At 59.6% G+C, this 50,594-nt stretch carries 78 protein-coding genes, 1 tRNA gene and 2 riboswitches (1 of these 81 cut by a window edge); of the genes, 36 read left to right on the forward strand and 43 right to left on the reverse strand.

Annotated features, from left to right (window positions below; translation table 11 throughout):
- The 33 genes from AC1DLT_RS18005 to AC1DLT_RS18165 form a co-directional block, all read right to left on the reverse strand.
- Positions 1 to 82, reverse strand: partial view of a hypothetical protein gene (locus AC1DLT_RS18005; protein ID WP_477487625.1) — the 5' end (the start) only. Its footprint begins 677 nt before the window's first position; the window shows 82 of its 759 coding nt (coding positions 1–82); its start codon is at positions 80 to 82; the stop codon falls past the left edge of the window.
- Between the two features lie 58 nt (positions 83 to 140).
- Complete coding sequence (locus AC1DLT_RS18010) at positions 141 to 569, reverse strand: hypothetical protein (RefSeq protein WP_477487626.1); 429 nt, start codon at positions 567 to 569, stop codon at positions 141 to 143.
- Positions 566 to 919 carry a hypothetical protein gene (locus AC1DLT_RS18015; protein WP_477487627.1) on the reverse strand — a complete coding sequence of 118 codons (354 nt, stop codon included), beginning with the start codon at positions 917 to 919 and terminating at the stop codon, positions 566 to 568. Before AC1DLT_RS18015 ends, AC1DLT_RS18010 begins: the two co-directional genes overlap by 4 nt.
- Positions 916 to 2,370: a hypothetical protein gene (locus tag AC1DLT_RS18020; RefSeq protein ID WP_477487628.1), complete on the reverse strand. Its 1,455-nt coding sequence runs from the start codon at positions 2,368 to 2,370 to the stop codon at positions 916 to 918. Before AC1DLT_RS18020 ends, AC1DLT_RS18015 begins: the two co-directional genes overlap by 4 nt.
- Positions 2,352 to 2,996 (reverse strand): phage adaptor protein, encoded by a 645-nt coding sequence (locus AC1DLT_RS18025; RefSeq protein WP_477487629.1) that lies wholly within the window; start codon positions 2,994 to 2,996, stop codon positions 2,352 to 2,354. The genes AC1DLT_RS18020 and AC1DLT_RS18025 overlap by 19 nt, the downstream gene beginning before the upstream one ends.
- Positions 2,986 to 3,573, reverse strand: coding sequence for a hypothetical protein (locus AC1DLT_RS18030; RefSeq protein WP_477487630.1), 588 nt, complete (start codon positions 3,571 to 3,573; stop codon positions 2,986 to 2,988). The genes AC1DLT_RS18025 and AC1DLT_RS18030 overlap by 11 nt, the downstream gene beginning before the upstream one ends.
- Positions 3,574 to 3,626: 53 nt before the next feature.
- Positions 3,627 to 3,842, reverse strand: a complete 216-nt coding sequence (locus AC1DLT_RS18035; RefSeq protein WP_477487631.1) for a hypothetical protein — start codon at positions 3,840 to 3,842, stop codon at positions 3,627 to 3,629.
- 21 nt (positions 3,843 to 3,863) lie between these two features.
- Positions 3,864 to 5,111: a P22 phage major capsid protein family protein gene (locus AC1DLT_RS18040; RefSeq protein WP_477487632.1), complete on the reverse strand. Its 1,248-nt coding sequence runs from the start codon at positions 5,109 to 5,111 to the stop codon at positions 3,864 to 3,866.
- A gap of 29 nt (positions 5,112 to 5,140) precedes the next feature.
- Positions 5,141 to 6,010 carry a hypothetical protein gene (locus tag AC1DLT_RS18045; protein WP_477487633.1) on the reverse strand — a complete coding sequence of 290 codons (870 nt, stop codon included), beginning with the start codon at positions 6,008 to 6,010 and terminating at the stop codon, positions 5,141 to 5,143.
- 56 nt (positions 6,011 to 6,066) lie between these two features.
- Entirely contained in the window at positions 6,067 to 8,073 is a 2,007-nt protein-coding gene (locus AC1DLT_RS18050; RefSeq protein ID WP_477487634.1) for a portal protein, read from the reverse strand.
- A gap of 2 nt (positions 8,074 to 8,075) precedes the next feature.
- Positions 8,076 to 9,617 carry a terminase large subunit gene (locus AC1DLT_RS18055; RefSeq protein ID WP_477487635.1) on the reverse strand — a complete coding sequence of 514 codons (1,542 nt, stop codon included), beginning with the start codon at positions 9,615 to 9,617 and terminating at the stop codon, positions 8,076 to 8,078.
- Positions 9,610 to 9,870 (reverse strand): hypothetical protein, encoded by a 261-nt coding sequence (locus AC1DLT_RS18060; RefSeq protein ID WP_477487636.1) that lies wholly within the window; start codon positions 9,868 to 9,870, stop codon positions 9,610 to 9,612. Before AC1DLT_RS18060 ends, AC1DLT_RS18055 begins: the two co-directional genes overlap by 8 nt.
- A 903-nt stretch (positions 9,871 to 10,773) precedes the next feature.
- Positions 10,774 to 11,328, reverse strand: coding sequence for a hypothetical protein (locus tag AC1DLT_RS18065; RefSeq protein ID WP_477487637.1), 555 nt, complete (start codon positions 11,326 to 11,328; stop codon positions 10,774 to 10,776).
- Between the two features lie 213 nt (positions 11,329 to 11,541).
- Entirely contained in the window at positions 11,542 to 11,919 is a 378-nt protein-coding gene (locus tag AC1DLT_RS18070) for a hypothetical protein (RefSeq protein WP_477487638.1), read from the reverse strand.
- On the reverse strand, positions 11,916 to 12,146 hold the full coding sequence (locus AC1DLT_RS18075) for a helix-turn-helix transcriptional regulator (RefSeq protein ID WP_477487639.1): 231 nt from the start codon (positions 12,144 to 12,146) through the stop codon (positions 11,916 to 11,918). Before AC1DLT_RS18075 ends, AC1DLT_RS18070 begins: the two co-directional genes overlap by 4 nt.
- Complete coding sequence (locus AC1DLT_RS18080) at positions 12,143 to 12,457, reverse strand: hypothetical protein (protein ID WP_477487640.1); 315 nt, start codon at positions 12,455 to 12,457, stop codon at positions 12,143 to 12,145. The genes AC1DLT_RS18075 and AC1DLT_RS18080 overlap by 4 nt, the downstream gene beginning before the upstream one ends.
- Positions 12,458 to 12,464: 7 nt before the next feature.
- Positions 12,465 to 12,809: a hypothetical protein gene (locus AC1DLT_RS18085; RefSeq protein ID WP_477487641.1), complete on the reverse strand. Its 345-nt coding sequence runs from the start codon at positions 12,807 to 12,809 to the stop codon at positions 12,465 to 12,467.
- A complete protein-coding gene (locus tag AC1DLT_RS18090) occupies positions 12,806 to 13,174 on the reverse strand; it encodes a RusA family crossover junction endodeoxyribonuclease (protein WP_477487642.1) in 369 nt (122 codons plus the stop codon). Before AC1DLT_RS18090 ends, AC1DLT_RS18085 begins: the two co-directional genes overlap by 4 nt.
- Positions 13,171 to 13,434: a hypothetical protein gene (locus tag AC1DLT_RS18095; protein WP_477487643.1), complete on the reverse strand. Its 264-nt coding sequence runs from the start codon at positions 13,432 to 13,434 to the stop codon at positions 13,171 to 13,173. The genes AC1DLT_RS18090 and AC1DLT_RS18095 overlap by 4 nt, the downstream gene beginning before the upstream one ends.
- Complete coding sequence (locus tag AC1DLT_RS18100; RefSeq protein WP_477487644.1) at positions 13,431 to 14,228, reverse strand: hypothetical protein; 798 nt, start codon at positions 14,226 to 14,228, stop codon at positions 13,431 to 13,433. Before AC1DLT_RS18100 ends, AC1DLT_RS18095 begins: the two co-directional genes overlap by 4 nt.
- Positions 14,229 to 14,282: 54 nt before the next feature.
- On the reverse strand, positions 14,283 to 14,759 hold the full coding sequence (locus AC1DLT_RS18105; RefSeq protein WP_477487645.1) for a hypothetical protein: 477 nt from the start codon (positions 14,757 to 14,759) through the stop codon (positions 14,283 to 14,285).
- Complete coding sequence (locus tag AC1DLT_RS18110) at positions 14,756 to 14,980, reverse strand: hypothetical protein (RefSeq protein WP_477487646.1); 225 nt, start codon at positions 14,978 to 14,980, stop codon at positions 14,756 to 14,758. The genes AC1DLT_RS18105 and AC1DLT_RS18110 overlap by 4 nt, the downstream gene beginning before the upstream one ends.
- Before the next feature lie 25 nt (positions 14,981 to 15,005).
- A complete protein-coding gene (locus AC1DLT_RS18115) occupies positions 15,006 to 15,236 on the reverse strand; it encodes an Acb2/Tad1 domain-containing protein (RefSeq protein ID WP_477487647.1) in 231 nt (76 codons plus the stop codon).
- Positions 15,233 to 15,481: a hypothetical protein gene (locus AC1DLT_RS18120; protein WP_477487648.1), complete on the reverse strand. Its 249-nt coding sequence runs from the start codon at positions 15,479 to 15,481 to the stop codon at positions 15,233 to 15,235. The genes AC1DLT_RS18115 and AC1DLT_RS18120 overlap by 4 nt, the downstream gene beginning before the upstream one ends.
- Positions 15,482 to 15,486: 5 nt before the next feature.
- Complete coding sequence (locus AC1DLT_RS18125; RefSeq protein ID WP_477487649.1) at positions 15,487 to 15,870, reverse strand: hypothetical protein; 384 nt, start codon at positions 15,868 to 15,870, stop codon at positions 15,487 to 15,489.
- 371 nt (positions 15,871 to 16,241) lie between these two features.
- A complete protein-coding gene (locus tag AC1DLT_RS18130) occupies positions 16,242 to 16,430 on the reverse strand; it encodes a hypothetical protein (RefSeq protein ID WP_477487650.1) in 189 nt (62 codons plus the stop codon).
- Positions 16,431 to 16,434: 4 nt separating this feature from the next.
- Positions 16,435 to 16,680 (reverse strand): hypothetical protein, encoded by a 246-nt coding sequence (locus AC1DLT_RS18135; RefSeq protein ID WP_477487651.1) that lies wholly within the window; start codon positions 16,678 to 16,680, stop codon positions 16,435 to 16,437.
- Positions 16,677 to 16,934: a hypothetical protein gene (locus tag AC1DLT_RS18140; protein WP_477487652.1), complete on the reverse strand. Its 258-nt coding sequence runs from the start codon at positions 16,932 to 16,934 to the stop codon at positions 16,677 to 16,679. Before AC1DLT_RS18140 ends, AC1DLT_RS18135 begins: the two co-directional genes overlap by 4 nt.
- 3 nt (positions 16,935 to 16,937) lie before the next feature.
- Entirely contained in the window at positions 16,938 to 17,252 is a 315-nt protein-coding gene (locus tag AC1DLT_RS18145; RefSeq protein WP_477487653.1) for a hypothetical protein, read from the reverse strand.
- Complete coding sequence (locus tag AC1DLT_RS18150; RefSeq protein ID WP_477487654.1) at positions 17,245 to 17,487, reverse strand: hypothetical protein; 243 nt, start codon at positions 17,485 to 17,487, stop codon at positions 17,245 to 17,247. The genes AC1DLT_RS18145 and AC1DLT_RS18150 overlap by 8 nt, the downstream gene beginning before the upstream one ends.
- A gap of 229 nt (positions 17,488 to 17,716) precedes the next feature.
- Positions 17,717 to 17,971 carry a Lar family restriction alleviation protein gene (locus tag AC1DLT_RS18155; protein ID WP_477487655.1) on the reverse strand — a complete coding sequence of 85 codons (255 nt, stop codon included), beginning with the start codon at positions 17,969 to 17,971 and terminating at the stop codon, positions 17,717 to 17,719.
- The gene (locus tag AC1DLT_RS18160; RefSeq protein ID WP_477487656.1) at positions 17,968 to 19,053 is read right to left on the reverse strand and encodes a hypothetical protein; all 1,086 of its coding nucleotides are present in this window, start codon (positions 19,051 to 19,053) and stop codon (positions 17,968 to 17,970) included. Before AC1DLT_RS18160 ends, AC1DLT_RS18155 begins: the two co-directional genes overlap by 4 nt.
- On the reverse strand, positions 19,050 to 19,295 hold the full coding sequence (locus tag AC1DLT_RS18165; protein ID WP_477487657.1) for a YdaS family helix-turn-helix protein: 246 nt from the start codon (positions 19,293 to 19,295) through the stop codon (positions 19,050 to 19,052). Before AC1DLT_RS18165 ends, AC1DLT_RS18160 begins: the two co-directional genes overlap by 4 nt.
- Before the next feature lie 78 nt (positions 19,296 to 19,373).
- On the opposite strand from AC1DLT_RS18165, the gene AC1DLT_RS18170 reads away from it, so the two are divergent.
- The 20 genes from AC1DLT_RS18170 to AC1DLT_RS18265 all read left to right on the forward strand — a co-directional run bounded on the left by AC1DLT_RS18170 (position 19,374) and on the right by AC1DLT_RS18265 (position 29,102).
- A complete protein-coding gene (locus AC1DLT_RS18170; RefSeq protein WP_477487658.1) occupies positions 19,374 to 19,883 on the forward strand; it encodes a hypothetical protein in 510 nt (169 codons plus the stop codon).
- Positions 19,884 to 20,599: 716 nt separating this feature from the next.
- Positions 20,600 to 21,277 carry a hypothetical protein gene (locus AC1DLT_RS18175; protein WP_477487659.1) on the forward strand — a complete coding sequence of 226 codons (678 nt, stop codon included), beginning with the start codon at positions 20,600 to 20,602 and terminating at the stop codon, positions 21,275 to 21,277.
- Positions 21,278 to 21,336: 59 nt separating this feature from the next.
- Positions 21,337 to 21,681 (forward strand): hypothetical protein, encoded by a 345-nt coding sequence (locus AC1DLT_RS18180; protein WP_477487660.1) that lies wholly within the window; start codon positions 21,337 to 21,339, stop codon positions 21,679 to 21,681.
- Positions 21,682 to 21,717: 36 nt separating this feature from the next.
- Complete coding sequence (locus AC1DLT_RS18185; protein ID WP_477487661.1) at positions 21,718 to 21,882, forward strand: hypothetical protein; 165 nt, start codon at positions 21,718 to 21,720, stop codon at positions 21,880 to 21,882.
- Positions 21,883 to 21,913: 31 nt separating this feature from the next.
- Entirely contained in the window at positions 21,914 to 22,180 is a 267-nt protein-coding gene (locus AC1DLT_RS18190) for a hypothetical protein (protein WP_477487662.1), read from the forward strand.
- 1 nt (position 22,181) lies between these two features.
- The gene (locus tag AC1DLT_RS18195) at positions 22,182 to 22,640 is read left to right on the forward strand and encodes a hypothetical protein (RefSeq protein ID WP_477487663.1); all 459 of its coding nucleotides are present in this window, start codon (positions 22,182 to 22,184) and stop codon (positions 22,638 to 22,640) included.
- A gap of 210 nt (positions 22,641 to 22,850) precedes the next feature.
- Entirely contained in the window at positions 22,851 to 23,060 is a 210-nt protein-coding gene (locus AC1DLT_RS18200; RefSeq protein ID WP_477487664.1) for a hypothetical protein, read from the forward strand.
- Positions 23,050 to 23,403, forward strand: coding sequence for a hypothetical protein (locus AC1DLT_RS18205; protein ID WP_477487665.1), 354 nt, complete (start codon positions 23,050 to 23,052; stop codon positions 23,401 to 23,403). The genes AC1DLT_RS18200 and AC1DLT_RS18205 overlap by 11 nt, the downstream gene beginning before the upstream one ends.
- Entirely contained in the window at positions 23,396 to 23,539 is a 144-nt protein-coding gene (locus AC1DLT_RS18210; protein WP_477487666.1) for a hypothetical protein, read from the forward strand. The genes AC1DLT_RS18205 and AC1DLT_RS18210 overlap by 8 nt, the downstream gene beginning before the upstream one ends.
- Positions 23,523 to 24,044, forward strand: coding sequence for a siphovirus Gp157 family protein (locus tag AC1DLT_RS18215; RefSeq protein ID WP_477487667.1), 522 nt, complete (start codon positions 23,523 to 23,525; stop codon positions 24,042 to 24,044). The genes AC1DLT_RS18210 and AC1DLT_RS18215 overlap by 17 nt, the downstream gene beginning before the upstream one ends.
- A complete protein-coding gene (gene bet / locus AC1DLT_RS18220) occupies positions 24,044 to 25,003 on the forward strand; it encodes a phage recombination protein Bet (RefSeq protein WP_477487668.1) in 960 nt (319 codons plus the stop codon). The genes AC1DLT_RS18215 and bet overlap by 1 nt, the downstream gene beginning before the upstream one ends.
- Positions 25,004 to 25,006: 3 nt before the next feature.
- Positions 25,007 to 25,414, forward strand: coding sequence for a recombination protein NinB (locus AC1DLT_RS18225; protein WP_477487669.1), 408 nt, complete (start codon positions 25,007 to 25,009; stop codon positions 25,412 to 25,414).
- A 178-nt stretch (positions 25,415 to 25,592) separates the two neighbouring features.
- Complete coding sequence (locus AC1DLT_RS18230) at positions 25,593 to 25,910, forward strand: HNH endonuclease (protein ID WP_477487670.1); 318 nt, start codon at positions 25,593 to 25,595, stop codon at positions 25,908 to 25,910.
- Positions 25,911 to 26,028: 118 nt separating this feature from the next.
- Positions 26,029 to 26,370 (forward strand): hypothetical protein, encoded by a 342-nt coding sequence (locus AC1DLT_RS18235; protein WP_477487671.1) that lies wholly within the window; start codon positions 26,029 to 26,031, stop codon positions 26,368 to 26,370.
- A complete protein-coding gene (locus tag AC1DLT_RS18240; protein WP_477487672.1) occupies positions 26,363 to 26,803 on the forward strand; it encodes a hypothetical protein in 441 nt (146 codons plus the stop codon). The genes AC1DLT_RS18235 and AC1DLT_RS18240 overlap by 8 nt, the downstream gene beginning before the upstream one ends.
- Positions 26,790 to 27,008, forward strand: a complete 219-nt coding sequence (locus AC1DLT_RS18245; protein WP_477487673.1) for a hypothetical protein — start codon at positions 26,790 to 26,792, stop codon at positions 27,006 to 27,008. The genes AC1DLT_RS18240 and AC1DLT_RS18245 overlap by 14 nt, the downstream gene beginning before the upstream one ends.
- Complete coding sequence (locus AC1DLT_RS18250; RefSeq protein WP_477487674.1) at positions 27,005 to 27,343, forward strand: hypothetical protein; 339 nt, start codon at positions 27,005 to 27,007, stop codon at positions 27,341 to 27,343. Before AC1DLT_RS18245 ends, AC1DLT_RS18250 begins: the two co-directional genes overlap by 4 nt.
- Before the next feature lie 20 nt (positions 27,344 to 27,363).
- The gene (locus AC1DLT_RS18255) at positions 27,364 to 27,579 is read left to right on the forward strand and encodes a hypothetical protein (protein WP_477487675.1); all 216 of its coding nucleotides are present in this window, start codon (positions 27,364 to 27,366) and stop codon (positions 27,577 to 27,579) included.
- 1 nt (position 27,580) lies between these two features.
- Entirely contained in the window at positions 27,581 to 27,823 is a 243-nt protein-coding gene (locus AC1DLT_RS18260; RefSeq protein ID WP_477487676.1) for a hypothetical protein, read from the forward strand.
- Positions 27,824 to 28,034: 211 nt separating this feature from the next.
- On the forward strand, positions 28,035 to 29,102 hold the full coding sequence (locus tag AC1DLT_RS18265; protein WP_477487677.1) for a tyrosine-type recombinase/integrase: 1,068 nt from the start codon (positions 28,035 to 28,037) through the stop codon (positions 29,100 to 29,102).
- Between the two features lie 55 nt (positions 29,103 to 29,157).
- Here the strand turns inward: AC1DLT_RS18265 and AC1DLT_RS18270 are convergent.
- Positions 29,158 to 29,242: transfer RNA gene (locus tag AC1DLT_RS18270), tRNA-Leu, on the reverse strand.
- A 176-nt stretch (positions 29,243 to 29,418) separates the two neighbouring features.
- Between AC1DLT_RS18270 and lipB the strand changes: the two genes are divergently transcribed.
- From lipB to AC1DLT_RS18325, 11 genes are all read left to right on the forward strand, one after another.
- Positions 29,419 to 30,147, forward strand: coding sequence for a lipoyl(octanoyl) transferase LipB (lipB, locus tag AC1DLT_RS18275; RefSeq protein WP_477487678.1), 729 nt, complete (start codon positions 29,419 to 29,421; stop codon positions 30,145 to 30,147).
- A gap of 62 nt (positions 30,148 to 30,209) precedes the next feature.
- Positions 30,210 to 31,130: a DMT family transporter gene (locus AC1DLT_RS18280; protein WP_247038134.1), complete on the forward strand. Its 921-nt coding sequence runs from the start codon at positions 30,210 to 30,212 to the stop codon at positions 31,128 to 31,130.
- A 175-nt stretch (positions 31,131 to 31,305) separates the two neighbouring features.
- Positions 31,306 to 31,941 (forward strand): hypothetical protein, encoded by a 636-nt coding sequence (locus AC1DLT_RS18285; RefSeq protein ID WP_247137395.1) that lies wholly within the window; start codon positions 31,306 to 31,308, stop codon positions 31,939 to 31,941.
- 137 nt (positions 31,942 to 32,078) lie between these two features.
- Positions 32,079 to 33,347 carry a zinc metalloprotease gene (locus AC1DLT_RS18290; protein WP_477487679.1) on the forward strand — a complete coding sequence of 423 codons (1,269 nt, stop codon included), beginning with the start codon at positions 32,079 to 32,081 and terminating at the stop codon, positions 33,345 to 33,347.
- A gap of 77 nt (positions 33,348 to 33,424) precedes the next feature.
- Positions 33,425 to 34,039 (forward strand): GNAT family N-acetyltransferase, encoded by a 615-nt coding sequence (locus tag AC1DLT_RS18295; RefSeq protein WP_477487680.1) that lies wholly within the window; start codon positions 33,425 to 33,427, stop codon positions 34,037 to 34,039.
- Between the two features lie 105 nt (positions 34,040 to 34,144).
- The gene (locus AC1DLT_RS18300; protein WP_477487681.1) at positions 34,145 to 35,272 is read left to right on the forward strand and encodes an S-(hydroxymethyl)glutathione dehydrogenase/class III alcohol dehydrogenase; all 1,128 of its coding nucleotides are present in this window, start codon (positions 34,145 to 34,147) and stop codon (positions 35,270 to 35,272) included.
- Positions 35,273 to 35,358: 86 nt separating this feature from the next.
- A complete protein-coding gene (locus AC1DLT_RS18305; protein WP_038549224.1) occupies positions 35,359 to 35,547 on the forward strand; it encodes a YegP family protein in 189 nt (62 codons plus the stop codon).
- A gap of 90 nt (positions 35,548 to 35,637) precedes the next feature.
- The gene (locus AC1DLT_RS18310; RefSeq protein WP_038543124.1) at positions 35,638 to 36,084 is read left to right on the forward strand and encodes a YaiI/YqxD family protein; all 447 of its coding nucleotides are present in this window, start codon (positions 35,638 to 35,640) and stop codon (positions 36,082 to 36,084) included.
- A 17-nt stretch (positions 36,085 to 36,101) separates the two neighbouring features.
- On the forward strand, positions 36,102 to 36,764 hold the full coding sequence (locus AC1DLT_RS18315) for a DUF1345 domain-containing protein (protein WP_038543127.1): 663 nt from the start codon (positions 36,102 to 36,104) through the stop codon (positions 36,762 to 36,764).
- 18 nt (positions 36,765 to 36,782) lie between these two features.
- A complete protein-coding gene (gene fghA, locus AC1DLT_RS18320) occupies positions 36,783 to 37,616 on the forward strand; it encodes an S-formylglutathione hydrolase (protein ID WP_477487682.1) in 834 nt (277 codons plus the stop codon).
- A gap of 67 nt (positions 37,617 to 37,683) precedes the next feature.
- Entirely contained in the window at positions 37,684 to 37,950 is a 267-nt protein-coding gene (locus AC1DLT_RS18325; protein ID WP_477487683.1) for a CopG family antitoxin, read from the forward strand.
- Positions 37,951 to 37,953: 3 nt separating this feature from the next.
- Here the strand turns inward: AC1DLT_RS18325 and AC1DLT_RS18330 are convergent, their stop codons facing one another.
- The 5 genes from AC1DLT_RS18330 to crcB form a co-directional block, all read right to left on the reverse strand.
- A complete protein-coding gene (locus tag AC1DLT_RS18330) occupies positions 37,954 to 38,388 on the reverse strand; it encodes a hypothetical protein (RefSeq protein ID WP_477487684.1) in 435 nt (144 codons plus the stop codon).
- Between the two features lie 111 nt (positions 38,389 to 38,499).
- Entirely contained in the window at positions 38,500 to 39,291 is a 792-nt protein-coding gene (locus tag AC1DLT_RS18335; RefSeq protein ID WP_477487685.1) for an ATP12 family chaperone protein, read from the reverse strand.
- An 11-nt stretch (positions 39,292 to 39,302) separates the two neighbouring features.
- Positions 39,303 to 39,956, reverse strand: coding sequence for an HAD-IA family hydrolase (locus tag AC1DLT_RS18340; RefSeq protein WP_477487686.1), 654 nt, complete (start codon positions 39,954 to 39,956; stop codon positions 39,303 to 39,305).
- On the reverse strand, positions 39,953 to 40,948 hold the full coding sequence (locus tag AC1DLT_RS18345) for an RluA family pseudouridine synthase (protein ID WP_247038153.1): 996 nt from the start codon (positions 40,946 to 40,948) through the stop codon (positions 39,953 to 39,955). The genes AC1DLT_RS18340 and AC1DLT_RS18345 overlap by 4 nt, the downstream gene beginning before the upstream one ends.
- A 48-nt stretch (positions 40,949 to 40,996) precedes the next feature.
- The gene (gene crcB / locus AC1DLT_RS18350) at positions 40,997 to 41,374 is read right to left on the reverse strand and encodes a fluoride efflux transporter CrcB (protein WP_477487687.1); all 378 of its coding nucleotides are present in this window, start codon (positions 41,372 to 41,374) and stop codon (positions 40,997 to 40,999) included.
- A 124-nt stretch (positions 41,375 to 41,498) separates the two neighbouring features.
- Between crcB and AC1DLT_RS18355 the strand changes: the two genes are divergently transcribed.
- Positions 41,499 to 41,777: a hypothetical protein gene (locus AC1DLT_RS18355; protein WP_255761489.1), complete on the forward strand. Its 279-nt coding sequence runs from the start codon at positions 41,499 to 41,501 to the stop codon at positions 41,775 to 41,777.
- A 17-nt stretch (positions 41,778 to 41,794) separates the two neighbouring features.
- On the opposite strand, the gene AC1DLT_RS18360 is transcribed toward AC1DLT_RS18355, so the two are convergent.
- Both AC1DLT_RS18360 and AC1DLT_RS18365 read right to left on the reverse strand, forming a co-directional pair.
- A complete protein-coding gene (locus AC1DLT_RS18360) occupies positions 41,795 to 43,390 on the reverse strand; it encodes an EAL domain-containing protein (protein ID WP_477487708.1) in 1,596 nt (531 codons plus the stop codon).
- Between the two features lie 175 nt (positions 43,391 to 43,565).
- Positions 43,566 to 44,051, reverse strand: coding sequence for an Lrp/AsnC family transcriptional regulator (locus tag AC1DLT_RS18365; protein ID WP_247038155.1), 486 nt, complete (start codon positions 44,049 to 44,051; stop codon positions 43,566 to 43,568).
- A gap of 137 nt (positions 44,052 to 44,188) precedes the next feature.
- On the opposite strand from AC1DLT_RS18365, the gene AC1DLT_RS18370 reads away from it, so the two are divergent.
- The gene (locus AC1DLT_RS18370) at positions 44,189 to 44,605 is read left to right on the forward strand and encodes a DUF2000 domain-containing protein (protein WP_247038157.1); all 417 of its coding nucleotides are present in this window, start codon (positions 44,189 to 44,191) and stop codon (positions 44,603 to 44,605) included.
- 40 nt (positions 44,606 to 44,645) lie between these two features.
- Here the strand turns inward: AC1DLT_RS18370 and AC1DLT_RS18375 are convergent, their stop codons facing one another.
- Positions 44,646 to 45,134, reverse strand: coding sequence for a copper chaperone PCu(A)C (locus tag AC1DLT_RS18375; protein WP_477487688.1), 489 nt, complete (start codon positions 45,132 to 45,134; stop codon positions 44,646 to 44,648).
- A gap of 66 nt (positions 45,135 to 45,200) precedes the next feature.
- Entirely contained in the window at positions 45,201 to 45,662 is a 462-nt protein-coding gene (locus AC1DLT_RS18380) for a hypothetical protein (RefSeq protein ID WP_477487689.1), read from the reverse strand.
- Positions 45,663 to 45,772: 110 nt separating this feature from the next.
- A riboswitch (glycine riboswitch) is annotated at positions 45,773 to 45,860 on the forward strand.
- Positions 45,861 to 45,940: riboswitch (glycine riboswitch) on the forward strand.
- 67 nt (positions 45,941 to 46,007) lie between these two features.
- On the opposite strand from AC1DLT_RS18380, the gene gcvT reads away from it, so the two are divergent.
- Genes gcvT through gcvP form a run of 3 tightly spaced genes read left to right on the forward strand, consistent with a single transcriptional unit; the run spans position 46,008 to position 50,387 of the window.
- Positions 46,008 to 47,144, forward strand: coding sequence for a glycine cleavage system aminomethyltransferase GcvT (gcvT, locus tag AC1DLT_RS18385; RefSeq protein ID WP_477487690.1), 1,137 nt, complete (start codon positions 46,008 to 46,010; stop codon positions 47,142 to 47,144).
- A gap of 16 nt (positions 47,145 to 47,160) precedes the next feature.
- On the forward strand, positions 47,161 to 47,523 hold the full coding sequence (gene gcvH, locus AC1DLT_RS18390) for a glycine cleavage system protein GcvH (RefSeq protein WP_477487691.1): 363 nt from the start codon (positions 47,161 to 47,163) through the stop codon (positions 47,521 to 47,523).
- Entirely contained in the window at positions 47,520 to 50,387 is a 2,868-nt protein-coding gene (gcvP, locus tag AC1DLT_RS18395) for an aminomethyl-transferring glycine dehydrogenase (protein WP_477487692.1), read from the forward strand. The genes gcvH and gcvP overlap by 4 nt, the downstream gene beginning before the upstream one ends.
- The last annotated feature ends 207 nt before the right edge of the window (positions 50,388 to 50,594 follow it).

The following is a 50,594-nucleotide window of genomic DNA, read 5'->3' on the forward strand; positions in this document are numbered from 1 at the left end:
GAATGACGGTCGAATCCTCGAACACCTTGCCGCCGGTCCCGGCTTTATAGAGATCCTGGGCGCCGCTAATGGCCGTGTTCAACGCCGGCTGCGCACCGGACCATGGTGCGTTTGTGCTGGTGGTGGTTTGTTTGTTGCTGCTACCGCCTGGCATTTTGCACCTCGAACGTCATCCAGAGCCCCTTTACGGGCCGGTTTAGGTATTTTGAAAGAACTCGCGGCCAGCCCGGTCGGCCTTCTGCGACCAGCCGCGATGTCCCGCCAAATTCCGCCTGTTGCATTGCAAAATCGTAGAGTTCAGCCACCCACGCGCCCATGCGGCGACCGCAAAGGCCAAGGCACTTGAACACAATCCCGGAAGGCCAGTTTTCGAACCGCCACACGGAAGCACAGGCAACGCCGCTATCGTTGAAGATCAGGATCAGGAAGGCGTTGCCTGACCGACACATCTGCCACAGATCTCCGGCAGACATACCGCCGCCGGTCTTGTCACAGCCGCGCTGCATTTCCTTGGCGATCGACGGCCAGAAGGCGTCAACCTCTGCGGGACTCGCTATGCCGATCTTCATGCGCGGGTGACGGCCAGCTCTATGACTACCGCCGTGACATGCAGCGTGTTCGCGGTTGTCGCGGTGATTGCCAGTGTCCAGCCGTTCGGGATCGGGATTTCCTGCCCCGAAAGCTCGTATGTGTCGTGCGCGGGTACCGACTTTAGGTCAAATTGCTTGACGGTCAGGCCGGCATTGTCCGTCAAGGTCAGTGTGAAGGTTGCAGCGGACGCGCTGTCATTGCAGACCAACATGCTGTTCAGCAGCCCCCGAAGCTGCGTTGACCCGGTATAGATCGGCGTTGCAGCCGTCGTGGTCAGATCGAGAATGATCGGCTTAGGCGTACCGAGCTGCGGGATGTTAACGCTCATAGCATCCCCGTTTGTGTGCCCGTCACATCGACGGCGGAAAGTGAGCTCCACACGATGCCGGCCGGAATCTTGCGGCGAAAGATATGCAGCCGAGCGTCAGTTCTGACATTCGCCAGACCGGACCTGGAGTTGACCGATACTTCTGGCCCCCACGTTGGGGTGTCGTTGAAGTCGTCCAGCGCGCCGCATTGGACCGTCCCGCCGACTGCATCGGAGATGGTTCGAACCGGATCGACAAAGGTGCGGTAGCCCGGGCTGAACTCGATTGCTCCCGTCTCGACAGTTGCCGCTTGCGGAAGGCCTGCGAAGAAGCCGAACCGAAAATCTTCGTCAAAGCCTGCGAAGGATGGACGAGCCCCACCCCATGCCGGGCTGTCGAGCGAGAACGGCAGCGCGTCGATGCTGGCTGATACCGCGTCCAGATCCTCAAGCGTATAACCGGAGGTCGCAAACACCCCGAGACCAGACACAACCGTGTCGCTCTGGAACCACCTGTCCAGTTGCCAGGAATAGCCGATGATATAGCCGTTCCCGCCCGCATCGACATAGCGCCACAGCACCACCTTGCGGAATGGATCAGCCACGCCGCGCAACTGTTCGAGGCTTCCGTCTGCCGCCACCTCCTGAATCCACTTGTCTACCCGTTCGGCGCCGATCGGGGTTCCAGACACCCCGCGGTAAAAGCCCGTGTCCGAGTAGTAGACGAAATCCCCTCGCCCGATCTCCACCAGAGACAGCGGAGCCGTGCAGCCGTTGCCTTCCATGAACGGGGAGAAGACGAACACAAAGCCGCTGTCCGGCGCAAATGTCATGGTCCTGAAGCCGCGACGGAATGCCAGGATTGCCCCGCTTCCGTTGGTGCTGACCGCCATCAGTTCCTCGCCATCCGGGAAGGAGTTGATATCCGACAGTTCTTCTCCGGGCGTCCACTGCTCGGAATTGTTGATGCCTGACCACTGAATGGCCGAAGGGTCGGTGTCGTGGTAATAAAGTGCAACAAAGTCGCCAATAACCTTGACAAACCGGGCTTTCGGTGGGTTCCCAGGCAATGGCAGGAACACGGTGCTGGAGCCGACATCGTAATATTGGGCGCCATCGTTCAGATTGGTTGCGATGATCCGGGCGCCGTAGAGGTCGAAAGACCAATCGTCGCCGTCTGGAACCGCATAGGTGCCTGTCGATACGTCCGTCAAAGTTCCGTCATTGTTGATGCGGTAGAGGCCCGTTGCAGTACCAGCGATGGTCACCTGAACGCCCATGGCCGTTCTTGCAGTGATCTCGCCCCGAGGTGCGGAACTGAGCGGGTCCGACTGCGGTGTCAGGGCTGCCATCGGCCCCCAGCCGTCAGCCGTTGGTACGACGTTCAGCGCGTTGTCGGTGGATTTGCCGCTGTAGGATGCCCGATCGGGCTCGAACAGACCGAATGGAACCCTCACGGCAGGCTTGCCCAATAGCGGGTGTTTTCGCCGCGGACCTGCAAGGCATTGTCAACCGTCAATGTGCCGCGCTTCTTCTGGGCATTCTCGCTCTTTACCTGCGCTTCGAACTCGGAAAGCATCTGCTGCCACATCGAGGCGGCCGGCATGTCCTTGACGTAGACGTTCCCCCACACGATCGACGCCGCCATATAGAGGTCGGGATGGTTCGTCAGGAACTCGTTGGTCGGTGCAACATCGGACAGCGCGAACCGGCCCTGGTAGACGAACCGTGCTGCATACGCCTGATCACAGGGGCGATCGAAGATGATATTCGTGCCCTGGATGGCCCATGCTCTCGGGAACCCGTTATCCGCCAGGATGCTGAAGGTGCCATTCGGCTGCGGGTTGATCGCGTATTCTTCCACATCCGTCAGGAACAGGGATGTCGGCTTGATCATCGTCGGCGAAAGCGCCGAGATCGAAATGGTATTGACGCCGACCGTCGCCGCAAGAACTGCCGAGGTGGACACGGGACCAAGCATCCGGTTCAACCGTGCCTCACCGAGCGTGATGCAATCCGGTACCGTTGCGGTAATGTCGGACCGCGCCATCCAGTCGGAAATGGCGGTCTGCAGTTCCGAATAGTTGCTAATTGCCATCGGGGATTCCTATCCAGGCGCGCGGGTCGCCAGTGAAGAAGCGCAGGCCGTCGTGGTGGCGGAGCTTGATGGACGGATCGAGGAAGACCTTGCCCCCGCTCTCGGTCCAAAGGCGGCAAAATCCGTAGTCTTCGCCAAAGATCTGGCCCTTGTGCATTCCGGTCGGGAAAAAGTCCTTCATTTCCCGTTCGTTTTCGTCGAGATAAGGTTCGGCCTTGATGGTCTCCAGCGCGCGGCGCGAGATCTTCAGGAATCCGCCCGGAAGCCCATCAACCTCGAACAGGTCGCCGTTCTGCTTCGGAGTGCCGCGGATATGGAAATAATCGTCGTCACGCTTGGCGCGGTAGGTGGCGCCGATCACGTCAGCAGGGCGCCTGGCAAGCTTCGCGAGTTCGCCGGCCGTCCATGAGATGTCCGAATCCACGAAAATCATGCAATCCGCTTCCGGTGTCTCCATGAAGCGTTTTGCGAGCTTGTTGCGGGCCACCCCGATCAAGGAGCATCCGACTTCCCACATGACGTAGAGGTAGACCCCCTCCTTGAACCCAAGCAATTGCTCGGCAAGGAGGGAATCCACCGTATTGACGCATGGTTTCCCGTCGATTGTCGGGATACATACGCAGATGAGCATCAGGAAATGAGGCCCTGAAGCACGAGAGCGGCGCGCACCTCGAAAAGTGCGGCGGCGATGTTGGCCGGCGTGGTCGTGCCGGCGGTCAAAGCCGCTGCGAGAGTGCAGGAAGGCCGGACAACGGCTGTCGCACCGTAAAATCCGACCTTGTCGGTGGCGGACTGACCGAGCTTTACGCCGTCAGAACCGCCATCAGAGAGCTGTTTCACAGTCATGGTCGTGTTCCTTTCTGGTTATCAGGCTGTGCCGGAAAGACGGACGGCCTGCCGACCATCGATCGTCTTGGTGCCGTAGAGAACATCCAGGCGCCACATGCTTTCGTCGCTGATGCCGTCATAGACGGGGATGACGCGAACGCTGGTGCCCTTGTAGGACTCGCGACCGACATCGACGGCGCCTGGAGGGCTGATGAGCGGCACGGAGATCAGCGCGAAGGCCTTTTCCGTGAAGATCATGTTCTGGCGATAGGAGGTCGAGGCAGTGCCGACGAACGTTACCGCCTGGTTGTTCAGATCGGTGACGCCCTGGACATCGACGTTCTTGAACGCACCATCCCAGATCATGGCCGGGGTGATGACCAGATCGCATTCGCTGCCGACGCCAACCGCGTCAGAGACGACGGTGAACATCTTCAGGAACGAGAGCGGCGCCTTGGTGACCGGATTCACATCATAGACACCGTCGATGGTGAACACGTCGCCGGCCTTGATGGTCTGCGTTGCGCCGCCGAGGGCATCGATGTGGATGGTCTGCTGGTTGGTGTCCTTCACGTCGGCATAGGTGATGGTCGAAGACGTGATGGCGAGATCGATCAGGATCGAACCGGAGCGCGAACCCGTGGTATGGGTTGCGACGTTCTGGGTCATGTACATGTCAACGCCGCCAACCATGCCGGTGTTGCCTTGACGGTAGGCCGGCTTGTTGATCGTGTCGTTGTAGAGGTTGGTCTGTGAACCGACGAGCGCCCAATGGTCCGCGGGGCAGAGAACCGACGTGCGGCCATCCTGCGGAACCGCGCCTTCATCGAGGCGTTCGGGACCCTTTGCAAAGTCTGCGAACGAGTTGATGAGCTGGCCCGGAGTTCCGACCCAATTCGGGACGTTCTTGTACAGCGCGTGCAGATCTACGTCGATCTGGTTGGCGAGCTGCACCATGGCCGGCCGAATGACGCGATCGGACAGTTCCTTGATGTTCAGGGTCAGCTCCTGGGATGTGAACTTGAAATCGATGCCCTTGCGCTTGTCCACGGTGATCGTGGTCTTGCCTTCCGTGACGTTCTGCGCCGACGCGGTTGCACCATCACGAACGGTGAAGTCAGCCGGCTTGCGAACGGAGAGCGTGTCCCCGACCGTGTAGCCGTTCACCTTCTTGGAGATGTCTTCCTCGTAGCCGCGAAAAACCTTCTTCGCCATCACGAGTTCGTTGTCGAGGATTGCGACCGCCGCCTTTGCGATAACGCTGGCGGTCAATGTCGTATTGGCCATTGCCTTTTTCCTTTGGGAGCTGCGCTAGATCAGCGCTTGTTGAGATAAGCCGCCATCTCGTCCACGCTCATGTCGGTCACGCTCTTCCGGCCCGCTGGCGATGCCTTCGGGGTTACGGTCGTCAGTGGCTTGATGGGAGCTTGGGGACGGGCTGGAGCCGCCTTCTGTTTCTGCATGGATTGATCGCCAAGCCATGCCAGGTGTAGGATCTTGTAGACCTGAGGCGTCATGGCAGCCTTGAGTTGGTCGATTGAGAAACCGACTCCCTGGGCAAAACCGACGATCTTCTTGTCCACTTCCTCGGACCACCCGGGAATATCTTTCTGCGCAAACTCCCGCGTTTCATGCAGCCGGTTGGCGATATCTCGCTCCGCTTTCGCATTACGCTCTGCCTGCGTTTTGTCGAGGTATTGGGCGACCTGACCGCGCTGTTCCTTCAACGTCTGGAACTGACGCCAATGGGACATGGCCCCCATCGGATCTTCCTGCTCAAGCTTTGACCAGTCCACGTTCTGATATTGCTGGAGCTGCTGATCGACATTCATCAGGTGAGCATTTGCCTGGATGAAATCCTGCGAGGACTGGAAGTGCTGGGCAGCCTCCTCCATCTTCGCTTCGACCGATCGGCGCATTTCCGCGACTTCCTGCGTCTTGCGGGTGTAGTCGCCACTCTTGAGATAGCCGTCCTTGAGTTCGGCCGGGATCTGATATTTCTTCCCGTCGATCTCGATTTCGGCCATTTCCGGCGCTTCTGGCAGTTCGCCTTCCGCGCCGTCTTCTCCTTCAGTCTCCGAGGCCTGCTCCAGTTCAGGCACTTCCACCTGTTCCGGCTGCACTGTCTCAGGCGCCTGCGTTTCGATTGCTGGCGTAGGTGCCAGTTCTCCGGCAATAGCCGTCATACCCTCAGTCATGAAGGTTCACTCCTTTGTCAGGTTGGTGAATGGGGTTGCGCCGCTTACCCTTGGCGCGCGGGATTCTGCTGGGGCTCTTCAGCCGCCTTGATCAGATCGACACCGAGACGCATCTGATCCATCTTCTGGTCGCCCTCGACGTCCATGCGCTTCGTCTGCGCATCGAACATCTTGATATTGTTGCCGGCCTTCAGGTCCTTGTTCTCGCCCTGAAGCTGCGCAATCGCGGCCTGCATCTCCTGCAATGCCTTCTGCACTTCCGGCGGAATCTGCTGTTGCTGGTTCATCGGGTTCATGGCCTCGAACCGCTTGGCGATCTCATCAGCGCCAGGCCAGTCGAAGTTCTTCGCCATGATGTCGGCAACAAACGGAGCGGCCTGCGGGAAGGCCCTGACCAGTTCAGTCATCTGTGCTGCAGCTTCCTCGCGGCGGGTCGTAAACGACGGACCCGAGGTCACGGTCAGGTCATATTTGCCGGCTGCGATATCATGCAGCGACATGATGGCCTGCCCGGTCTTGTCCATTTCCGGCTGACCGTCTGCCTTGGTGACCGGCTTTGGCTCCTGAGAGTTGATCGTGACAGACCGCGGCGAACCGTCCTCGCCAAGCACCCGAACGACACGCTCTCCGGTGTAAACCTTCGGAATGAGGTCGATCAGGATACGGCCGGTATGGCGAATGGCGCGGGACAGGTTGTCAATGAAGTGGAAGGTGGCAACATCCCCTTCCCGCTGGCGGGCCATGATGGCCTTGCCGCTGGTTTCGTTCGATCTCGCACCTAGGGAGGCGTCATAGAGACCAATGATGGTCTTCATGTCGTCGGAAGCGTTCAAAGCCTCCTGAAGCGCGCCGCCGGCAGGCCCGACATCAAGCGGCTGGCGCTGCGGCATCTCTCCATCGAACTCAAGATAGGAGTGGCTTTCCGTGTTCGCCGTTGCCCAACGGTCGGCATCGCTGTCAAATGTCCCCTTGCGGCCGATGAACGGCACCCGAGGGGCAAGCGCCACCAGTTCCGTCGATGTGGTGCGCCAGTAATTGAACATGCGCTGCGCATCTTTGGCATTGTGAATGAGGCTGCGGAAATACCGCTTGCCCTCGATGACGATCTCATCGCCGTAAACCGGAACGATCGGGATATATTTCCCGGGCCATTCGTTGATCTCGATCACATCGGCGCCGGTCATGATGACCTGGGTCACCTTGTGCGACTTAGTCGTGCGGGGCTCGCCGACGATCTGCAGCATGCCGGTCTCGAGACCGAGTGCGATATCCGACAGGCCCGGATCTGTCTTCAGCTTCTCGGTTTCGTAGACGATGCCGTTCGAGAGCTTGACGATCTCCTTCTCGACTTCCTCGCGCCGCCACCATTCGGCGATGAGGACAGCATCATCGTCAACCCAGCTATCCGCCTTGGTCCATGCATCGCTATCGAAATCGACGCACATGTCATTGCCGTCAGCGTTCTTCTTGTCCTTGTACCGGGACTTGTATTCCGTCTTCAGCACGCGATCGATGACGAACGCGACGTTCCAGTCAGACGAATCCGCCGCCATGCTGTTCGGATCACCATAGACAGCGAACTGGTTGGCAACGCGCTCGATGGTCAGGTCCATCTCGAACGTGTCGTCGTAGGCGTAATCCATGCCGATGCGCCAGTAACCGAAGCCACCCGACACGCTCGCCTCGATTGCCGTGTCATATGCAACATCAGCATTGGACGTATATTCGATGTTGCGAATAAGCCCGTTGATCACGTCTGCCGTATGAACGTCCGCCCCGCTATCGACCGGATGGACCTTGATCGACGGCTTGTTCTGGCGCGCATCGTTGACGACCTGGCGAATGAATGCCGGCATCTTGTTGATCGTCAGGCACGGGCGCTTGGTGATCTCGCGCTGCTTGAGGATCGCATCAGGCCACTGCTCGCCAAGCCGGGAGAACCGAATATCGTCCAAGGCTTCACGGCGATTGTCCTGCTCGGCATCCTGGCACTTTTCGAATGCCTCTCTGCCCTCAAGGAGGAGATCGTCGTTGTCTGTCTTGTCAGCCATCGTCATCCTAACCAGCCGAACTGCGTTGCCGCACGGGGGTCTGACCGTTTCTTCCGTTCAACAACGGGCTCCGCAAACGTCAGGGCCACTGCGTCCCATTCATCAGGGGACCGGACACCGCGCTTGCGCATCTGCTCTTTGGATTCGATCAGGAGATATTGGTTCGTGTCGTAGTGATACTGAGGCCCGCATGCATCAGTCTGCAGCGAATCCTCATCGGGGATGTCAGCTCCACCAGGCTCATCGAGCCAATCGCTGGAGCGCATCCACATTTCTGCTCGCCTGTTGCGAGGACCTGGCCGTCTTTCACCGTTCGGTAGAACGATCTCGGATGATTGAGGAGAGCCGCCGAAGTCGATCGGGACGACTATCTCGGAATACGGAGCGCCCCAGCTTTTGAGGATGTCGTAGACGCCCGCACCTTGACCACCAACGTCGATGAACACCCTGTCCGGCTTATCGAAGTCGATGATAGTTTTGATCCAGTTTGCACCGGCCACATTGTCGAGCTTGTGCTTGCTTTCCTTCTTGAGGAGCTTGCGACCGCGGCGCCACGCTACCGAGAACCTGTCGTCTCCGAACCGAGAAGGATCCACGCCCAAGACAAGCGGGCCGATACCTTCCAGGTTTGCCTTGCGCGCCCTGACAACCGCCTCGGGGCGAATGAAGCTGTCATGCCCGGTCATCTGGAATGCTTCGGCGGCAGTGGCTGGATACTCCTGCTTGAACAACGTCGGGTCTTTCAACTCCGCCATCTTCGCCCGACGCCAGACCATTTGCTCAAGCGTGAGCCCATAGGACCGCTGGTATTCCTGTTCTTCCTCGTCGAGAGCAAATCCGACTGGAACCGCGCGGCTGTATTCAGGCTGCCAGAACCAGGGAATGAAGATCGCGATATAATCGCCTATCCCCGCTTCTGCCTGCTGCCAGCGCTCATGAAACTCGCCGCCAACCCCGTTGGCCGTGCTTTCGAGAATGATCTCCGTCTCGGGAAGATCTGGGATGGCCTGGACGACACCGGCGAAGTGCGTTGGCGCATTAGGCCAGAAAGCCACTTCCGAACCGTGGAAGAACTGAACCGTCTGCGATCGGCCTACCGCCTTTGCTCCGGCCGTGCCGACTGCATACCCGCTGTCCAGCTTCGGGAACGATAGTTCCTTGGCATTGGCGGCGCCTGTCGCTGGCTTCACCAGTTCCGGGCAATGATCGTGGTAGCGCTCGACCATTCCGAACAGATTGTTGGTCGCATCCTGTTCATGGGTGAGGATGAATACCCGCCGGCCGCGCTTGTGCGTTGCCTTGTGATAGTACCGGCCGCCGACATACGTCGATATACCCTGCTGCCTGCCCTTGAGGATTAGGGCCCTGACTTTGCCAGTCTCGGAAAGCTGCTGCTCAAGCCGATCGTGAAGATACTGCTGCGCCTTGTTCAGCGTGAACGGCTCGACTGTGCCGGCCTTCGTTCTGATCCTCAGACACCGCGGCGCGTAGTGCGGAAACTCGTCACGCAAACGGCGACGGATTTCCTTCTCTTGATCATCCAAGTGCGTTCAGCGCGTCTTCGTGCGAGAGCGTGAGCTTGCCATCCATCGTGATGGCGCTCAGATCGGGCAGCGTCTTCCGCAAAAGGATCTCGATCGCCTTCAGTTTGCCGGTGTCGAGATCAGGAACAACTCCCTGTTCATCCTTTTCGGCTAACGCATAGAGTTGCAAGCGCTTTACGAGCTGGGTGGTCTTGATGGCCGCTCGGGTGCGCTCTTGCTGTTCAAGGCTTGGGGTGGCTGTACGGGCTGCCATTTGCACTCCCTCTCAGGTTGGTGCATGTTTGGGAAAACAATTCCACGAGGCTGGATACAACCCCGCAGATTTTGACACTTGCTGGAATGAAATTCTACCGAATTGCCCGCTTGACGCCGCTATGTGGAGGCTGGTCAAGCCTGGAACGGACGGCGCGGCATCTTCTGCCACGAGCGAAGCCTTGTTTTCACTGAGGTGGCCTGGTTTCGGTGGGCCTAGCCTTGGACTTCCGTTCCGTTAGTAGAATGAACCGCATGGAACCGGGCATATCATATATGCGCCGGCCTTGAGCTTTATCCGACCTATGCGGCAACGCCAGTTGGGATCAGGCAGCATCATCACGAATGTGTTCATGATCTGCGCCTTTCGGCTGTGGTGCGTCAAAACTGGATCAAATCCGAATGCGTTGATCTTGCTGGATCCGCTATTACTGCAGATATTCCCGTCTCTGGATCAACAAGTCTTCGCTGCCGATGTGGGCGTTTTACCTGTGAATGGGCTCGGGGAAGAGTTGAACACAACGAAGCTCTAGAAACTGCGCTAGTTCTGGCCTCTCTGCTGCTTGGCGCTCTTCACCACTATAAGCTACCGGCGCCGAAGCACCGGGCCGGAATCGAACCGGCATATTCCAAGCCCCGATATCTACCGCTTATGCGGCTTTGTTTGGCTCGGGAAGGTGGCTGACGCGATGGGCGCAGTCCCATCGTTCTATGCGAATGCCACCTATCGTCGATACAGATAACTGTCGTCTTCCCGATTGGCTTTGGAATGGCGATATCCGCGATCTTGCCTATTGTGCCCAGGGGCTTTGTTGGCAAGCAACATTCCAAACTACTGTGCGCCTTGCGCAAATCACCACTATAGCTAATCTATAGCCTGTTCGTTGTAACGGGGCAATAGGCGTCAAGCGCTCTTCCGTTTATTCCCACCGTTTGCGTAGCCCCAATTGCGGGCAAGCTCATCAAGCCCATCCTTTAGATAATCTGTAAGCGTCGTGCGCTCCCGATGGGTCTTGGCAAGCTCCTGGATGGCGTATCCTTGGCCGGCGACCTTGCTCATGATATCGTAAGCTCGATTGCCGAGGGCCTCTTGAGCGCGCTTCAGTTCAAGGCCTGCGCGGATCTGCCGTTCCGTCAACGGCTCACGGGCCCCGCCTCCATCAACGTGCTCTCGGCTGTAATCGAATGACCCGGCCCCAGCGCCGCCCATGGATTCCCACAGGGACCGGAATTTATTGGCGGCTGCCAGTTGGGATTCGTCGATATGCTTCCGAGCTGCAAGAGTGACGATCGCGCTTTCCCTGATATTGAGGCTCGCCTTGATCTTGATCGGGTTGGCGCCCTCACCGTCATGGGCCTTGGAATAATAGGGATTGTCGACATAGACGCTCTCCAGCCTTTCCTTTGACTGCCAGGTCGTCACAATCTTCTTCGGTCGTTTGGGTTTTGCCGCCGCCATGGTGTCCTCGCTGGTTATCGCCGATGATTAGCTGTAGCTACGGTGCATGGTCGTTCGCAGACTGGGCATGCGTAGGTGAGGAAAGACCCGTCCCGCTGGTCCTCGGAAAAACTGCACTCGTGTCTTTCAGCTTCGAATGTTGTGCTGCAATAATAGCACTTGAAGTCGTAGACCCGGTTTTCGGGCTTATGCCCTCTCTGAAGGATCTTCATCTCACTCTCCTTCCTTGGCCTGTAGAGCGCGTAGAATGGCTATGCAGAGGGCGATCGGGGCGGTCTTGTGATAGACTGCGAAGCCCTGATGGGGGTCCCCATCGTAGACATTTGCGGCTGTCGGGTTGATCCCCCACGTATGTTCAGGCAGCTTCAGTTCACAGAGCTTCACCGCCGCATCAATCGATGAAGTGGCTCGCAATACAGACACCTGCTGACCATCCGGCCATCGGTACATCATGCAGCCGACACCTTCAGGGGCATCTTTCAACTGCATAAATTCATGCTCAGAAAACAGCGTGGCCGAAATCATCTCGTCCAGTTCCCGATCCGGGCCTGTCGCCTTCTCTAATCTCTCGATAAGGTCTGGAATGGTCATGCGATCCACCCGTTCCGAAGCGACTGCGCCACGAGATTAACCTTGTTGTAGGCGTTGATCTTGTAGCCGGCGCGCTGGGTGACGGTCCGCACGATGTCTTGCGAGATACCCATGATGAGCCCCGTTTCACCGGCCGTCTTTCCTTCCGCTGCCCATTTGATGACTTCGATCTCCCGATCGTTGAACGGGCATTCGAAATCCTGCTGGATTTTCTGCGCTGCGATCATTTCCAAACTCCGATGTCTCTAAGCTTCTGCTGTGCCTGCTCGTCGCCCTTGATTGCCAGCGTCAGGAGCTTCATCTTCTCCGGCGCTACTGGCGGCCCTTTCGGCTTTGGTGGCGGCGGCTGTATCTTCGGCCGGCGCTGCGCTGCGATCATGTTGGCCTCGTCCCTACATCGATCGGCAAACTCCGCACAGGAAGGAGCGAAACGATTGTCTTCCCGCTTCACCTTGCCTTGAATGAAGGCCTTGGCGGCGTTCTTGACCGCGTCGGGCTCTATCCCATCGACGGCGACAAGATAGGCGCGGATCTGCATATCAACGTCAGTGCCGGCCGATGCTGGGAAACCCGAGAGCATCGCCGCGATAATCGAAACTGGCTTCAAGGTCTCTTGCGGCATCGCGGATCGTCCTCCGGTGATTGTTGTTTGCAACCGGCTGGGGCTCGTCGCTCCAGCGCTCCTGATGGAGCCATGTGGCGGGGTGGGGAATGAACTGCTGCTCTCGGCTGGCGTAATAGGCGAGCTGGCGCTCTATGCCGGCCATGATGTCTTCGAAGCTTGCAAGCTTCAGCGCGCGCTCGAACTTCGATCTGGCCGCCCCTTTGCCGATGCGGCGGGGATATGCGCGCCAGAAGGATTCGAATTGATCCAATTGCTCTTTCGTCATGCCGCTTCCTCGTTCCATTCCAGTTCAATCTTCACCATCCCGGCCTTTTCGATCGGGCCTGCCTTTTCGATGGCGATCTTCCATTTGCTGTCGTCGATGCCCACCGCCATCGCGATTCCGTCGCCCGACGCCTTCATGCTGGAAAGCAAGTTGTCGAGGTCGAATTGCCGACGGCTCGGAGGGTAGAAAGTGTATTTGACCGACAGCGCTTCGGCCTCAATCTTGCCGAGGCCAACTTCGAGCGCCGTATAATAGGCAACATTCTTCGCGGACTTCTTTGCTCTCGCCAGAGATGACCAATGAACTCTGGCGTTGGGAGAAAGAACTCTTGAAGGCCATGGGAGGAAGAATTGCGCCGTGGTCATCTGGCAGCCCTCGCCTGCCGATTTTCAGCACGCTGGCGCCGCATGTATTCGCGCATGTAAACCTTGCGCTCTTCTTTGCGCTTATCCTGCCAGTCAGCCTTCTGCAAAGCTATGCGCTCTCTGCTCCTAAGCAGGTGGATAAGTTTTTCCACCTCAGCCTCAGAGCTTTTGAAATAGGCGGCGATCTGGATGTAGTCATTACCCATGCGGAGCATCTCAAGCGCGTTCATCTTGGCTGTCTCTGTGGTGGAGAGGGTCATGCTGCCTCGCATGCTTCATCAGCGATCGAGGACTCTGCCGCGTGGCAGAGCAATGAACATTCGATGTTCGCCTCGGTTTGATGGTTGCCTCGATCTGGCGCGAGATCATCAAGGGTGATGCGCGTCCCGTCTTTCTCGCGAAAGAACCCGGAGCCTGGGCCTAGCTTACGTTGCAAGGCAGCCATCCGCTCGAACACATCCGGGAAATCGACGCGGATCTTGTTCCAATACCCCATGCCGCCCTTAGGGCAGCCGATGCAGTTGTTATTTCGGTATCCGAGCTGATACATGACCGGCAGGACAATTCCTGCTCTTTCGATCATCGCTAAGCAGTCGGCCTTACCGAGGCCAGCGTCTATGAGAGGCGTTTCAAGAGTGATCTCGAAATTTTGCGCCCTGAAACTCTTCGCCCTGGCTGTTTCCTCTGCGGTATAGCCAAACACGAGTATATCGTCAGGCTTTGAGAAAGCGTAGGTCGGCGCCCGCTTCATCTCTCCAGTGCACGGCGCTCCCTGACGGGAGGTGATAAAACTCTCACCTTCCCATACCTCCCACGTGTCAGCGTATTTCTCTGACTTAAGAGTGATGATCTCGTGGTTGAACCAGCGTTGGCAATCGGCCAGGAACCGGGCGTTGTCAGGATGCTCGCTCCCCGGGTTGCTGTACGTGATGACGACGCGGTCGGGATCGTATTTCCGAAGCGCTAATTTCGTAGCGACTGCAGACGCAGCGCCACAAGAGAACCTGCAGACGACACGTGGTTCCATTTTTCCGCTGGTCTCTGATACTGTCATCCTCATGCCTCGTTGATATGCTGTTTGAGGGGTGGGCTTAGGAAGTGGTGGAGTTCAGACAGGGATCGCCATCCACTTTTTCGGCACGTGTTCGTACAGCCGGCTGTCCGTGATCACGTTCAGCCAAGGCCTATCAGTATTGGCGAATGGGCCTTGCTCCCATTTCCCGGAGAATGGATATCCACCGTAAGCTCCTCCGCTGAGGAGAATGACAGTGCCGTCTCGCGGGGCGGTCTGCATTGGCAGCCACGCATCTGGCTGATCATTCCCGTTGAACTCGCCGTCTTCAGTGGGCAGAAACTGCGGCCGGGATGCCACCGCAAGAGCGGCGCGCTCGATCGCAGCGGTGATGTGTCGGTGCGCGACTGCTTCAAGATCTTGAACCGTGATCAACAGCGTGTCGGCGTCATCTGGGGAAGGCATCTCGTCCAATTCGCATGCCGCGAGAACGATCGCCTTAGCGATCTTGTCGGCATCGATCTCCATCAAATGTGCAGAGCCCGCTGTGTCTTGCTCTTGCTTATCGGTCATGAGAACGCCTTTCGTGCTGCCTCTGTCCGTGCTCTAATCGCAGTGTCGATGTTTTTGCGAACCTCCTCGACCGGTACTCCGGATTTCACGGCCACATCGACAAGGCAGAATGTCAGAGCCGCCAGCGCATCCTCTGGATCATCGGGCAGCACTTCGGTTATCCGTCCCATGCCTTCGACGACGTTCTTGATGTTTACCATCGTTGGTTGCTTATCGGTCATTGTCTTGGTTCCTTGTCCTGTGGGGTTAGGCCGTGACGTGCTTGACCGCCCACATGACAGACTGTTCGGCGTTCGTGAGTGCCAGCGAAAGTTCGCGGCTCTTGCCGGTCTCGTTGATGATGTCGATCAGCGCTTGGCCGGCATCCTTGATCTTGACCATCTGCGCTTTTTCGGCGTCGGACAGGACGCGGTACTGATGGCGCACGGTGTTGTTGACGGTGCGGGCGTCGGAGGCGGAATCTACAGTGTTCGTCATGATGCTAATCCTTCTGAGGTTATGGCCTGACCGTGCTGGAGGCCGCTGAGGTAGATCGCCAGCAGAGCGTCTTGAAAGCTCTGGTTGGCGTTAGACATATCGGTGAAAATGCTGATGGTGATGCGGGTTAGCGCCTCGCGCATCTCGTCTGGGATCGTGATCCTGTCCATCCGGTTCGGACTTATCCTGCCGCGGCGAATTACGCTGTTATGGACCGGGTGGAGGACGCTTTGGATCTGCTTCATTGCTCTCATCCTTGATTTCCGGTGCGATGCGATAGGCCAAGTCGCGCGACAACCGCAGCAACGATCTCGCTAATGATATGCGGACCCTCGCTGCCAAGGAGAGCTGTGGCCCGTTCAATTGCGCTGTCATGTTTCCGCATCTCCTCTCGTGCGTAGGTCAGTCCGCTGATCGCTTCGACGCGAAACAGCTCTTTTGGCTTGATGGAAACCCGTTCGTCGGCGTACCAAACGCTCTTGGTTCGGCTGTAGGACCACCCAAGGTCACGGGCTGCAGAGCGAATACGGGTCTGGACACTCCCGATATTGCGGGGCGCCACCTCATCCTTCAAAGCTCTGCTGCAAAACTCGACAGTCGACATTTCTGATTTCTCCGGTCGATATTCCGACATTTACGAAAACTCCTGTGCGATGAATTACCTCGTTCAACGGAGGTGCTTTCAATGCACAGCACTCATGAAAATCGAGACGACGGAGTTTCCGTCCTTGCAGGGATTGATTCCCCGTCGTCTCTGCGGTCCGCCTGGGCCGATAACGTAATTTCATTCCCCGCCCACAACGCCGCCGCCTATGGCCTCGGGGGAGATGCGACGGAACTTGATGAGGATGTTTTCCACATCGGTTCCGTCGCCGTTAAACTCGTCGGGAACTTCAATCTCCCGAAATTGTTGGTGATGCGACAGGACCAGTCATAGGGGGCTGATCGTGTTCCCGCCGCATCACCTCACTTGATCGCTCTGGGTGGGAGGAGGAGGCCCGGCGATCAAACTGGATGGTGGAATATCGTCTTGCTGTCCGGGTCGGCAGCGAACAGATCGCGCTCCAGCGCCCGAAGCGCTTCCCATTCAGCCATCTGGTCGTTGTTCATCCAGGAATAGTCCTGCTTGGGAGCCGGTTCAGGCTTACGGAACTTCGAAAGCATTCTGGTCATGAAGCTGATGGAGGAGGTCATGGTGTTACTCTCCGTTGGTGAAGTGGTTGGGGGCGAGCCGATAGGCGACGATTGGAGCGATCTCTCGGAGATACTTCCAGTTGCTCTGTCCAGCATCCCAGACGCCTGCCGGCATTGGTTCCATGTCCGCGCCAGAGCCATCAGAGAATTTCACTTGCACGAGCGTATTGGCGGTCACCGGCATGCCTTGGCCGTCATGCTCGATCCACTCGGCAGATTCGAGCGCCTTCTCGTGTCTCTCGTTAGTCATGGCCTCACCATCTTGTCTTCTGGCTTTCCGCCGCGGGCGAGATGCAGATTGTAGTCCCGTAGGATGTCCTTGAAATTCACCGCACCGCCGTCCGTCGTTTTGAAATCCCACGGGTTGGCGATCATCTCGGCCCATGAGGGAGCACATTCAGTGCAAAGCTCGACATCAACACCCCTATGGTAGGGGTCTCCGTCCATGATGTTCTTTCCGCAGGATTCGCAGATGAACAGAGGCTCTTCCTGGTCGTTAGTCATGGTTCAGCGCTCCTCTGTGGAGGATGGTGGGGCTGGTTCCAGAATTCCCCTTTGGATAGCCCGGGCTACGACGATGAAGTCGTGGACACGGGAGGCCGGATATCCATCTCGGTTATCGAAACGCTTTTCGTACTCGGCTTCGGCCACATTGGCGCAGCGCTGGCGTTCAGCAAGGAGGGCACCGTGAACCATGCTGATCGCAACACGGCGCAGGAGGGCCTTGTTGTCCGAAGCCTTCGCCAGCAGCAGATCCTCGCGGGCCGCATCTACAGCCCGGATCGCTGCTTCCATCAGATCGTCGCTCTTCCCCTCAGGCATCGTTTGCTTTCCTGTGTTCTTGGGGGGGAAATGGAGAAAGTCTGGTGTTCCAGAAGGACATTGCCTTGATGGGATCGAGATCCGCGGCACCAGTAACGCCGCACACGCACTTGACGTGGTATGCTCGCTTGCCGATCACGCTCTTGAACTCGGCGAGGTACACGCCGGCCTCTTGGATTGCGTTGTCTTCGCTGGCGTCATGGCCGCTGAAAGGGCACGGGAGGAGTTCGCTCATATGGTCTCCTCTGCTTGCTTTGCTTTGGAAGGGGCATGCAGATAGCGAAGAGCCCATGTAGGGTGGTAGCAACCGGCCCAATCGTCGCCGTCCAGCCTTATCCGCAGCCTGGGGCCAGCAGACCGAAGGATCGTTCCCAATCGTGGGCCCGAACCGTTGTCGCCAGCATACTCAACACGAGCCCCGCGCTTTGCTGGGACGCCGTAGTTCTTTCGGACCCACTCCATGCTCATCTGTGTTCCTCTACATGCTTGGGTTTGGAAGGGGTCGGACGAGTGTTCCAAGCTGCGACAACGTCAATTCCGTCCTTGTATGGAAGGACATCGAGGCCGCACCCGAAGCAGTTTATTGAAGCCGAATTCCCCCGAAACCGCGTGTAAAGATTATCGGAACCACAGAACGGACATGGCAGCAGATGAGCCCCAACGTTGCTTCCAGGGACCTGGATCTCGTTCCACGTCTCAGGCGCGCGGGGATCGCTCATTGCTCCGCACCTACGGAACCATTGGCCCTTGGCGTGTTCAGGAGGAAAAACGACCTCATCCTATTCGGCTGGACGAAGGAGACAGACTTGCCCTGCACGTAGTCATTCCAGGCGCAAGCAGCCGCGCGAGAGTTCTCAAGTTGGCCGAGCTTGCCGGAGGTCTTGTTGGCGCGCATCCATCGCAGGAGAGCCCGCTCCGGCATCCCCGGCTTCAAATCTTCATCAAGGGCGCAGACATTTGACCAGAACACAGATGCGGATTCTGGATCATACCGGAACGTTTCCAGCGCCACCGCTACGATGCCCGCCCTCTTCGTCAAGGAGCCGCCGTCCGTATTACGCTTCGTTGCGTTGTCGAACAGAACGGCCTCGGTTTCGTATTCCCTCATTTGTTCAAGGATTTCAGGTCGTGACCGGATACCAGTATGGCCGATGATAAAGTTCGTGCTGATGATCGGCATGGCCGCATAGACCGCCTTGGAATTCGGTATGGCGGTAAAGCCGTAAGCTCGGATGGAGTCCCCGGCAGATCTTCGGCTCTGGAGATCGAAAACCGAATAGATCGCAGCCGCTTCCTCAATGTCTTCCACTGGATGACGGGTGACTGTCACCACTTGCGCAAAGCACCCCTTGATGATCGCTTCGAGGGTGTGGTTGCCGTTGACGACATATTCCGTGCCATCAGGCAGGACGCAGATGTAAATCTGGATGCCCGGAATGAACCGGCGCGCCTTCATTTCTTCCACGAGGCGGTCAACGTTGCCGCTCTTGATCGGACGCTGCCGAGGGAAATGGGCGTCGGCTCTGAGTTTGGCTGCCCTCTCGGGCGTCATCGAAACGATGGACGATGCCGTTGGGCCACTGAGAGGAAGCCGAGAAGCTGGAGCGGGAATATCCGCCAGATTGGCGCGGCGCTGCTTGGAAACTTTCAGTTCTTCTGCTATGTTCAACATATCAACACCTTGGCGGGCGTCTTCGGGCGCGCCGCCTTTTTCTTTGGGTTGAGATCCCCGGAGATCGGTAGCTCGCTTTTCCGCGATGCGGCTTTTAAGGGCGTGGAACATGCCGGCAGGGTTACTCACTGTGCCGACTCCGTCTGTCTGGCTTTCGAAGCCGTAGGCCTTCCAAAAACGTCCGGCCGAAGATCTTCTTTCGAGATCCCGGTCAGCTTTTCGATCTCAGCCAGACGCTTGATGGGGACAGGCGGCTCGCCCTTCTCCCATCGCAAGATCGTGGTGCGATCGACTTTGAAAAGTTCGGCAACCCCGTCGAGGGTCCTGCCGCTGTTCTTCCTGAAGTTTTGGAAAGCCGTTTGCTTGCTCATTCACCACTAGTGGCATTTTCTGCCACTTAAGTAAATAGGCATGGTGGCATTTTCTGCAGGCGAGCGAAAATAAATGGAATGGTAAAATCTGCCACCATGGCAAAAGAAACTCGGATACATCAGAATAAACAGCCGATTAGGCGTCACTTCATCGCAGAGTGGATGGAGGAGAAAGACATATCGCCTGTCGAGCTTTTGGAGCTGCTGAACGACCCTGACAGGTCGAGCGAATACCCGGAGATCGACAAGAGCCAGGTTTATCGCTGGCTAAAGGGCCAGCTTCCTCAGCCTGCAATGCAGAAGAGGATTGCCGCGGCCCTCGGCTTCGATGACGATCCTGGAGCGCTGCTCCGGCCGCCAGAAATGGACTGGATCTCCGAGTTCTTCAAGGAACGCTCTTTAGATGAGCTTCAGAAGATTCGAACGGTACTGGAAACTGCGTTTCCTCGCGTAGCGAGCGGCGGATCTGGCATCTCTGAGCGAGTTGCCTCTCTATCCGAGAAGCATCAGCAAGTTGCCAGAGAGATAGCTGAAACAAGCGCCGCGAGGTCAGGCAGGAGTCGCAAGCGGGGCACTCAAGGCAACTGACAACAGTGCGAAAAGCGCCGATTTCCTCGTGAGTCATCTGATCTATGTATTCGTCTATGTGATTTTTCTGCGCGCATCCCATCGTTTCCTCCGCCTTTTGGGCTAAATCTTAAGATCGGCCTAAAAATTAGCAAGGCGTAAAATATCAATCGCGAGAAATTGAACTGAGTAGTTAAAAGTTCCAAACTTGAGTGTTTCGTACGTTTTAAGACAGTGTGTTATTATCAAACTATCTTCTCTAAGGTTCATGACTGATGGTGAGCCCTGAACTCCGAACATAGGAGGACTAAGCCCGACGATTAAGTCAGGTTAGCCCCTATGCAGGTAGTGATCTTGACCGCCGGAGCCGCCCGTCACCCCTTCCGACTTGGTTGATTGCCAGCACCAAATCTTGACCGCACTTTTTCGTCGCTCCTGGTAGAGCCACGGCAGACGCCCCTTCGGTCTTTCGGAGTGGGGGTGTACTTTGTCTGCGCCCAATGGTAATACAATAACGTTACGTTAAACGTCGCGGTTGCCACTGTCTTCAACCTTCCAAACGCATTTCAAAACCCCGGCCCGCAACGGCTGGGGTTTTCTTGTTCTACACCCCTGATTCCCGTTCTCCAATAAGAAAGTTGCATTTGTTGCCACTTTCTTTCGTCGAGGCTATTGCGCATGGTGGCATTTTCTGCCACTCTCATCCTCAGAGAAAAGCACACATGAGGACGAACGAGATGGAAAAGCATATCGAACTTCTGGAGCAGGCCAAGGCTCACTTCGCGGCAGATATGCTGCTGAAGGGCACTTATGGCGATGATGATGGCAATTTCCGCGGGTGCTCCGTTGGTTGCCATCTGCACCACATCAAGCCCGATCTGGATGCCGAAGAAATCGGCAATCTCAACAACAAGCACAAGATCGTCGCCGAATACTACGGCTACCCGGAATGGCTGGCACTACTTCAGGATACGATCTTCGAGGGCTTGCCCAACGGCGAAAGCGCCAAGTGGCATGTGCAGCTTGCGGAAGTCATCGCGGCCCGTAGCGGCTCGATCGATTGGCAGGAAACGCTTCATCGCGTCCACCTCGGCATTCTTCGCCTCTCGTACCGGACTGCAGGAACGGCGCAGGCTGCAGTGCAGAGCGTGATTGATCTTCACGAAGCGGCATTGCGCGGCGAGCCTCTGAATGAGGCAGCACGGTCGGCAGCACGGTCGGCAGCACGGTCGGCAGCAGAGTCGGCAGCAYGGTCGGCAGCAKRGTCGGCAGCAYGGTCGGCAGCASRGTCGGCAGCASAGTCGGCAGCACGGTCGGCAGCAGAGTCGGCAGCACGGTCGGCAGCASRGTCGGCAGCATTTCAGGAAATTCGTGACGCCGTTCTGGATGCGATCAGCACGAATATCGCCGCCTAACCCACTCCAAAGCAATTCCACACCACAGAGACAACCTAGTCTCAGATAGAGGGAAGAAGATGAGCATCTACAAATTCAACGACCAGCAGTTCGAGCAGATCCAGTCCGCTTTGAACGCGGCCATTGGGATGGCTCTCCGCTTCGACAAATCGATGATCGACAAGATGTCGGCGGCATCATCGATGATGGATGATGTGGCAAACGAAGACGAAGATGCTCCAGATCTTCTTGAGGCCCTTCAGGAGCTTCTTCAGGCTTACTCTGAGCCAGATAGTCGCCTTTGCTGTGATGGCCGCGACTGCGGCTGCATGGGATCGACCGTTCGCCAGCAAGCCGAACATTACGCCCGCGAGACCATCGCCAAGGCTACCACCCTAACCATCCAAGATCAAACCCAGCGGTAACGGCACAGGGCCGACGCGGAACATGAGGGTACGGAAATGAAAGCAACGGCAACTCAAGTCATCAAGTTCGAGAACACGGTTCGCCATTCGGCTGAGCACCAGACGTGCGTCTACGCAGCGAACAATGTCATGCGCATGAAGAAGGAACTCGAAGCGAAGGGTTTCGATACGCAGCAGATCATTGATCGATACGCAGTCTAGACCCCCTCCCTACCCTAGTAAGGAAACCAAAATGGCAGACAGCAAGAAAATCGATGATGGCGGTCCTGCTTTTGCCGGCGGCCTGTTCGAACCTCAGCATGGCGGCACCAATGACCGAGAGCCGTGGAACCCAGGCATGACCCTTCGCGACTGGTTCGCTGGTCAGGCGATCGGCAGCATCCCGCTTCGTTCGTGGGACCATCTCGGTAGCGATGACATGGTTCGCATCGAGGCTTGGGCGAAGTGCTCGTATCTCATCGCAGACGCAATGATCGCAGCTCGGAAGGCAGGAGGCTGAAATGGCAGACAGCAAGTATCTCATCAGCGACGAAGAAATGCTCCTGATCTACAACACGACGCGGTCGGGGAAAATCTACATCAGCGACAGCACGAACCTTGGCGAGACATACACCCTCGATATGCTGCTGGACGAGCCGGGAGATCACTGCCCGCGCATTCTGGTCCTCAACAACAAGACCCTGAAGTCCACCGACGTTACCGAGGTGTTCGCCCAGGCTTGGCTTCGACGCGCTCACAAGGCGAACGAGCTTGAGGTTGATCAGCATATCGATGCGACGGACCTCGAAGCCGGCTTCCCTGACTACGTGAAGGATAGCATGGCTTGGTCGGCGTGGAAAGAAGACCTCGATATGTCTCGGCCGATCGAAGGCCCGGATAACGTCTACAGCGCCACCCATGAGCGTAGGCTGATGGCCTACATCGATGCGGGCCGCGCGGTCAAGGGAGCTATCCTTTGAACTTCGCTCTGTCCCCCTGCGCTCATTGCAGCGCATTGAACCCTTCGGTGATCAAGAAGTCTGGACGCGCCGGTCGCATCAGCAAGACACCATTCTATCGCGAAACGATTACCTGCAAGCAGTGCAAGATAAGCGTGACGGCCGGTACTCCTGGCAACGCCGCGAAGTTCTGGAACCGTGCCGCAGGCCATCCAGTAGGGGCTAACCTCCATGAGTGAGAGCAAGCACGAGCATTGGCGTGTGAGCGTCGAAACGAGCGGTGAGCAGATCGTCGCGATAGAGCCGGAGATGTTGGCCGGTCGCGAAATCTCCGAAGCGGACGAGGACGCAATCAGAACGGCCGCCCATCACCTGCTGGCCTTCATCGGCGACCCATCCCCTCCCACCCGCGAAGAAGGAGTAAGGGACGATGGACAGTAAGCAGCTCCACATCCTGCAGCATTCGCTTGGGCTCGACGAATACGGCCGAGGCACGATGTACCGTAGCCACTTCGTTACCGGTGAAGGCAGTGATGACCACGCCGACTGTATGGCGCTTGTCGAGGCCGGATACATGGGAGTTCGCAAGAACCACCCCCTCGCTGGCGGCGACGACGGGTTTTGGGTCACCGAAGCGGGCAAGAGGGCGGCCGTCGCAAATAGTCCGGCCCCTCCAAAACTATCCCCCTCGAAACAGCGATATCAGGACTTCCTCGACTACGACGGGTCCATGTCCTTCATCGAATACGCGAAGTGGAAAACAGGGAGCCGAGCCGATGCTTGACACCCGCCCCATTCAACTTGCGCTCATTGCCTTGTTCACCGTCACCACCGTGTCCTCATACGTGCTTTTCGGAAATCCGGTGGACGATCGGGCGCTGAAGATCAATCAGGAAAATGTCTATGTCGCAAGACGTTGAGCACAATATCCGCCGCCAGGCTGAAGCCGCGAAGAGGCTCATGAAGTCTCTCTTCGAAGAAGGCGAGGATGACAAAGAACTGATCGCCGACACGATCGAAGGCCAGACCGGCCTTAACGAGGCGATCGAGGCTGCGCTGTCGGAAATCGACGAGTGCGAAGTCATGATAGCAGGTTTGAAGGCGAAGGAAACGGCTTTCGAAGCCCGCCGCAGGTCTGCCGAAAACAGGGCAGAGCGCATCCGGGCCATGATCGAACAGGCGATGGTTGCCACCGATCAGCAGTCTATCCGGCTGGCTACGGCTACTCTTTCCCTCGCGCGCCGGCAACCTTCCGTCATCATCACCAACGAAGCAGATATCCCCGTCCGGTTCTGGATCGAGCAGGAACGCCCTGCCCCGAAGCTGGACAAGAAGGCGCTTGCCGAAGCCCTCAAGGGCGAAGACCCGGTCCCCGGCGCCAACCTCGACAATGGAACCTTGTCACTCTCGGTTAGGAGACGATAATGAACGCGATCACGAAATTCGATCTTTCCCCCAAGCAGATCACCCTCGTCAAGACGACCGTCGCCAAGGACACGAACGACGAGGAATTCAACCTGTTCATGGAAGTGGCGCGGGCGAAAGGGCTTGACCCGTTCCTTGGCCAGATCATCCCCATGGTCTTTTCCAAGAAGGACGCCGCCAAGCGGAAGATGACGATCATCATCAGCCGCGACGGGCAGCGCGTTATTGCTCAACGGTGCGGCGATTACCGGCCGGCGAGCAAGCCTCCTCAGTACGAGGCCGACAAGGAGATGATCTCTCCCCTCAATCCGCAGGGCATCATTTCCGCGACGACCTATCTCTGGAAGCAGGACCAGAAGAGCGGCGATTGGTACGAAGTCGCCGGACAGGCTTTCTGGGAAGAGTTCGCGCCGATCAAGGACGAATGGGGTCAGAACGAAAGCGGCAAGAACTACAAGACCGGCAAGCAGACACTGGACGATTCCGGCAATTGGTGCCGGATGCCGCGGCTCATGATCGCCAAGTGCGCGGAGATGCAGGCCCTTCGCGCCGGATGGCCGGAACAGTTCACCGGGCTTTACGACGAAGCCGAAATGGATAGGGCGAAGGCGCTGGATCTGTCAGCATCCGAGATCGTCGAACACGACCGCGAAGAGAACAGGCTACGCCAGATCGGCGGCAAGGACGCCCTCACGGTATGGTGGGGCGACGGCTTCGCTCTGGAGAACGTTCAGGACGGCCAGTTCTTCGACAGGGTTATTGACCACATCAGCCAGACCGATGGAGCCACCATCGCAAAATGGCAGGACGCCAATCGCGCCAGCCTGCAGCTCTTCTGGGCTCGCCATCCCGGCGATGCTCTTGAGCTTCGGAAACGCATCGAGGCTGCCAAACATCGCAAGGCCATGGACCCGGCGACACTCGACGCATTGCGCCAGCACCCGGTCATGGCGGGCTAAGACATGGCTCAAACCGTCATCCTTCACGGGCAATCACAGCGGGCTTTCGCAAAGGCCATGATAGATCGCGCCCCTGTGGATGCGGTCGTCACAGTTCGGGAGGCCACGCGCTCCGGCGGTCAGAACGATAAGATGTGGGCCATGCTGTCCGACATCAGCCGCGCCAAGCCAGAAGGCCGGCGCTGGACGCCAGAGGTCTGGAAATGCGCCTTCATGCACGTCCTAGGCCATCAGGTGCAGTTCTGCCAGGGCTTGGACGACACGGGGCCATTCCCCCTCGGCTTCAGATCGTCGCGCCTGAGTGTGCGGCAGATGATCGACCTTATCACCGTCATTCAGGAATACGGAGACCGGCACGGCGTCGAATGGTCGGAACCGCAACAGGATAATCGGAAAGGTTCTGCAGCATGACCACCATACCAGTAAAAGGCCACACCCGCCGTAAGCCAGAGAGGAAGCCAGATCCGCTCATCCCGGATATCCAGGCACGGAAGGCCATCCTTCTCGGCAGATACCAGCCCATCCCTAAACGGGAGCAGTCGAAGCTTCGCAGGACGTTGTTCTGGCTTGGACGGATATGGAGCGCGTGATGGCCCGGAAGCATTTCTCCAGAACTGAGCGTGTTCGCCTATTCGATCTTCACGGCGGCGCCTGCCACATCTGCAATGAGAAAATCAGGGTCGGCGAAGTCTGGGAACTTGAGCATATCGTCGCTTGGGAACTGACCCGCGATGACAGCGACGGGAACGTAAAGCCGGCCCACAAGGAATGTCACAAAACAAAGACGGCGGTCGATGTCGACAACATCCGCAAGGCGGATCGGATCCGGGCGAAGCATATCGGCGCATGGCCCCAGTCCAAATCCAAAATCAAGAGCGCGGGTTTCCGCAAGTCGAGGGACGCATGATCGAACTATTCAACGCCGTGTTCTATTCATTCTGGACGTTCCTTGGAACGTTTATGCTGATTGGCGTCATAACTCAAGGTGTCGTCGCATTCGCCGCGATCATCTTCGGGAGGAAGCCATGACAGCAGTCCATATCATAGAGAAGATCCGGGAGGCATATGCCAAGGTGGCTGAGTGGCCTGAAGAGCGCATGTCTGCGGGTGCCGTCGAAGATCTTGGCCCTGGGTTTCTTGATCTCCTCGCTCTGCGCAATCTTGTTCCTGCTCTTCTGTCCCGTGCCGAAGCAGCAGAAGCCGAAATAGATGCGCTGCGGAAGGCGCTGGAGCGGTTACGCGAAGCAACGCCCGAGTCCACGAATAGCGGGAATGCACACGTCGCCTTCGGGTTCGTGCGTACGATTGTCGACACGGTTCTTGATGACTATCCCGCCCGCACTCTCGCAGGAGACAATCATGAGTAAGACGCCGACAAAGGAAATGGTCGAGGCGGCACAAGAAGCCTACGCGACTTTCGGCCAGGTTGGTCATCTTCGCGCGCAGCCGCCAGCAGCGAATGTCGTGGCTGCAATGCTTTCCGCCGCCCTCCAGTCAGCGGCAGAGACCCCAGCGCCCCAACCGAATTTGCGGGCGTACCCGCAGGAGCTGACGGACGATCTTCGCGACATCCTTTCCATGATGATGTGGAACACTGGCCCTATCGCCCACGCTCTTCGTGACGGCGGGCAGGACATCAAGCGGAAGGCCGAGGAAGAGCAGGCCGAAGTCATGCACTGGCTGATCGGGCTGGCATTGGAGCATGGCAGCGAATGGCGCGCCAAAGCATCCGACCGCATCCGCGAGATACGGGACGCCCTTGCCGCCACAGCGACGGATGCGTCCGATGCGAATTCTTGAAAAGAAGCGTGGGTACTTCCACGGCACCCACAAGGGCGCAACGATCGAGATAGAGCGCGACACCTGCCCCGGAGATCCGGACCGTAAATTCTACATCCGTGTCCGCTGGAAAGATGGCGGCTATCTCTATGACGGCTGGTCGCCGGAAGGCGTCAACACAATGGCCGAGGCGAAACGGGATGCCATCAAGGGAGCATGCCTATGACCACGCCAGAAATGATTGATGCAGCAGAGGCAAACATCCGTGCGGATCACCGGGCCGGAAAGATTTCCAAAGAGCAGTTCCAGAAGGAAATGCTGATCATGGCAAGGGCTAGACACCAGGCGCAGACCCCATCACCCCAGACGAATTTGCGGGTCGCCTTGGAAAAGGCCGCTGAAGCGCTCCGCCCCATGGCGGATGCAGTCTTCAATGACAACGGGGATATGACCGTCAACATGACGATGCCGACCGGCGAAGAATGCATCCAAGCGTATTTTGCCGAGAAGCGTATCCAGGCCGCCCTTGCCGCCACCGCGACGGAGGACGGCAAGCCATGAGCCGGAAGCGGGACGTTTACATGGCCATCATGCACGCTGCCGCGAACGGCCGAGGTCTTTGTCTGTCCTTCGATGAAGTCTGGGACTTGTCGATAGACGACGCAATCGAGGCCCGTGCCGGCAACGCGCTGAACGAAAGCGAGTACGCCGGCATGTCTTACAAGAGCACGGATTTTTGGCGGACGAAAAAGCCGTATCCCGTCGGCGAAGCAGCAAATCTGACCGGAGGAGACTGAAATGGCCGATAAGCTTTTGCCGTGCCCGTTCTGCGGTAAGCGCCTCGAGCGCAGCGCCGACTTCTCGACACGTCGTCAGGACCATTACACACACCCTGCGCTCGAGGACGGTGCAGACCCCTGCATGCTCGAGCATGCGAACGTGGTCGATTATCTCGATGATCGTGCCGGCGATGGTCGAGGAAATGTCGATCGCTGGAACCGCCGCACACCAGCGCCCCAACCGAGGGAGGACCGGCTGTGACAACACCGGCTCTCGGCCAGTCGATCGGCGCCAAGCGGGTACGTGCAAGCGATCGTGCTCTACGGATCGCCCTGAAGGCTATCCAGGACGCGGGCCTCCCTGTGGATAAGGTGTGCGTATCCGGTGGACAGATTGAGATCCACTGCGGCGCTCTTGAAGAGAGGCCGACGCGCAAAAAGGATGGTGGCCTTGAAAAATGGTGAGGCCTTCAATGAGAGTAGACTATCCCGGCCTTCTGAAAGAGAAGATGCCTTCCGGCCAATTCCGTTATCGGGTGCGCCCCGAAGGAAAGCGGAAGCAGCGAATCCGCATCTATTGCGGCCCGGGCGACGAGGATTTCCAGCGTCAGTATCTAGCGGCTCGGAGGGGAGAGCAACCAAAGCCCCTCAAGAGAGCATCCGAGTACGCGAAGCCAAAATCTATCGCGTGGTTGATCAACAGCTATTTTGAATATCTGGAGGGCCGAGTCAAGGCAGGTACGACAAGCCCTAAAACCCTCAAAAAGAAGAAAAACCTTCTGGATCGCCTCCTCAAAAGGCCCGACAAGGAAATGCTGATCCCCCGCGAGATATTGATCGAGAAGCAAGACGAGATGGGCGCAACTCCTGCCCAAGCCGACGCCTTCATTGAGGCGGTGAGCGTCATGTACGATTGGGCTCTGGAGCGTAGGTATATCAAGGAAAACACAGCCAAGGGGATAAAGTCCGTCTACGTCAAGGGAGACGGCGCAACTCCATGGAAAGCCGCCGACGTAAAGAAATTCTTCGCGCATCACCGGGTGGGGACAAAGCCCTATGCGGCCATGGCCGTCCTTCTCTGGACCGGCTGCCGGATCGAAGATCTGACCATTCTGGGGCGGAAATACGAATGCGTCATCGACGGCTTCGAGGCCCTACGGTGGACCCCGCTTAAGAAGGGGTCGTCAGAGGTTTGCATCCCTCTCCTGCCCCCGCTCAAGACGGCAACGCGCGCGGCTACAGTGCAGGGGAACACATATGTTCTGGCGAAGGGGGGCAAGCCATTATCCAGCGGGGACAGCGCGTCGGCGATGTTCAAGCGCTGGTGCCAGGATGCAGGCTTGGGGCATCTTTCCGCGCATGGGGTCCGCAAGGGACTGGCAGAAGTTCTCGCCGAGCTTGGCTGTAGCCAGTACGAGATCATGGCGATTCTCGGCCATTCGGAAGCCAAGACGAGCGAGGCCTACACGAAGCGGGTAGAGCGCTGGAAGCTGGCAAAAGTTGCCTTGGACAGAGTCGAGGTGTCCCGCGCATGGTCTTGACGTGGGACACAAAGGCACAAAAAAAGCCGGAAAACCGGCTCTTTTCATGATAAAATGGTGCGGTCGAGAAGACTCGAACTTCCACGTCTTGCGACACAGCGACCTCAACGCTGCGCGTCTACCAATTCCGCCACGACCGCATCGTGGTAGATGCCGACTTGCGCCGGCGGGGCTGCATGTAGCAAAAGCATTTGGGGTGCACAAGTGCGCCGTGACAGATTTTTGAAGGATAAAAATTCCAGGTGTGAATGCCTATATAAACCGGGCCGAAACCAGGCCCTTGCCGCACCCTTTTGTTTTTGCCAGAAGATTTTCCATGCTCACACGCACCGACCTCAATCTGTCCATGCTGCCGCAAACAGGCTCGCCGCCGGTGCGCTGGCGAATCTCCGATGGGCTTGTCCCTTACGAGGACGCCGTGGCCGAGATGGAGCGCGAGGTGGCGGCGATCGCCGATGGCCGCGCCGACGAACTCGTCTGGCTGCTCGAACACCCGCCGCTCTATACCGCCGGCACCAGCGCCGATGCCGCGGACCTGATCGAGCCGGACCGGTTTCCGGTGTTTTCCACAGGCCGCGGCGGCGAATACACCTATCATGGTCCCGGCCAGCGCGTCGCTTACGTGATGCTCGATCTCAAACGCCGGCGCCAGGACGTGCGCGCCTATGTGGCGGCACTCGAGGAACTGATAATCCGCACCCTCGACATGATGAACGTGCGCGGCGAGCGGCGCGAGGACCGCGTCGGCGTCTGGGTGCGCCGGCCGGAAAAACCGCTTCTGCCGGACGGTTCGATGGCGGAGGACAAGATTGCCGCGCTCGGCATCCGCCTGCGCCGCTGGGTCAGCTTCCACGGACTCTCTCTCAATGTCGAACCGGACCTCTCGCATTTCACCGGCATCGTGCCCTGCGGGATCAGCGCTTACGGCGTGACGAGCCTCGTTGATCTCGGCCTTCCGGTGATGATGGCCGACGTGGATATGCGCCTGCGCGAAGCTTTCGGGGAAATCTTCGGCGCCACGATTTCCGATACCGCGGTCGCCTGATCTTGGCTTGAACATTGCCGCCCGCTGTGGTTGAAGAACCTGGTTCCTCGAAAGTGCCGGGCATGCCCTCTTCCACACCTGAAAATCCGCTGAAGGGGATGGCCATCATGGCCACCTGCATGGTCATCCTGCCGTTGATGGATGCCATCGCCAAATATATGGCGACCTTCGAGGCGATGTCGCCCGCGCAGGTGACATTCTACAGGTTCTTCTTTCAGCTCGTCTGCATCCTGCCGCTTGTCGTCTTCACCGGGGCTGCCATCTTCCGGCCGAAGCGCCCGTGGATGAACCTGCTGCGCGGCGTGCTGCATGCGGCCGCCAGCCTGATGTTCTTCGCGGCCGTCAAATACATGCCGCTCGCCGACGTCTTCGCCATCTATTTCGTCGAACCCTTCATGCTCACCATGATGTCGGCGATCTTCTTGCGGGAAAAGGTCGGCTGGCGGCGGTGGCTGGCGATCGTCGTCGGTTTCAGTGGCGCCATGATCGTCATCCAGCCGAGCTATGCGATCTTCGGCTGGACGGCGCTGCTGCCGGTCGCCTGCGCCTTCCTCTACACGCTCTACCTGTTCCTCAACCGTGCGATCGGCGAGGCCGATTCGCCGCTGGTCATGCAGACCATGGCAGGCGTCGGCGGCACGCTGTTCATGGCGGCGGCGCTTGTGGCCGGAGATAACGCCGGGGCCGCGGATTTCGCGCCGTCGCTCCCCGCTTCCTGGCTCGGTCTCATCCTGCTGATGCTGCTCGGTTCCATTTCGGGCTACATGCATCTGCTCGTGGTGCGGGCCTTCCGGCTGGCGCCGCTTTCACTGCTGGCACCTTTCCAGTATTTCGAAATCATCTCGGCGACCGTGCTCGGTTACGCTCTGTTCGGCGACTTCCCGACCGCCTCCAAATGGCTCGGCATCGCCGTCATTGTCGCCTCCGGCCTGTTCATCATCTGGCGGGAACGTTCCAAATCGAAGCAGCTCGAAACTGTTTGATGGCCTTGTTTCCCGCCGGTTAACCGCGCTTCTTTTCTGCCTCTCAACTTCTCTCATTTATCCCCCACATTCAGTTTCATGATGAAACGGAGAAATGAAGATGAGCGGGTTCCGCTTTTCTTTTCCGGCATGTGTCATCGCCGGGAAGGGTCGGATTGTGGCCGACGATATTTTGATGCTGCGCAAATATGCGTTCCCGGACGGCATTTGCTCCTCCGAAGACGCGCTCGTCCTTTTTGCGCTGAATGATTCCTGTCCCGAACAGAGCCCCGAATGGTCGACTTACTTCGTCGAAAGCCTGGCGGCATATCTCGTGCGTGACACAGAGCCGAAGGGGCGCATCGACGACGCAAAGGCTGGCTGGCTGATGCGCACGATCGCCGTCGACGGAGCCGTTCGTTCCGCGCTGGAGCTCGAATTGCTGCTGCATACCATGGAAGTGGCGTCCGAGGTACCGGAGAGCCTATCGGCCTTTGCGCTCGACCAGGTTCGCCTGGCCCTCGATCCTGGGGCACGCGGTGCCTATCATGCCGCCCGCCCCGCCTCTGCCGGCATCACAGCCTTTGATCTCACCTATATCTGGCGGGTGCTGCGCGGCGCGATGGAGCGAGGCCGGCTGCTGCTCTCGCCGGTCGAAGCGCTGGTCCTGCGCGAGATCGATGAACTGACCGATGTTAGAGCCCATCATCCCGCCTGGCGGGAGATGATCGCGGCGGTGGCGACCTATGAAAGGCCGAAGGAAGTGCTGCGCTCCGGTCCCTGGCTGGTGACCGATGCCGGGCATCGGCTGACGCGAGAGGTGGCGGCCTGACAAACAGCCGGTCGCGACGCGTTGCACGGCTGCTCGTTCGCATTTTATCGGTTGGCTAAACCGCCTGGAAAATCAATCGGCCTAATGGTGTCTGTGATGATCGGCCAATCGCGAGCCGACAGGCTCCCGAGGTCGATATGACGCCTATTGTCTCCGCCGTCCTGTTGCTGACGATCAATCTCGGCCTGCTCTGGCTGCTGATGGCAGCACCCGTCGGCCGCCGCACCATCACGCTGCATCGGACGCTCGAAATCGCTCCGGAACGTCTCTGGCGCGCCTTTCACCCCGGCGGCGAAGAGGCGAGCTGGAACCCTTCGATCCTCTCCTCAGGGATGGAACGGAACCGCGGCGGGATAGAGATCGCCTACAGCCATCCCGATCGCCACGGTTCGCCGATCCGGCGGGTCTTCAAGGTGGAGGAAACTATCGATAGTGCCCAGCTCAGCTATGAGAGCCGTGCACGCGTGGTGGACGATACCGCGCTCGACATTTCTTTCTGGCGCAACTTCGAGGAATACCGCGCCGTGTCGGCCGCGCCTGGCGGTTCCACGATCACCCTTGCCCAGACGGACAACTATCGCGGCCTCGGCGTTTACCTGTTTCGTTATTTCATGATCCGCCGCGAGCTCTCGTCGCTGACTGCATGGCTGAAAAACGGCCGGCCGAAAACAGGCGGCATGATCGAACATCCGCTCACCCAGTTAGTCCTGGCACTCCTCTCGACGCTGCTGCTCTGGCCCTTTTTCGGGCTGACTGCGGCAGGTCTGACGATCTCCACAATTCTGACGGTGGTCATCGTGCTGCATGAACTGGGGCACATGGCCGCCTATCGCGCCTTCGAGCATGAGAGGGTCAGGATGATCTTCGTTCCGCTTCTTGGAGGCATCGCTATCGGCGGTCGGCCCTACAACAGCCGCTTCGAAGTCGCCACCTGCGCGCTCATGGGCGCTGGCATGTCCGCCTTTCTCGTACCGGTGGTGATTTCCGTCCACGATCTCTCGGCCACCCACCTGTTTTCTTCGTCGCTGCGGCAACCCGCGCTGGTCTTCCTACTGATATTGGGTGCCTTCAACCTCCTCAATCTTCTGCCCATGTACCGCTTCGACGGCGGCAGGGTACTGAGGCAGATCTTTCCGACCCGCAGCCTGCTCGTCGCCGGCAGCTTCGGAATTACGCTCTTGATGCTGTGGGTCGGCTACCGGATCGGGCTGTCCTCCACCGCCCTGATCGCGGCACTTGCCGTGTTCACGCTGATGAGCCTGATCGGCTTTTCGTCGGTCAAGCCGCGCGAAACCCTTGAGCAAATGCATCCCGGCGAGCGGTTGATGGCGGGCCTCGGCCTCTACGCCGCGGTCGCCATCCATTCCTACGGTCTTGTCTACGCCTGCGACCGCCTGTTCGGCTGATCACCCGCGCTCCATATCACTCGACATCGACGTCTCCGCCCATTGACATCAACCCGCCAAGCGGCTCCAAAGGTTACATGAAAAGCGAAAACCCCGCACTACCATCCGGTTATTCCGCAGTTCCTCCGGGCAAGATTGCCACCGTCGTGACCTGCCTCGAAATGTTCGAGAAGCCGCGCAGGAAGACCGCGACGGCGCCGGACACACTCGCCCTGGAACGCTGGCAGTCTCCCGCACTCGACGAATACCGCGCGTTGTTCCGTACGGTCGGCGAGAACTGGATGTGGGTCTCGCGGCTGGTCATGGGGGATGACGAACTTGCCTCGGTCCTCAACGATCCGCGGGTCGAGATTTACGTGCTTCTCGACGGCGGCCGCCGGATCGGCCTCCTAGAGCTCGATTTCCGTCAACAGGGCGAATGCGAGCTCGTCTATTTCGGCCTCGTCGCCGGTGCGATCGGCAAGGGCGCCGGCCGTTTCATGATGAACTGGGCGATCGAGAGGGCCTGGGCGCATCCGATCCGTCGTTTCTGGGTGCATACCTGTCACTTCGATCACCCGGCCGCAATGCAGTTCTATCAACGGTCCGGCTTCACGCCCTACGCGCTGATGGTCGAAGTGCTGGACGATCCGCGCCTGACCGGTCTGACGCCGCGCACGACGTCTCCGCACGTGCCGCTTATCGGTCCTTGATCCGCTCACCGAAATGCGACCGCGAACGGCTCGTTCCGGCTTGAGCCGGCCCCCTCGCCTGTGCCAAGGTCGCGCCGAATCTATAAAGCCTCAAGGGAGAACATCATGGATGTCCGCGCCGCCGTCGCCGTTCAGGCTGGCAAACCGCTCGAAGTCATGACCGTACAGCTCGAAGGCCCCCGCGCCGGCGAAGTACTGATCGAGGTGAAGGCGACCGGCATCTGCCATACCGACGATTTCACCCTGTCCGGCGCCGATCCGGAAGGCCTCTTCCCGGCGATCCTCGGCCACGAGGGCGCCGGCATCGTCGTCGACGTCGGCCCCGGCGTCACCTCTGTCAAGAAGGGCGATCACGTCATTCCGCTCTATACCCCGGAATGCCGCGAATGCCCCTCCTGCCTGTCGCGCAAGACCAATCTCTGCACCGCCATCCGCTCCACCCAGGGCCAGGGGCTGATGCCAGACGGCACCTCGCGCTTCTCGATCGGCAAGGACAAGATCCATCACTATATGGGCTGCTCGACCTTTGCGAACTATACGGTTCTTCCGGAGATCGCGGTCGCCAGGATCAACCCGGACGCCCCCTTCGACAAGGTCTGCTACATCGGCTGCGGCGTCACCACGGGCATTGGTGCGGTCATCAACACCGCCAAGGTGGAGATCGGTGCGACAGCCATCGTCTTCGGGCTCGGCGGCATCGGTTTGAACGTCATCCAGGGCCTGCGGCTTGCCGGCGCCGACATGATCATCGGCGTCGACCTCAACAACGACAAGAAGGCCTGGGGCGAACGCTTCGGCATGACCCATTTCGTCAACCCGAAGGAAGTCGACGGCGATATCGTTCCCTATCTCGTCAACCTGACGAAGCGCGGCGCCGACCAGATCGGCGGAGCCGACTATACGTTCGACTGCACGGGCAATACCAAGGTCATGCGCCAGGCGCTCGAAGCCTCGCATCGCGGCTGGGGCAAGTCGGTGGTAATAGGCGTTGCCGGCTCCGGTCAGGAAATTTCCACCCGTCCCTTCCAGCTCGTCACCGGCCGCACCTGGATGGGCACGGCCTTTGGCGGCGCTCGCGGCCGCACCGACGTGCCGAAGATCGTCGACTGGTACATGGAGGGCAAGATCGAGATCGACCCCATGATCACCCACACGATGCCGCTCGAGGACATCAACAAGGGTTTCGAGCTGATGCATGGCGGCGAATCGATTCGCAGCGTAGTGATTTACTGAGCGCGGTATCGGGTGCTTTCCGGAACGCGCCTCATTGTTACGAATAAGTCCACGATTTCAACTCCGATGAATGGGAGATGCAGAAGATGTACAAATTCGAGATTTATAAGGACAAGGCCGGGGAATACCGTTTCCGCTTCAAGGCTCCGAACGGTCAGACCATGTTCTCCTCTGAAGGTTATTCGGCCAAGGCTTCTGCCGTGTCGGCCATAGAATCCATCAAGAAGAACGTACCCGGCGCAACGGTCGACGACCAGACGACCGCCGTAGCCTGATACCGCTTCCCGCGCGCGGCCCGCCGGGGCGGGCTGCGTTGCCTCCCCCCATTCGGGGAGCCGACCGGGTTGAGGCCGGAGTATCCATCCATGATCTACGTCGATGCCGATGCCTGTCCGGTCAAGCCGGAGATCCTGAAAGTCGCGGAACGCCATAACTTCGAAGTGACGTTCGTCGCCAATTCCGGCCTTCGCCCGTCCCGCGACCCGATGGTCCATAATGTCATCGTCTCCGCCGGTTTCGACGCCGCCGACAACTGGATCGCCGAACGCGCCGGCCCCGCCGATATCGTCGTCACCGCCGACGTGCCGCTGGCGGTACGCTGCGTTGCCTCAGGCGCGCTGGTGACCGGCCCGACCGGCAGGGTCTTCGATGAAACCAATATCGGCATGGCGAGCGCCATGCGCGATCTCGGAGCACATCTGCGCGAAACAGGCGAAAGCAAGGGCTATAACGCCGCCTTTTCGCCGCGCGACCGCTCGAAATTCCTGGAAACGCTGGACAGGCTCTGCCGCCGCGCCAAATCAGCCACGTGAGCGATCGGAAAACCCGGATGCCGAGCCCCTGGCGCAAACTGACCTATCACCGGCATGGCCCGTTCTTCGCCGGCACCATCGCTTCGCTGGTCTGTCTGCCGTTCCTGTTCCTTTCCGTGCCGCAACTTGCGCCCGGCATCGCGGTCATCGTCTTCTTCCTGATCTATCTCGTCATGATGGCCGCCCGCATCCCGAAGCTCGATGGCGCCACGTTCAGAAAGAAAGGCCAAAACGACGACGAGCCCGCGCCGGTCATCTTAGGGGTAACTTTGCTCGCCGTTGCCGCCGCCGTGGTTTCGCTGTTCGAAGCGCTGAACCGTTCGCAGCCTGCGGGCCTTGCCTCCGTCTCGCTAGCCTTCGCATCCGTCGTGCTCGGCTGGCTGACGATCCATACGATGTTCGCCATGCATTACGCCCATCGCTTCTGGCGGCCGGACGAGCAGGCCGAAGAGAATGAGGCGAAGCGAGGCGGCCTCGATTTTCCCGAAACCGACGAGCCCGGCGCCTACGATTTTCTCTACTTCTCGTTCGTCATCGGAATGACCGCCCAGACATCGGACGTCCAGATCACCACGACCGACATGCGCCGCATCAATCTCGTGCATGCGGTCGTGTCATTCTTTTTCAACACCGTCCTTGTCGCCGCGGCCGTCAACGCCGTCGTGTCGATGGGCAATTGATATTCTCGAGGAGCATCGATGAAGGTCCTTTCCCAGAACACTGCCTTCGGCGGCATGCAGGGCGTGTTCATGCACGAATCCGAAGCCTGCAAATGCGAGATGACCTTCGCCGTCTTCGTGCCGCCTCAGGCAATCAGGGAGCCCTGCCCCGTCGTCTGGTATCTATCGGGCCTTACCTGCACCCATGCCAACGTCATGGAAAAGGGCGAATACAGGCGGATGGCCGCGGAACTCGGGCTGATCGTCATCTGCCCGGATACCAGCCCGCGCGGCAATGACGTACCCGACGAACTCACCAACTGGCAGATGGGCAAGGGCGCCGGCTTCTATCTCGATGCAACGGAAAAGCCGTGGGCCGAGCACTACCAGATGTACACCTACATCACCGAGGAATTGCCGAATTTCGTCAGCCAGCATTTTCGCATGGACATGGACCGCCAGAGCATTTTCGGCCACTCCATGGGCGGTCATGGCGCCATGACGATCGCGCTCCGGAACCCCGACCGCTTCAAGAGCTGCTCTGCCTTCGCGCCGATCGTCCAGCCCTCGACCGCCGACTGGTCGGCACCCGCCTTCGAGAAATATCTGGGCGCCGACCGCTCAGCCTGGCGGCAATATGATGCCTGCGCACTGGTCGAGGACGGTGCGCGCTTTCCGGAATTCCTGATCGACCAAGGCAAGGCCGACGGCTTTCTCGAAAACGGCCTGCGCCCCTGGCTGTTCGAGGAAGCGGCCAAGGGAACGGATATCGACGTGACGCTGCGGATGCACGAGCGCTACGATCACTCCTACTACTTCATCTCGACCTTCATGGACGACCATCTCCGCTGGCACGCGGAACGGCTGGGCTAAGGCTTGATCGGACCCATCCAACGGTAAAGAATGAAAGGGTGGCACCGTCACGAAGAGGGTGAAAGCCGTGAGCAAAAGCAAGTCCGCCAGCGAACTCAGCGAACAGGAAATCGTTGCGCTATCGGAAACCGATGAATGGTTGCCGGTTGGTGAAATCGAAGAACGCAAACGTCTCTGGCAGAATGCTGCGCGCGACACGATCGACGGCAAGCGGCAGAGGATTTCCATTTCCATTCCGGAAAGAGACCTCGCGCGCCTGAAAGCCAAGGCGCTGGAACAGGGCATGCCCTATCAGACGCTGATCAATTCGATCCTGCACAAATACGTTTCCTAAGTCTCACGGAAACAGCGCCGTCGCCATTGTCGGGCGGCGCTGGCCGTCAAGACGGAATTCGCCGGCGATGCGGTCGGCGATCTTTTCGGCGAGGTCACGATCCGCGGTATCCCCGTCCAGCAGGTAGATCGACGTCTTGAATGTTCCCCTGGCGATAGGTTCGCCGGTGTTCACCGATATCGCCTGTACCGTCACCTTCGCCTCATGCCGGCTGCCGATCAGCATCGGCATGTGCGACATCTCGTCTATTCGCACCGAGATGATCGTCCGCGGCAGGGCGATCGACCTGGTGGTGGCGCGGATCGCCTCGTCGACCAGCATGTCGGTGGCGATCAACAATCCCTTCGGCACATCCGGCCGCGCGGTCACGAAGGCGCCGCGCACGTCGTAGAGAAGTTTTTCCTGCGCCGTGTTTGCCTGTTCCAGGCGGAACGACATCAACGGCAAGACCGTCAAAGCAACAAGACAGAAACGAGAGAGACGACGGAGCATGAAGGAACCTGCAAAACGGCACCTTCAGATGTTCCAACGAACACGGTTAGAGAACGATTAAGCCGAGGGCGTCAACGCAAGAAAAGTTTCCGCCGCCGCCCGCATTTCCTCGAGCCGCTTGGTGCGTCGATGCTCGGCCTCCGCGTCCGTGCCCCAATGTTCGTTGGTCCAGTCCTCATCGAGATGGGCGAGCGTCCAGGCCTCGTCGGCGGTGAGCCGGCCTTCCGCAAACGCAAGCGCCAGGATCGCCGAACCGGTCAGCGTCGTCACCGTGTGCAGAACGGCGAGTTCGATCGGCGTATCGTATTTCTTCAGCGTCACCGCAAAGGCGGCGATCGCCTCCTTCGGCTGCTCCTGCGGCATCACGCCCTCGACCAGGATGAAGCGCGCGCCGAGTTCGTTCGCGGCCCAGTCGACGATCGGATCCCATTGTTCGCTCTGGCGCGCCACCAGGTTTTCCGGTGTCTCGGCGCGATAGCAGAGCAAGTCACTCGAGGAGAACCGCAGGATGTCCTCGAACACCGCCTGGGGGTCGGTGGCGATGCCGTCGATCGCGGTGTTGACGAGCCGCGTCACCGGCATGGTGCCGGGATCGATGACATCCACCTGGCTGGCCCACTCGTCGCGGATCAGTTCGGCAAGCCGGGCCGTCGGAGCCGCGAGTGCTTTCTTGGCCGGCGTCCTGACCGACCTGCCGTCGAGATGGATGGCATGGCCGCCCTCGCCTTCGGTTACCGATACTTCCTTGTAGAAGCGCTTCGGCAGCGGCTTGTGCATCTGGATCTGCGCCCGCCGCGTCGGGTCCGGATGGCTCAGCGCTTCGGATGGATCGGGAAACATGTCACGCATGGAAATAAACCTCAGCCGATATGGCTCAGCAACTCGCTCGGATGATGGATGATCGCGTCGGCTCCGGCCTTGTTCAGCTCGTCCACCGAGGCGTAACCCCAGGCAACGCCGATCGCCGTGGCGCCGGCCGCCTTCGCCATCTGCATATCGTAAATCGCATCGCCGATGACAAGGGTATCGGAAGGCTCAATGCCTGTCTGGTCGCAGCATTCGGTCACCATCGCCGGATGCGGTTTCGACGGGCAGTCGTCGGCGGTGCGCGACACGACGAAATATTTGTCGAACCCGTGCGTCTCCATCACAAGCTTCAGCCCGCGCCGCGATTTTCCGGTCACCGCGCCGATCAGCAGGTCCTCGCGCGGCCCGATCGCGTCGATCAGCGCGCGAATCCCTTCGAACAAAGGCTCTTTGAAGCCGAGATCCTGGCGCACGACGGCAAACAGCGTCTTGTAATAAGCCATCATCTCGACGGCTTCTTCATCCGCATGCGGCTTGCCCTGCATGCGGGCAATCGCGATGTCGAGCGTCAGCCCGATGATCGCCTTGGTGTCTTCCACCCCGGGCTCCGGTTTGCCGAAATGCGCAAAGGTGCGGCGCATGGTTTCATGGATCAGGTTGGCGCTGTCGACCAGCGTGCCGTCGCAATCGAAAAGGACCAGTTTCATTCGTCGTCGTCGTCCCTGCGGCCGTTTTCCATGTCGAAGCCGAGAAGGTTCCAGCTCTGCACCATATGCGGCGGGAGAGGTGCCGTGACCTTCAGCCGTCCGCCGTTCGGATGCGGAATGTCGATATGGCGGGCGTGGAGATGCAGCTTCTTCTGGATCCCGCCCGGAAAATCCCAGTTGTGATCGTCGTCGAAATATTTCGGGTCGCCGATGATCGGATGGCCGATATGCAGCGCATGGACACGCAGCTGATGGGTACGGCCGGTATAGGGCTCCATCTCCAGCCAGCAGAGCGTCTGCGCCGCCATTTCCAGCACCCGGTAATAGGACACCGCGTGGTCGGCGCCGTCCTCGCCGTGCCGGGCGATCCGCATGCGGTCGCCATCCGGCGTCTGTTCCTTGACCAGCCACGTGGAGATCTTGTCCTCGTGCTTGCGGGGCACGCCCTTGACCAGCGCCCAATAGGTCTTCTTGGTATCGCGCTCGCGGAAGGCGGCGGTCAGCTTCTGCGCAGCACCCCGGGTGCGGGCGATCACCAGCACGCCTGATGTGTCGCGGTCGAGCCGGTGGACCAGCCGCGGTTTTTCACCCTTGGGGCTGATCCAGCTGTCGAGCATCTGGTCGATATGGCGCGCGACGCCCGATCCGCCCTGCACGGCAAGGCCAGCCGGCTTGTTGAGCACGATCACCTTCTCGTCCTCGTGCAGCACCATGCGCGACAACAGTTCGAAATCGCTGGAATGCTTGAGATCCTTGCCGGCGATCGGCCCGGTCTTCTTGGCGTCGACCTCCATCGGCGGAATGCGCACCGTCTGTCCCGGTTGTACGCGGGCGTCGGATTTTACCCGTCCGCCGTCGACGCGCACCTGTCCGGAACGCAGCAGTTTCTGCAGCGGCCCGAAGCCGAGGCCCGGGTAATGGATCTTGAACCAGCGGTCGAGACGCATTCCCGCTTCGTCCGCTTCGACGCGGATATGCTCGATGCCTGCCATCAAAGCTCTTTCATATCTGGATGTGGGCCAACGGCCTTTGCCCGGTCTTTAGAGCATTGCCCGCCCGAGCGCCAGTCCGGCGAAGACGGCACCGAGCGAGATCGCCACGCTCGCGACGATATAGCTGACGCCGACCATGGTCGCACCCCGCTCCAGCAGCGACACGACATCCAGTGAAAAGGCCGAGAACGTCGTGAAGCCGCCGAGAAAGCCGGTGATGATCAGCAGCCGCATCTCGGGTGACGCATCGTACCGTCGAACGATGAGTTCGGCGAGAAAGCCGATCGCGAACGAGCCGGCGATGTTGACGGCAAGCGTTCCCCAGGGAAAGGCAGCCCCCCACAGGCGCAGCGCCCAGAACCCGACGATATAGCGGCAGACAGAGCCGATGGCTCCGCCGATGGCGACGAGAAGCATATTATTCATGGGAGTTTTCTGTAGGCCAAAACCGGAAATCGTCAAATCGATAAAATGCCCGCATTTTGTTTAAACGGGAACAAATCAGGGCCGGCGTAATTATCATATTCTGAGAAAAGACGCGACAGGCGCCATGACACAACTGGTCACCATATCGGCGAACACCGCCGCACTCGCCATCGAGGCGCTGAAGCCCGGACGACGCCTCTCCGTCAAGGATCAGGTCAAGGACATCAAGGCCGACTCCGAGCGCAATGCCCGTCGCGCCGAAAATGCCGGCGACCCCGGCGATATCGAATTTATGATTCCCGCCACGACGGTCTCGATTGATGTGCTGACGACCGACCAGCAGCATCACCCGCAGGCGACTTTCTCCCAGGCGCAGTCAGCCTATCGCGACCTGGAAGACTGAACCTCTTCCCGCAGGTTTCACGCCGCCACGCACCGGATATTCTTTTGCCCGCTCCCAGAGCGGGCTTTTGCGTTTCGGTGGTAGTCGATGAAATCTGCGGCCGGAAGCGGTTTGGAAAACAGCCAGCCTTGGCCGAAACTCACGTCGTGAGCCTTCAGATAGTCGGCCTGCTCCTCCGTCTCCACGCCTTCGGCGACGATCTGCAGGTCGAGCGTCTTCGCCATCTCGATGATATGGCCGGTGACCGAACTGGTGGCGCTGTTGCGGCCGATCGTGTCGATAAAGGACTTGTCGATCTTCAATGCATCCATCGGCAACCCCTGCAAATATTGCAGGCTTGAATATCCGGTGCCGAAATCGTCGATCGCAACCAGATGGCCGCGTTCCCGGGCCCGGGCGAGCGTCGCCCGCGCCGCCTCGATATCGATGAAGCCGCGTTCGGTCGCCTCCAGCCAGATCTGCCCCGCCGCGATCTCCGTCTTGGGAAGCTTGTCGCCGAGAACATCGAGAATACGGCCGGACGTGACGTCGTCGGCGCAGAGGTTGATGGCGATATGCAGCGATCGGTCGGCCGCGAGCAGCGCCCCGAGATCGGCGATGACGGCTTCGACGACCTGGTCGGTAATCGGCAGAATGAGCCCGCTCTCCTCGGCAAGCGGGATGAACAGATCCGGGCGCACCAGCGATCCATCCGGCCGCCGCCAGCGCACCAGGGCCTCGGCACCGACGCAGATGCCAGTCTTCAGTTCGATGATCGGCTGATAGTGGACGATGAATTCGCGCTTGCGCACCGCGATCACCAGTTCACCGAGCGGTGACAGCCGCTTCCTGGAAAGCCAGATCACGACGCCGACGATGAAGATGGCGATGAAGGCGCCGACCGGCAGCAGCAGGAACTGTTCCGCCTGAAGCCTGCCGGCAAGGTTGGAGCGCGGCTCCATGGCGATCGCGATCAATCCCTTGTCGCGCGCTATCGCGTAAAGCACCGAGGACGTCATGCCGTTCTTCGGCTCGTCGATCAGCGCGTTGACGAGGGCCGTTTCGGGGGAATTGAGTTCGTTGATCAGCATGCCCTGCCGGTTGGCGAGCGCCAGCGAGATGTCGGCATCTGCCAGGATGTCGACGAAACGGGCAGGATCGACCAGCACGTTATAGGGGCCGTAGTGCAGTGCCATCATCGGATTGCCCATGCTGACCGCCGGCTGCACGCGGGTGGCCACTTCCACGCCGTCGGGCGTCATGTAGTCGATCCACGGCCGGTCGACCTTGCGCTCCTCGATCCCCCAGGAGGTGCATTTCAGCAGGCCGTTCTCGAAATAACCGACTTCCTTGACCGAGGGCGTGTTGAAGGCGATCACCCGCATGCGGGCGATGTGCTGGTCCGAACAGGGTACCAGACGCGGATAGGCGAGCGAATCAAGCGCTGCCCGCGCATCCTCGAACGTCCTGCTCGCACGCGTGATCGTCTGCTGCGCGATCCGCTCGAGATTGTTCTGCTGTTTCTCGACCGTGATGACCCACGAAATATAGACCATCGCGGCAATCGGAATGATTGCCCCGAGCAGGCCGAGGAAAATGGCCGCCGCAATCACCCGAGAACGTCGCAGTTCCATTGCCGAAACCTTTGATGAGAGGTCTTGGGCGGTATTCATCGCGGACTTCTGTTAAGATTCATTGATGCAACTTGATCAGGTTGTATCGAAGCAATTTCTAAAGCCCTTCCGGTTGTCGTCCGCGCGGCGCCAGTCAGCCTGAATGCGCTAAACGGCCGGCAAATCCGTTGGCTTCCTAGGTTCGCTTGTCCGCGAAACGCAACGGAAGGCCGTCGAAAGCCTTGATCTCCTTGAGGACGAAGGTCGTCTGCATTTCCTTGATGCGTGGCAATCGCCGCAACGTCGACATGGCAAAATCCGCATAGGCATCGAGATCGGGTGAGACGACCTGCAACAGGAAATCCGCGTCTCCCGCGATGCTGTAGCAAGCCACCACCTCGTCGAGGCCGATCACCTCGGCCGCGAAAGCTTCCGCCTCTTCCTCGCTATGGCTGTCGATCTTGACGCGGATGAAGGCGAGCACGCCGAGGCCGATCGCCTTTCGGTTCAGCACCGCCTTGTATCCCTGGATGACGCCCGTCTCCTCCAGATGCCGCACGCGCCGCCAACTCGGGGAGGTCGAAAGCCCGACCTTGTCGGCCAGCGCCTGATTGGTCAGCCGGCCGTCTTCCTGCAACGCTTCCAGAATTCGTATGTCCGCCGGTTCGACGTCGTTCGCCATAAAAATCTACCCATACTTCCGATCATTCAGGTAGATCTTACCGAAGAATGCCGAAAACGGGAGGAAAAAGACAGGATCGACCGGCCAATTCGGAGTAGGCTGCGGTTCTCTTCGACAGATGGATACCCCGCCCGCCTATGACCGACGACATCCGCCTCGCCATTATCGTCAACCCCGCCCTGCCGCTCGGCCTCGTCGCCAACACGGTCGGTGCCATCTCGGTCGGCCTCGGTGCGCGCATGCCGGCACTTGCCGCCCGCCGGCTGACCGATCGCGAAAGCCGGACGATCGATATCAGTTCCGCTCTGCCGGTACCGATCCTGCAGGCGCAGGCAGAGACGATCCGCTCCTTGATGCTGAAGGCGCTGTTGCCGCTACAGGACCACGCAATCGTTCCCTTTCCGGCTTTCGCCAGATCGCTGCACGACTATCGGGACTATGAAGCCACCTTCCCAAATCGCGATCTGGCGGAGGAGGAGATCGACGGCCTTGGCCTCGCCGGCCCTTCGAAATGGATAAAGTCGCTGACCGGCAGCCTCAAACTGCTGCGCTAGAGACGAAGAGCCCGCTCCCACGAGCGGGCCTCCATCGAATTCACTTGTGCTCGTGGCCGGCCGGTCCCGCCGCCTCGACCGGCAGCGTGATATCCACCTTGCCGGCCTTCTCGAAGGTCAGCGTTACCGGCACCTTGCCACCCTGCTTGAAGGGTTCCTTGACCTTGATGAACATCAGGTGCAGCCCGCCGGGCGTCAGTTCGACGGTCTTGCCTGCCGGGATGGCTATACCGGTATCGAGCTTGCGCATTTTCATTACCTCGCCCTGCATCGCCATCTCGTGCATCTCCACGTTGCCTGCGACCGGCGACGAGACCGAGACCAGCATGTCGTCGGATTTGCCGTTGTTCTTGATGGTGAAATAACCGCCACCGACCGGTTGGCCGGGCAGCATCGCCTTGGTGAAGGCGCCCGTCACTTCCAGGTCGGCGAGCTTGGTGGGCGCGTCCTGAGCGGCTGTAGCTCCCGCAATAATAATGCCGGTGGCAGCGAAAATACCGAGGAAAGCGAGTTTGGTGAAAGTCTTCATGGAATATCCCCATGCGGTGACAGCATCCATGCCGGTCGACCGCGATTGATCTGAGAGCGTTAAAGGTCAGATCGGGATCGGCGGGGCACGAGACTTAGGTCGGTCGACGGCGGTCGTACCGAGCAGTTCGGAAAACTGGCGCAGGGGATTGGCAAGCGACGCGCGCGCCGCCGCAAATAAGGCTTGATCCTCCGGCGGCGGCAGGATGACAGATGCTGAGAGCAGGCAGACTTCGCAGAGCGGCTTTGCCGCCGGCATCTGGTGGCCGTGGTCGCCTTCGGAACAGATATCGGCAAAGGTGCCGTCCGGTAGCCGATAGGTTTCGCTGTAAGAATCGAGCGGCGCCGAAGCCTCCACCGGCTGATGGGCAAATCCCAGCAAAAGCAGCAGCATCGCGCAGAAAATGCGCGTTGAGTTCGCCGCCGTGTTGAGCCGTGCCGTCATCGTCTCGCCTGTTCGAATGCCTGCCGGAATAACCCAAATCGCCGCAAAGCGCAAAAGCCCTTTTTGCCGCGGTTCTTCGGTCATTTCGCCAGCCATTGCATTAGGTCAAATCGCGTTTGCTGCGTTGCGACAAAAATAGTGTTCCGTGCGACATGCAGGGCTTGCCAAATGGCGATCCAGGCCGATAATACCACCCAGACTCGCTGGGAGAAGCCGCTTGAATGCGGTGCCGAAGGAGCAACCGCCCCGGAAACTCTCAGGCAAAAGGACCAGCAGTCGACCGACAGGAACTCTGGAGAGAGGCCCGAAGAGGGCCCGCCGAAGGGATAACAATCTCAGGCGACAAGGACAGAGGGGGCTCATAAACCGGTGCGTCATTGCGCCTGAATCTGAGCCGGCGCTTGAAATGCGCCAACCCTGGAGGCGTCCTTGGACGATCAGACCGTTCTCAAGACCACCCCGCTTCACGCCCTCCATCTGTCGCTCGGCGCCAGGATGGTGCCTTTTGCAGGCTACGACATGCCGGTGCAATATCCGGCCGGCGTGCTGAAGGAACATCTGCAAACGCGCACCGCCGCCGGCCTTTTCGACGTTTCCCACATGGGACAGGTCGTCATCCGTGCGAAATCCGGCGCTTACGAGGATGCGGCACTTGCGCTCGAAACCCTGGTGCCGGTCGATATCCTCGGCCTGAAACCCGGTCGCCAGCGCTACGGCTTCTTCACCGACGACAACGGCGGCATTCTCGACGACCTGATGATCACCAATCGCGGCGATCACCTGTTTGTCGTCGTCAACGCCTCCTGCAAGGAGGCCGATCTCGCCCATCTGCGGGCACATCTTTCCAGTTGCGACGTCGAACTCCTTGAAGACCGCGCGCTCCTCGCCCTCCAGGGACCACGCGCCGAAGCGGTTCTGGCTGCTCTCTGGCCGGATGTCACCTCCATGACGTTCATGGACGTCCGCGACGCGTCTCTGCACGATGTCGACTGTATCGTCTCCCGCTCCGGTTATTCCGGCGAGGACGGGTTCGAGATCTCGGTTCCGGCAGATCAGGCCGAACAGATTGCAAAGGCGCTGCTCGAAGACCTGCACTGCCAGCCGATCGGGCTTGGCGCCCGTGATTCGCTGCGCCTCGAGGCCGGCCTCTGCCTCTATGGCAACGACATCGACACGACCACCACCCCGATCGAGGCTGCGCTCGAATGGGCGATCCAGAAGCCCCGCCGCGCTGGCGGCGTCCGCGCCGGCGGTTTTCCGGGCGCCGACCGCATCCTCGACGAACTCGCGAACGGCACCGCCCGCCGCCGCGTCGGCCTGAAGCCGGAGGGCAAGGCGCCCGTCCGCTCCCACGCCAAGCTCTATGCCGACGCCGAGGGCCAGACCGAACTCGGCGAAGTCACCTCCGGCACATTCGGCCCCTCGGTCGAAGGGCCAGTCGCCATGGGCTACGTGCCGACCCGCTTTGCCGAACCCGGCTGCCAGATTTTTGCGGAGGTGCGCGGCAAATATCTGCCCGTCACGGTCGCCGCCCTTCCCTTCGTCACCCCCACCTACAAACGATAATCCTCCGGAGAGAACCATGTTGAAATTCACCGCCGAACACGAATGGCTGAAGCTCGAAGACGGTGTCGCAACCGTCGGCATCACCTCTCACGCCGCCGAACAGCTTGGCGACCTCGTTTTCGTGGAGCTGCCGGAAGTGGGCGCCGAACTCTCCAAGGACGGCAATGCCGCGACCGTGGAAAGCGTCAAGGCCGCCTCCGACGTCTATTGTCCGCTGGATGGCGAAGTCACCGAGGTTAACCAGGCGATCGTCGACGACCCCTCGATCGTCAATTCCGATCCTCAAGGAGCAGGCTGGTTCTTCAAGCTGAAGCTCAAGACCGCCTCCGACGCCGACGCGCTGCTCGACGAGGCCGCCTACCAGGAACTGATCGCATGACCACCGACAGCACCGATTTCCATTTCACCGACTACCAGCCCTACGACTTTGCCAACCGCCGCCATATCGGCCCCTCGCCCGCCGAGATGGCCGAGATGTTGAAAATCGTCGGCTACAAAAGCCTCGACGCGCTGATCGACGCCACCGTGCCATCCTCGATCCGCCAGACGACGCCGCTTGCCTGGGGGCCGGCGCTGACCGAACGCGAGGCGCTCGACAAGCTGCGCGACACCGCCAACCGCAACAAGGCGCTCGTCTCCCTGATCGGCCAAGGTTATTACGGCACCATCACGCCGCCGGTCATCCAGCGCAACATCCTCGAAAACCCCGCCTGGTACACGGCCTACACGCCCTACCAGCCGGAAATCAGCCAGGGCCGCCTCGAGGCGCTGCTCAATTTCCAGACGATGATCTGCGACCTGACCGGCCTCGACGTCGCCAACGCCTCGCTGCTCGACGAGGCGACCGCCGCTGCCGAAGCCATGGCGCTCTGCCAGCGCCAGGCGAAGTCGAAGGCGACCGCCTTCTTCGTCGACGCCGCCTGCCACCCGCAGACGATCGCGCTGATCGAAACCCGTGCCGCGCCGCTCGGCTGGAGCGTTATCATCGGCGACCCGATGACCGATCTCGATCCGGTCGACGTGTTCGGCGCGATCTTCCAGTATCCGGGCACCAATGGCCATGTCCGCGATTTCACCGGCCTGATCTCCCGCCTCCACCAGACCGGCGCCGTCGCCGCCGTCGCCGCCGATCCCCTGGCGCTGACGCTGCTCAAATCCCCCGGCGAAATGGGCGCTGACATCGCCATCGGCTCCTCGCAGCGTTTTGGCGTGCCGGTCGGTTACGGCGGCCCGCATGCGGCCTATATGGCGGTCAAGGATGCCCACAAGCGTGCCATGCCCGGCCGCCTGGTCGGCGTCTCGGTCGACAGCCGCGGCAACCGCGCCTATCGCCTGTCGCTGCAGACCCGCGAGCAGCATATCCGCCGCGAAAAGGCGACCTCGAACATCTGCACCGCCCAGGTCCTGCTCGCCGTCATGGCCTCCATGTACGGGGTCTTCCACGGCCCGGACGGGCTCAAAGCGATCGCCCAGCAGGTCCACCGCAAGGCCGTGCTGATGGCCAAGGGCCTCGAAAAGCTTGGCTACACGATCGAACCCGACACCTTCTTCGACACCATCACCGTCGAGGTCGGCCACATGCAGGGCCTGATCATGCGCGCCGCCGTCGCCGAGGGCGTCAATCTCAGGAAGGTCGGCGAAACCCGCATCGGCATGTCGCTCGACGAGCGCACAAGGCCTGCCACCCTCGAAGCCGTCTGGCGTGCCTTCGGCGGCAATTTCAAGGTTTCGGATTTCGAGCCCACCTGGCGCCTGCCGACCGCGCTGCTGCGCAAATCAGACTACATGACCCACCCGATCTTCCACATGAACCGCGCCGAAAGCGAGATGACCCGCTATATCCGCCGGCTCTCGGACCGGGACCTGGCGCTCGACCGGGCGATGATCCCGCTCGGCTCCTGCACCATGAAACTCAATGCAACGGCCGAAATGCTGCCGATCACCTGGCCGGAATTTGCCGACATCCACCCCTTCGTGCCGGCGGACCAGGCGCTCGGCTACAGGGAGATGATCGACGACCTGTCGCAAAAGCTCTGCCAGATCACGGGATACGACGCCTTTTCCCTGCAGCCGAATTCCGGTGCGCAAGGCGAATATGCAGGCCTGCTCACCATCCGCAACTACCACATCGCCAAGGGCGACACTCACCGCGACGTCTGCCTTATCCCCACCTCCGCGCACGGCACCAACCCGGCCTCGGCCCAGATGGTCGGCATGAAAGTGGTCGTCGTCAAGGTCCGCGACAACGGCGATATCGACATCGACGATTTCCGCGCCAAGGCTGAACAATATGCAGAGAACCTCTCGGCCTGCATGATCACCTACCCCTCGACCCACGGCGTCTTCGAGGAAACCGTGCGCGAGATCTGCGAGATCACCCATGCCCACGGCGGCCAGGTCTATCTCGACGGCGCCAACATGAACGCCATGGTCGGCCTCTCCCGCCCCGGCGACATCGGCTCTGACGTCAGCCACCTCAACCTGCACAAGACGTTCTGCATCCCGCATGGCGGCGGCGGTCCCGGCATGGGCCCGATCGGCGTCAAGTCGCATCTGGCGGCGCACCTCCCCGGCCACCCGGCGACGGACGGTCGCGAAGGCGCGGTTTCCGCCGCCCCCTTCGGCTCGCCGTCGATCCTGCCGATCTCCTGGTCCTACTGCCTGATGATGGGCGGCGAGGGTCTCACCCAGGCGACCAAGGTGGCGATCCTCAACGCCAACTATATCGCCGCCCGCCTGAAGGGCGCCTATGACGTGCTCTACAAGTCGGAGGCCGGCCGCGTCGCGCATGAATGCATCATAGACACGCGCCCGCTCAATGTCTCGGCCGGTGTCAGCGTCGACGATGTCGCCAAACGCCTGATCGACTGCGGTTTCCACGCCCCGACCATGAGCTGGCCGGTCGCCGGCACGCTGATGATCGAGCCGACCGAATCGGAAACCAAGGCTGAACTCGACCGGTTCTGCGAAGCGATGCTGGCGATCCGCGAGGAAGCACGCGCCATCGAGGATGGCCGCATGGACCGCTTGAACAACCCGCTGAAGAACGCCCCGCACACGGTCGAAGACCTGGTCGGCGAATGGGACCGCCCCTATTCCCGCGAACAGGCCTGCTACCCGCCCGGCGCCTTCCGCGTCGACAAATACTGGTCCCCGGTCAACCGCGTCGACAACGTTTATGGCGACCGCAACCTCGTCTGCACCTGCCCGCCGCTGGAGACTTACGCGGAGGCGGCCGAATAGCGCGGTTTCCCGCTCAGGGAGGGCTTTTTGCCTGGCAAAACCCCTCCCGCCTGCCGGCCACCCTCCCTACAAGGGGAGGGTCAAGACTGCCGCACCCGCTCGCGTCCCGAAGCCCTCCGCCGGCCGCAAATCGGCGGAGGGCCGGAGCGACGAGCAATTCGATATCAAGGCCCAAGCCGTCGGAAATCCCGAAAGATTGGCGATGCT

It is taken from the genome of Neorhizobium sp. 05N33 (assembly GCF_056397445.1).

Excerpts from the sequence above, each read along its gene's own strand:
- AC1DLT_RS18010 (WP_477487626.1), bottom strand. The coding sequence starts at position 569 with ATGAAGATCGGCATAGCGAGTCCCGCAGAGGTTGACGCCTTCTGGCCG.
- AC1DLT_RS18015 (WP_477487627.1), bottom strand. The coding sequence starts at position 919 with ATGAGCGTTAACATCCCGCAGCTCGGTACGCCTAAGCCGATCATTCTC.
- AC1DLT_RS18025 (WP_477487629.1), bottom strand. The coding sequence starts at position 2,996 with ATGGCAATTAGCAACTATTCGGAACTGCAGACCGCCATTTCCGACTGG.
- AC1DLT_RS18035 (WP_477487631.1), bottom strand. The coding sequence starts at position 3,842 with ATGACTGTGAAACAGCTCTCTGATGGCGGTTCTGACGGCGTAAAGCTC.
- AC1DLT_RS18040 (WP_477487632.1), bottom strand. The coding sequence starts at position 5,111 with ATGGCCAATACGACATTGACCGCCAGCGTTATCGCAAAGGCGGCGGTC.
- AC1DLT_RS18045 (WP_477487633.1), bottom strand. The coding sequence starts at position 6,010 with ATGACGGCTATTGCCGGAGAACTGGCACCTACGCCAGCAATCGAAACG.
- AC1DLT_RS18050 (WP_477487634.1), bottom strand. The coding sequence starts at position 8,073 with ATGGCTGACAAGACAGACAACGACGATCTCCTCCTTGAGGGCAGAGAG.
- AC1DLT_RS18060 (WP_477487636.1), bottom strand. The coding sequence starts at position 9,870 with ATGGCAGCCCGTACAGCCACCCCAAGCCTTGAACAGCAAGAGCGCACC.
- AC1DLT_RS18065 (WP_477487637.1), bottom strand. The coding sequence starts at position 11,328 with ATGGCGGCGGCAAAACCCAAACGACCGAAGAAGATTGTGACGACCTGG.
- AC1DLT_RS18070 (WP_477487638.1), bottom strand. The coding sequence starts at position 11,919 with ATGACCATTCCAGACCTTATCGAGAGATTAGAGAAGGCGACAGGCCCG.
- AC1DLT_RS18075 (WP_477487639.1), bottom strand. The coding sequence starts at position 12,146 with ATGATCGCAGCGCAGAAAATCCAGCAGGATTTCGAATGCCCGTTCAAC.
- AC1DLT_RS18080 (WP_477487640.1), bottom strand. The coding sequence starts at position 12,457 with ATGCAGATCCGCGCCTATCTTGTCGCCGTCGATGGGATAGAGCCCGAC.
- AC1DLT_RS18085 (WP_477487641.1), bottom strand. The coding sequence starts at position 12,809 with ATGACGAAAGAGCAATTGGATCAATTCGAATCCTTCTGGCGCGCATAT.
- AC1DLT_RS18090 (WP_477487642.1), bottom strand. The coding sequence starts at position 13,174 with ATGACCACGGCGCAATTCTTCCTCCCATGGCCTTCAAGAGTTCTTTCT.
- AC1DLT_RS18095 (WP_477487643.1), bottom strand. The coding sequence starts at position 13,434 with ATGACCCTCTCCACCACAGAGACAGCCAAGATGAACGCGCTTGAGATG.
- AC1DLT_RS18100 (WP_477487644.1), bottom strand. The coding sequence starts at position 14,228 with ATGACAGTATCAGAGACCAGCGGAAAAATGGAACCACGTGTCGTCTGC.
- AC1DLT_RS18105 (WP_477487645.1), bottom strand. The coding sequence starts at position 14,759 with ATGACCGATAAGCAAGAGCAAGACACAGCGGGCTCTGCACATTTGATG.
- AC1DLT_RS18110 (WP_477487646.1), bottom strand. The coding sequence starts at position 14,980 with ATGACCGATAAGCAACCAACGATGGTAAACATCAAGAACGTCGTCGAA.
- AC1DLT_RS18115 (WP_477487647.1), bottom strand. The coding sequence starts at position 15,236 with ATGACGAACACTGTAGATTCCGCCTCCGACGCCCGCACCGTCAACAAC.
- AC1DLT_RS18120 (WP_477487648.1), bottom strand. The coding sequence starts at position 15,481 with ATGAAGCAGATCCAAAGCGTCCTCCACCCGGTCCATAACAGCGTAATT.
- AC1DLT_RS18125 (WP_477487649.1), bottom strand. The coding sequence starts at position 15,870 with ATGTCGGAATATCGACCGGAGAAATCAGAAATGTCGACTGTCGAGTTT.
- AC1DLT_RS18130 (WP_477487650.1), bottom strand. The coding sequence starts at position 16,430 with ATGACCTCCTCCATCAGCTTCATGACCAGAATGCTTTCGAAGTTCCGT.
- AC1DLT_RS18135 (WP_477487651.1), bottom strand. The coding sequence starts at position 16,680 with ATGACTAACGAGAGACACGAGAAGGCGCTCGAATCTGCCGAGTGGATC.
- AC1DLT_RS18140 (WP_477487652.1), bottom strand. The coding sequence starts at position 16,934 with ATGACTAACGACCAGGAAGAGCCTCTGTTCATCTGCGAATCCTGCGGA.
- AC1DLT_RS18145 (WP_477487653.1), bottom strand. The coding sequence starts at position 17,252 with ATGCCTGAGGGGAAGAGCGACGATCTGATGGAAGCAGCGATCCGGGCT.
- AC1DLT_RS18150 (WP_477487654.1), bottom strand. The coding sequence starts at position 17,487 with ATGAGCGAACTCCTCCCGTGCCCTTTCAGCGGCCATGACGCCAGCGAA.
- AC1DLT_RS18155 (WP_477487655.1), bottom strand. The coding sequence starts at position 17,971 with ATGAGCGATCCCCGCGCGCCTGAGACGTGGAACGAGATCCAGGTCCCT.
- AC1DLT_RS18165 (WP_477487657.1), bottom strand. The coding sequence starts at position 19,295 with ATGAGCAAGCAAACGGCTTTCCAAAACTTCAGGAAGAACAGCGGCAGG.
- AC1DLT_RS18170 (WP_477487658.1), top strand. The coding sequence starts at position 19,374 with ATGGTAAAATCTGCCACCATGGCAAAAGAAACTCGGATACATCAGAAT.
- AC1DLT_RS18180 (WP_477487660.1), top strand. The coding sequence starts at position 21,337 with ATGAGCATCTACAAATTCAACGACCAGCAGTTCGAGCAGATCCAGTCC.
- AC1DLT_RS18185 (WP_477487661.1), top strand. The coding sequence starts at position 21,718 with ATGAAAGCAACGGCAACTCAAGTCATCAAGTTCGAGAACACGGTTCGC.
- AC1DLT_RS18190 (WP_477487662.1), top strand. The coding sequence starts at position 21,914 with ATGGCAGACAGCAAGAAAATCGATGATGGCGGTCCTGCTTTTGCCGGC.
- AC1DLT_RS18195 (WP_477487663.1), top strand. The coding sequence starts at position 22,182 with ATGGCAGACAGCAAGTATCTCATCAGCGACGAAGAAATGCTCCTGATC.
- AC1DLT_RS18200 (WP_477487664.1), top strand. The coding sequence starts at position 22,851 with ATGAGTGAGAGCAAGCACGAGCATTGGCGTGTGAGCGTCGAAACGAGC.
- AC1DLT_RS18205 (WP_477487665.1), top strand. The coding sequence starts at position 23,050 with ATGGACAGTAAGCAGCTCCACATCCTGCAGCATTCGCTTGGGCTCGAC.
- AC1DLT_RS18210 (WP_477487666.1), top strand. The coding sequence starts at position 23,396 with ATGCTTGACACCCGCCCCATTCAACTTGCGCTCATTGCCTTGTTCACC.
- AC1DLT_RS18215 (WP_477487667.1), top strand. The coding sequence starts at position 23,523 with ATGTCGCAAGACGTTGAGCACAATATCCGCCGCCAGGCTGAAGCCGCG.
- bet (WP_477487668.1), top strand. The coding sequence starts at position 24,044 with ATGAACGCGATCACGAAATTCGATCTTTCCCCCAAGCAGATCACCCTC.
- AC1DLT_RS18225 (WP_477487669.1), top strand. The coding sequence starts at position 25,007 with ATGGCTCAAACCGTCATCCTTCACGGGCAATCACAGCGGGCTTTCGCA.
- AC1DLT_RS18230 (WP_477487670.1), top strand. The coding sequence starts at position 25,593 with ATGGCCCGGAAGCATTTCTCCAGAACTGAGCGTGTTCGCCTATTCGAT.
- AC1DLT_RS18235 (WP_477487671.1), top strand. The coding sequence starts at position 26,029 with ATGACAGCAGTCCATATCATAGAGAAGATCCGGGAGGCATATGCCAAG.
- AC1DLT_RS18240 (WP_477487672.1), top strand. The coding sequence starts at position 26,363 with ATGAGTAAGACGCCGACAAAGGAAATGGTCGAGGCGGCACAAGAAGCC.
- AC1DLT_RS18245 (WP_477487673.1), top strand. The coding sequence starts at position 26,790 with ATGCGAATTCTTGAAAAGAAGCGTGGGTACTTCCACGGCACCCACAAG.
- AC1DLT_RS18250 (WP_477487674.1), top strand. The coding sequence starts at position 27,005 with ATGACCACGCCAGAAATGATTGATGCAGCAGAGGCAAACATCCGTGCG.
- AC1DLT_RS18255 (WP_477487675.1), top strand. The coding sequence starts at position 27,364 with ATGGCCATCATGCACGCTGCCGCGAACGGCCGAGGTCTTTGTCTGTCC.
- AC1DLT_RS18260 (WP_477487676.1), top strand. The coding sequence starts at position 27,581 with ATGGCCGATAAGCTTTTGCCGTGCCCGTTCTGCGGTAAGCGCCTCGAG.
- AC1DLT_RS18265 (WP_477487677.1), top strand. The coding sequence starts at position 28,035 with ATGAGAGTAGACTATCCCGGCCTTCTGAAAGAGAAGATGCCTTCCGGC.
- lipB (WP_477487678.1), top strand. The coding sequence starts at position 29,419 with ATGCTCACACGCACCGACCTCAATCTGTCCATGCTGCCGCAAACAGGC.
- AC1DLT_RS18280 (WP_247038134.1), top strand. The coding sequence starts at position 30,210 with ATGCCCTCTTCCACACCTGAAAATCCGCTGAAGGGGATGGCCATCATG.
- AC1DLT_RS18285 (WP_247137395.1), top strand. The coding sequence starts at position 31,306 with ATGCTGCGCAAATATGCGTTCCCGGACGGCATTTGCTCCTCCGAAGAC.
- AC1DLT_RS18290 (WP_477487679.1), top strand. The coding sequence starts at position 32,079 with ATGACGCCTATTGTCTCCGCCGTCCTGTTGCTGACGATCAATCTCGGC.
- AC1DLT_RS18295 (WP_477487680.1), top strand. The coding sequence starts at position 33,425 with ATGAAAAGCGAAAACCCCGCACTACCATCCGGTTATTCCGCAGTTCCT.
- AC1DLT_RS18300 (WP_477487681.1), top strand. The coding sequence starts at position 34,145 with ATGGATGTCCGCGCCGCCGTCGCCGTTCAGGCTGGCAAACCGCTCGAA.
- AC1DLT_RS18305 (WP_038549224.1), top strand. The coding sequence starts at position 35,359 with ATGTACAAATTCGAGATTTATAAGGACAAGGCCGGGGAATACCGTTTC.
- AC1DLT_RS18310 (WP_038543124.1), top strand. The coding sequence starts at position 35,638 with ATGATCTACGTCGATGCCGATGCCTGTCCGGTCAAGCCGGAGATCCTG.
- AC1DLT_RS18315 (WP_038543127.1), top strand. The coding sequence starts at position 36,102 with ATGCCGAGCCCCTGGCGCAAACTGACCTATCACCGGCATGGCCCGTTC.
- fghA (WP_477487682.1), top strand. The coding sequence starts at position 36,783 with ATGAAGGTCCTTTCCCAGAACACTGCCTTCGGCGGCATGCAGGGCGTG.
- AC1DLT_RS18330 (WP_477487684.1), bottom strand. The coding sequence starts at position 38,388 with ATGTCGTTCCGCCTGGAACAGGCAAACACGGCGCAGGAAAAACTTCTC.
- AC1DLT_RS18335 (WP_477487685.1), bottom strand. The coding sequence starts at position 39,291 with ATGCGTGACATGTTTCCCGATCCATCCGAAGCGCTGAGCCATCCGGAC.
- AC1DLT_RS18340 (WP_477487686.1), bottom strand. The coding sequence starts at position 39,956 with ATGAAACTGGTCCTTTTCGATTGCGACGGCACGCTGGTCGACAGCGCC.
- AC1DLT_RS18345 (WP_247038153.1), bottom strand. The coding sequence starts at position 40,948 with ATGGCAGGCATCGAGCATATCCGCGTCGAAGCGGACGAAGCGGGAATG.
- crcB (WP_477487687.1), bottom strand. The coding sequence starts at position 41,374 with ATGAATAATATGCTTCTCGTCGCCATCGGCGGAGCCATCGGCTCTGTC.
- AC1DLT_RS18355 (WP_255761489.1), top strand. The coding sequence starts at position 41,499 with ATGACACAACTGGTCACCATATCGGCGAACACCGCCGCACTCGCCATC.
- AC1DLT_RS18360 (WP_477487708.1), bottom strand. The coding sequence starts at position 43,390 with ATGGAACTGCGACGTTCTCGGGTGATTGCGGCGGCCATTTTCCTCGGC.
- AC1DLT_RS18365 (WP_247038155.1), bottom strand. The coding sequence starts at position 44,051 with ATGGCGAACGACGTCGAACCGGCGGACATACGAATTCTGGAAGCGTTG.
- AC1DLT_RS18370 (WP_247038157.1), top strand. The coding sequence starts at position 44,189 with ATGACCGACGACATCCGCCTCGCCATTATCGTCAACCCCGCCCTGCCG.
- AC1DLT_RS18375 (WP_477487688.1), bottom strand. The coding sequence starts at position 45,134 with ATGAAGACTTTCACCAAACTCGCTTTCCTCGGTATTTTCGCTGCCACC.
- AC1DLT_RS18380 (WP_477487689.1), bottom strand. The coding sequence starts at position 45,662 with ATGACCGAAGAACCGCGGCAAAAAGGGCTTTTGCGCTTTGCGGCGATT.
- gcvH (WP_477487691.1), top strand. The coding sequence starts at position 47,161 with ATGTTGAAATTCACCGCCGAACACGAATGGCTGAAGCTCGAAGACGGT.
- gcvP (WP_477487692.1), top strand. The coding sequence starts at position 47,520 with ATGACCACCGACAGCACCGATTTCCATTTCACCGACTACCAGCCCTAC.